This window comes from Desulfosporosinus sp. Sb-LF, from assembly GCF_004766055.1.
In the GTDB taxonomy this organism is placed as follows: Bacteria; Bacillota; Desulfitobacteriia; order Desulfitobacteriales; family Desulfitobacteriaceae; genus Desulfosporosinus.
The window spans coordinates 1-57,671 of sequence record NZ_SPQR01000018.1 but is presented as its reverse complement, the minus strand read 5'-3'; the positions used below and the strand labels follow the sequence as shown (position 1 = coordinate 57,671).

Here is a 57,671-nt window from a genome sequence, read left to right as displayed (position 1 = left end):
TCTCATTGGCTGTCCTTGTTGTTTAGTTTTCAAAGACCATGGTTTAAACTTTGTTTCCAGCACCCGTTTGGGCCAGAATCACATCTTAGCATTTTCAACTCACGTTGTCAATCACTAATTTGTTCGTTTTGATTGATTAGTTCAAAGGTTTTACCCCTTACCTTTTCAATCGTCGTGCGTCTTTGTGGCACTCAGTAATAATAGCATTTCCATTCGACACTGTCAACTATATATTTTCATGTTTCTCTTTATTTTTCTCTGGGTTAATAAAAAGTAGGAAGCCTAAAAAATCGCAGAATTAAATATTATCAGCTGATTTTTCTGATAGGTCTCAGTTTAACTGTACTAGATGCACAAATCGCCCCGCCACACCGTGATTTTTTAGCCGTAACTTAACTGCATAGTACATGTTGAGCAACGGGCTGCCGAGACTTTTGGCCTGCAAATAAGCTTCTAAATATCTAACCACCAATTAGTACATCAATGACAGGGAGAAACCTCTGCCTCTCGAATCGTCCAAGCCTTAACTCCCCGGCTGACAAGCACGTGATATCCCTGTACCTCGGCTTCTAAGGCGAGTCTAACCCCATCATCCATTCGGGCGACCTTAACATCGATCTCCGGTGCACCTTCCTTATGGCTAACCTCTTTAACCATGCTGGCTAGTTCTTGCAATGGTGCGATAAATAAGATCTCCCCCATTTTTCTGCCTCCCGATTGTGATTTGATACATGTTTTCTTCACTCAGCCTCTTTTCTCCTTTATAACGTAATAAGTGTAAAAAACTAGAGGAGTAGGCTTACAATTATCTTAAGGAAAAATTAAAAACGCTCCAAAAAGGAGCGTTGTGTTTGATGTTTAAGTTTTTATTTGTGTGTTATTCTATTCGACTTCTTGAATAATCGGTAAAATCATAGGTCTACGACGCGTTTTTTCATAAAATTGTTTACTCAATGCATCACGGATTTGGCTCTTTAATACAGCCCATTCTGTGATCCGATTCTCTCGACAACGTGCCATCGTCTGTCTTACCTTTTGTTTCGCCTCGTCTAACATCGTTTCCGATTCACGAACATAAACAAACCCCCGCGTCACGACATCTGGTCCAGATACAATCGCCCCGCTCGAACGGCTAATCGTCATGACGACGATTAAAATACCGTCTTGTGAGAGTTGTTTACGATCTCGTAACACGATGTTGCCTACATCTCCGATCCCTAAGCCATCTATCAAGACTTTACCGGCCATAACCTTGCCGCCTAAAGCTGCCCCATGACGAGTGAACTCAACAATTCCGCCGTTCTCTGTGATGAAAATATTTTCCCTAGGGATCCCCAGTTGCTCAGCTATTTGAGCATGTTTGATCAACATGCGATATTCCCCGTGAACAGGCATAAAATACTGTGGGCGGACCATACTTAGCATTAATTTTTGCTCTTCCTGGCTAGCGTGACCCGATACGTGCATTCCCTCTGCCGATTCATAGATCACATTTGCTCCAAGCTTAAATAATTGATCCACCGTCTTGGCTACAGATTTCTCATTACCTGGAATTGGGCTGGCAGAAATGATTACTGTGTCTCCCGGTTGAATCGCAACATGACGATGATCATGGTTTGCCATTCGAGTCAGTGCAGACATCGGTTCACCCTGACTTCCTGTGGTTAAAATACAGGCTTGATTTCCTGGTAAGCCGATTATTTCATCAATATCCATAAGAGTGCCCTCCGGAATATCTAAATATCCCAGTTCCTCGGCGATCCCAACAATATTGACCATGCTTCGTCCCACAACCGCCACTTTACGGTTAGTATTTACAGCAGAGGTTATTGCTTGTTGAAGTCGGTATACGTTGGAAGCAAAGCTAGCAAGGATGACACGATCCTTAGCATTACGAAAAGCTTCCTCAATCATTTCCCCGACATGACTTTCTGACGGCGTGAATCCAGCTCTTTCCACATTCGTGCTGTCTGAAAGTAAACACAAAACTCCTTTGTCTCCCAGTTCAGAAAATTTATGAATGTCTAGTATCTCTCCAGAAACAGGAGTGTGATCTAACTTAAAGTCCCCCGTCACAACAATCGTTCCTAAAGGGGAATGGATAGCTATCGATACTGCATCCGGAATACTGTGGTTGACACGAATGAATTCAATTCTAAAAACCCCAAGTTTAATAACATCACGCGGTTGTACGACAGTAGCTTTGATATTGTTTAAATTGTTCTCTTTCATCTTGGACTGAATAATACCTAACGTCAAACGCGTCCCATAAATTGGAACATCTACATCTCTCAATAAGTAGGGTAATGCACCAATATGATCTTCATGTCCGTGTGTAAGCAATATGCCAAGCAACATTTCTTTGTGTTCGATCAAATATGAGTAGTCTGGGATTACAATATCTATCCCAAGCATATCTTCATCTGGAAACGCTAATCCGGCATCAACTAACACCATCTGATTGTCATAGCGAATCACAGTCATATTCTTCCCGATTTCTCCGAGTCCGCCTAATGGAATAATTTGTAGTTTATGCTCTTTGGGCAATCAAATCTACCTCCTGTATTTATTTTATCTCTTGCATTGTGCCTAAAAAGCTAAGGAGACCCTCGTGGTTCCTTCGATGCCCAATACATAGACACCAAAAAGACGCGAAATACCAAAAACGAACACAACGACGCCCAGTATTCGTCAGTATTTCGAAAAGCATCTATGAAACTAGCCGCACAATAAATATAGTTCATTATAGCGCGCAAAGCGCCAACTGGCAAGTTACTTCCCACTGACAGTTCATACAATACTTATCTGACTTTATGTAAGTATATAATAGTTCGTTTTGTGAAACTATAACTTTGAGTATTGTCGAGGAAGGTGGTTAAAATCATGACCAATGTTGTTTGTTCAGCAGTTCAATGTAATCACAACGAAGATGGACACTGTCAACTTGAGACGCTAAGCGTCACATCTAGCTTAATGGATCGTGAAGCAGAGTGTGCTTTCTACGAACCTCAAAACAAATAGTCTGAGCAATTTGTTCAAAACCATTTCACTAATCCTCAAGTTCGCCACCCACAGTGGGTGGTGACTTTTTTTTATTAGGCAGGAATTTGAGAATAGAAATCGAATACTCTTAATATAGAGAATTTTCAATATATATTAAGAGGGGGAGAAATTAAGATGTTGAACTCTAAGGAAGACCTAACACGAGAACAAGCTTTGGAGCTGTTGGGTGATTTCGCCAAACGTTGGTTGGCTCACGATGGGCTTTGGTTCCAAGCCATTGAACAAGCACGTGGACTTGATGAAGCAGTTGAGCGTGATGTCGAAGCATGGAGGAAGTTTACAGTTATTGAAGCCAAACGCATAATGTCCTTCCTCGATTTGCCTAAAAATGGGGGACTTGATGCACTGGAAAGAGCGCTGAAGTTCCGACTTTATGCCTTTTTAAATGAGCAAGAAAGCTCTAGACCAGATGATCGAACATTAGTTTTCTATATGAAAGATTGTCGCGTTCAATCTGCACGCAAGAGGAAGAACCTTCCAGATCATCCTTGCAAACCAGTTGGAGAAGTGGAGTATTCATTATTCGCTTCTACGATTGACCCACGAATTAAGACGATTTGCGTAGCCTGCCCACCTGACCCTCATCCTGATGAATTCTATTGCGGATGGAAGTTTACAATTGACTAAGTCGTGAACGCTATCCGAAAAGAGGATATACACCACCAAGTAGTTAGTAGTCACATAACATTTGGAGTAAAAAAAATGGGGTTGTAACAAACTGGAAATAAGTTCGTTACAACCCCTCCTTCGCGCCTAACGTAAATCTATGAAGGATAACGCTATATTATTTCATTTACGTCCCTAAGGCATGATTTATTGTAATGAATTGTAGTGATTTTCTAAGCAATTGGGTTACTAACCTTTTCTGACGCGACTTTCAATTCCGAAATTACTCGAGTGCTCTTAGGGCTATCGGTGTGCACACTTTTAAAATTATTCATAAGGTCTTTTAAAAATTTTATTTCTTCTGATGTCGCCTTAACTAGAGGCAGACGAACTCCGCCAGCTTTAATCCCATCCATATTCAAGAGGGCCTTTATTGGAACCGGGTTTGCCGTCACGAAAATACCCTTAAATATTGGGAAAAGTTCAAGATGCAACCTTGTCGCCCGGGCCGTATCCCCAGCAAACCACGCATCCACCATTTCTTTCATTTCATCCCCAATGACATGGGCTGCCACACTAACGATTCCACTACAGCCTAAAGCCAACATAGGCAAAGTCAAAGAGTCATCTCCACTAAAAACCTCAAACTCTGAAGGTAACATCCTTTTAAGCTCACTCACCTGATCAAGGGAACCTGCCGCCTCCTTTAAGGCAACAATGTTTGAAATCTCGGATAATCTTTTCACAGTCTCAGGCGATAAATTAGCTGAGGTCCTACCTGGTACATTATAAAGCATTAAGGGAAGAGACGTTGCCTCCGCAATCGCTTTAAAGTGTTGAAACATCCCCTCTTGTGAGGGTTTATTATAATAAGGCACCACTGCCATCAGTCCATCAACACCTGTTGCCGCAGCCTGACGAGCAAGTTTAATACTGGAATCCGTCGAATTAGACCCAATTCCGGCAATCACCGTACATTTTGAGCCTAAGGCTGCCTTTACTACCCTAAATAATTCTATTTTTTCCTTGTCTGTGACTGTCGGTGATTCTCCTGTCGTTCCACAAACCACGATGCCATCAGATCCATGGATAAATAAGTACTGAGCTAAGCGTGCTGCTTCTTCATAATCAACCTCCAATGCTTCATTCATAGGAGTTACCATGGCTGTCAACACTCTTCCAAAAGACATCTTTCTCACCCTTTCTTTTCACAATAGTTACCTCATTAAACCCCTAGTTGAAACTTTTTGTGTAAAGTTTTTACAGCGTTCACCATGTCTTCTTTATGCACCAGCACCCAAATGGTCGTATGTGAATCAGCAGATTGTAAGATAGTCACTCCAGCGTCTGAAAGCGCTTCAACCATGTCAGCCATAACACCGGGAACACCTGCTATTCCGGCGCCAATAATCGAAACTTTAGAACAGTTTGATACAACCCCTGGTTCATAGCCCATATTTTCTAGAATTTTAACAGCTTTGGACGCAACCTCATCTGAAACGGTGTAAAGCACCGCTTCTGGCTGTACGCTGATAAAATCCACGCTAATATCTGCAAGTGCCATCGCTTTAAAAATCCGTTTGTCTGTCAGATGTAAGTCAGGAGCATCCCCTTTTAAAATTCGAAGTTGGGTGACACTTAATGTATGAGCAATTCCCGTTATGATACGATCAGTGGTAATATCGGTGCCTACTCCTCGATCCGGATGCATGTTGGTCACCAATGTTCCTGGTGTATCTGAAAAAGTTGATTTAATTCTGAGCGGAATATTCCGTTGCATTGCTATTTCTACAGCGCGAGGGTGTATGACTTTAGATCCTTGGTAGGCTAATTGACAAATTTCATTATAAGTAACCGTATCCAAAATACGCGCATCTTCAACGATTCTAGGATCTGCCGTCATGATTCCCTCAACATCTGTATAAATATCGATAGATTCAGCATTAAGGGCCACCCCAAGTGCAGAGGCCGTCGTGTCGCTTCCTCCTCGTCCAAGGGTTGTAATCTGACCATCTTCGGTCATTCCCTGGAATCCTGCGACGACGACCACTTTTCCTTCTGAAAGCTTATTTAGTATAGCACCTGGTTCCACCCGTACAATTCGGGCATCCCCGAAATCATTGTTAGTGATAATTCCTGCTTGCCCTCCAGTAAGAAGAACCGCCTCAAATCCCTGACTATTTAACGTACTTACTAAAACAGCTCCAGAAATCACTTCCCCACAACTCATTAAAAGATCCAATTCGCGTTTTGGTAAATCAGGATAGATTCCTTTTACCATAGTCAGAAACGTATCTGTTGCGTAAGGATCCCCGGAACGACCAATCGCCGAAACGACAATCACTGGAGAATATCCACAATGAACAGCCTCCGAAACTTTGGAGGCCACCTGAGCTCTCCGCTCTTCTGTGGCCACGGAAGTCCCGCCAAACTTCTGTACCAAAATACGCAAGCCCATTCCCTCCTCTTTCTTCCATGAATGTTGGCATGATTTTATAAAAGGAGTTCTGCAATTTGCACGGCGTTTGTCGCCGCGCCCTTACGAATTTGATCTCCGGCCACCCACAAGTTAAACCCTTGAGCAATGGAAAAGTCTTTACGCAAGCGCCCGACATAGACTTCGTCCTTGTCAGAGCTAAACCAGGGCATCGGATAGTGGTCCTTACTAGGCTCGTCATCTACAATAACACCTGCTGCTTTACTCAAAGCCGCTCGGACTTCGGAGACACTAACTAACCGGTCAGTCTCAACATTTATTGACTCCGAATGACTGCGGAAAACCGGTACACGAACCGTAGTTGCTGTGATAGCCATATTTGGAGCGTGGAAAATCTTTTGTGTTTCCTTGACCATCTTCCACTCTTCTTTGGTGTAGTCTCCCTCTTGAAATACATCAATACGGGGAATAAGATTAAAAGCAATTTGATAAGGGAAAACATTCGCTTTGAGGTCTTCACCTTGAGACCAGGCCTTAACCTGTGATTCAAGTTCCTCAATACCTTCTCGTCCCGCTCCGGATACGGCTTGGTAGGTCGAAACAACGACACGACGAATTCCTGCTAAATCATAGATTGGCTTGAGGGCAACCGCCATAATAATTGTTGAACAATTTGGGTTGGCAATAATCCCCTTATGCCATTGGACATCTTCAGGATTAACTTCAGGTACAACAAGAGGGACTTCTGGATCAAGCCGAAAAGCGCTACTATTATCGATCACAACCGCCCCGCTATTGACCGCAGCATGGGCATACTCCGTACTTCCTGATCCTCCAGCAAAAAGAGCAATATCAATACCCTTAAAACTCTCATGGGTTGTCTCTTGAACCTCTAATTCCTGGCCTTGCCATAGAATACGTTTACCAGCAGATCGCTTTGTGGCTAACAATCTCAGTTTATTAATAGGAAAATTGCGTTCGGCGAGGATTTTCAAAAACTCTTGTCCAACTGCGCCCGTGGCGCCAACGATTGCTACATTCGGCATCCCTTATGTTCCTCCTTATTTTTGGCTACAATTCACGTTGTGTAAAGGGTGCCCTGCTCGAAAAAGCAAGGCACCTTGTTTTGTTAGGCCATTAGCACTTTATCGATAATCCCAAAGTACTGGTTGAATTTGTTTTCCTTCACAAGCCATAAGAATAGTGTCCTTAACTTTATCCATATGTGCCACTAAAGAATTCGCTTTATCAGCGGGATTATCTTGACCAAACGGTACCAAATAAATGCTCTTCGTGATGAGCAAAGTTCCGATATTGCGCGCATTTAACCCTAAGCCATCATTAGTAGAAATCGCCAAGATTAACGGTCTTTGATTTCGAAGATGAGATTTTGCTGCCATGAGTACTGGTGTATCCGTAATTCCGTTCGCCAGTTTAGCCAAGGTATTTCCGGTACACGGAGCAATAACCAAACAATCGAACATCTTCTTGGGCCCAACCGGCTCAGCAGCTGGGATCGTCTGAATCAATTCTTTATGCGTAATTTCCTTAAATTTACTTTTCCATTCCGCTGATTTTCCAAAACGAGTATCCATAGTTTCAACCGAATAGGAGATAATGGGTGTCACATCAGCACCCTCATCAACTAGTTGTTTCATGACCTTTGAAACTTCATGTAACATACAATGTGATCCCGTAACAGCAAACCCAATTTTTAACCCGTCAACCTGCATCCCTTCGCACCTCCACTTTCAAGACTGAAACGAACCATTCCCTGTGGTCAAGTGACGAAGAATAAGTTGCGGGTAAATTTGAGCAAGAATTTTGCCAGCCGTTTTGGGAGCTACAATGCCAGGAAGACCCGGAGCCAGAAGTGCTTTTATGCCCAACATCTGCGCATATTCAAAATCTGTGCCCCCTGGTATAGAAGCCAAATCCACAATGACCGCATCCCGCGCCACCTTTTCTAACATCACGCGATCTAATATTGGTTGAGGTACGGTATTGAAGATAATTTCCGCACGACCAATCTCATCCTCAAGATCTGCAAAATGGACTGCATGGAGTCCCATTTCGGTTGCACGCGCTAGGACCTTAGGCTTACGAGCAACCCCCGTCACGTGTGCTCCAATCCCTTGTAACATGCGTGCTAGCGTCCACCCACTTCGCCCCAAGCCAATGACGACGCTCTCACTTCCATGAATTGTAATGGTAGTGGACTCCATCGCCATCTGAATGGCTCCTTCTGCCGAAGGTATAGAATTAAGGATAGCAAGTTCATCAAGGATTGCGGTTTCTACCAATTGGATTCCCAGGTTCTCTGCTATTGACCTCAAAGCTGGCCGCGCGAATCCAATAATTAGTGGTACACGCGCTGGAATAGCTCGAAGTACTTCTTTGTTTAATACAATAGGCGAAGCAGAGTACTTGGCTTTCACAACCCCACGTTCATCAGTGCCGAACATTGGAAAAAGCAATGCATCCACTTGGCCAACTACGTCTTGTAGTGATGGCGCAAGCGTCAATCCCGGTATGGGAGAAGCATTCTCGAATCCGACCCCGACTATGTAGGCTCCCTGTTTTTGAAGTTCGGGGATCAAGTATATTTCTCGCTCATCCCCCCCGATTACGGCTAAACGAATTCCTTTCAAACCCGCACTCATCTTTATGCCCCCCTTTGAGACAGTGTCCCTTTGACTACTATCCATTATATGAGGGAATGCGGGCTACGGTTACGCTGGATAATTACCTAATCGAGGAAATTATCCAATCCAATGACGAGACCAGTCAATTCAATCGCTTTGCGAATACTCAACATAACTCCCGGCATATAGGTCTCTCTTGAAAACGCATCATGCCTAATTGTTAGGGCCTGGCCTAATCCCCCAAATAATACTTCTTGATGGGCAATCAAGCCAGGTAAACGGACAGAGTGAATATGAATACCCTCAACATCTGCGCCCCTTGCTCCAGAAACTTTCTCGTACTCATTCGGGTGTCCTTGAACCATGGGACCACGGTCTTCTAAGATCATCTCTGCTGTTTTTAATGCGGTTCCTGATGGAGCATCTAATTTTTGATCGTGGTGCAATTCAATAATATCCACATTGGGAAAGTATTTTGCCGCTTCCTTAGCAAAGCGCATCATCAAAATTGCCCCGATCGAGAAATTCGGAGCAAGGAACGCTCCTACCTGTTCTTTAACAACGAGCGCTCGAATTTCTTCAATCTCAGCTTCGTCTAACCCAGTTGTTCCCACGACCGGAACTACTCCAGCCATAATTGCCATTTTTGCGTTTTTTAATACAGATTGAGGATTCGTAAAATCCACTAAAACATCAGCACGCGACGTTCGTAAGATTTCAGGATCCAATGGACCCGTAATATCTACACCAACTCGCGGAAGACCCACAATAAATCCTATGTCCATCCCTTGATGTCTTGTATCTGAAGCTCCTACCAAAAGCATATCATCTTGTCCCAAAAGCGAACGAATCACTTCCTGACCCATTTTCCCGCTTGCTCCAGCTATGAAAACTCGAATTTTTTTCAACGAAACCCCTCCTGCGATGATAAGCCAAAAACCCCGTTTGCCAAATGCAATGCGGGGTTACAGCTTTACCATTCATTCTATTGGGTATCCCGTCCTCTGTCAAATTGAATATTATCGGTTATTTTTTGATTTATTCTGCAAATCAATGATAATAACCTCAGAACCTACTTTTTTAATAGTTTGCCAAGGAATCACCAAGATATCGCGTTCCCGTTCTCCCCTTGAACCCCAAAATCCTGCCCCCCCGCGTGGAGTTAGAATGATTGCCTCCACAGATCCGTTTAAAGAAATATCAAGATCAGCGTCTCCCACCAGACCTAATTTTACACCATCATGAAGATTGATAATCTCTTTACCAGCAAGTTCACTCAAAAGCATCTTATCCTCTCCCTTCCCTATTTCCTAAGTCTCATCCAAGCTTTTACGCCAAACGGTTGTACGATTGCAAGAATTAAGGAAATGGCAGCAAGTGGCTCAACAAAGAAAACAGATTGACTCCACCAATCTTCGGGTATTTTCAGGAAGGAGAATAAGAGTTCCAGTGAGAGATAAATTCCTCCTGCTGTGCCAACCAATTGACTTACGACTGAAGCCAGCTGATTTGACGTTGGTTGAGATGATCGCCACATCGTCATATACTTTCGTTCACGTATCGAAATAGCCACTCCCATGACTAGAAGCATAACCCAAAGGGCTTGCATTTTCACTCCCCCTCATGGGGATTGTATGAAAAGACAAACTTCCGTAGAACTTGGAATTAAAAGAAATTGGACTACAATCCCTTCATCTCAAATTCCCGTCGAACCGAACCCCCCTGCTCCACGAGACGATTCCTTAAGTTCTGCAACATCTTCAAAAAGCGCCTGAAAAACTGGCATAAAAAGCATTTGGGCGATTCGATCTCCAGGATTGATTGTAACGGGTTGGTGTCCAAGATTTTGCATTAAGACTTGAATTTCCCCCCGATAATCGGAATCAATTACACCCACTCCATTCGTTAACCCAATCCCAGAACGACTTGCCAGGCCGCTTCGTGCAAAAACAAGTGCGACCACATTTTCACTAGGGAGTTCGATGGCTAAACCGGTCGGAACTTTAACATTTCCTCCAGGGCTCACCGTCAATGATTCGTGGAGATTAGCACACAGATCTACACCCGCTGAGCCAGGTGTTGCATATGAAGGAAGGGCCGAGGAATAGTTCGCCATCTTTTTGATCTTTACTGTGATTGGATTTAGCACCTTCTTTTAACCCCTTTTCCTCAATAACTATTAATAGGTCAAGTTATTATAAAGAGAGTAGGCTTTTGCCTACTCTTCCCAACCAGTCTGCTTTAATAAATCGGATAATTTAACGTCATGTCCTGAAGGGCCCATGGTCATAATACTGATTTTATCTTTCTGCCAAAGTCGTCCGACCACGCGCAATACATCGTCCAAGGTCACCTTTTCCAGTTTTTCCACCACTTCTTCAGGCGAAAGTACACGGTTATACGTAAGTTCTGTTTTCCCCAAGCGACTCATCCGACTGCTTACTGATTCAAGCCCTAGATATAGACCACCTTTAATTTGCGCCTTGGTCCTTTCTAATTCCTCTTTGGTTATACCATTTTGCTCAATATCCTTCAGCTCTTGGAGAATACACTCGATCACTTCTCTAGTATTATTGGGACTCGTTCCGGCATAGACCGCGAATAGCCCCGTATCTACATATGTGGAGTGATAAGAATACACGGAATAAGCCAATCCGCGCTGTTCTCGTATCTCCTGGAACAACCTGGAGCTCAATCCTCCACCTAAAATATTGTTGAAGATGTGCATCGCATAAATATCCTCGTCGTCCTGACCCAGCCCTGGTACCCCCAGGATAATATGCATCTGCTCCGTCTCTTTCTTTTGATAGTGTTGAACAGTCTGACCGGTGGGCGTTCCTTCGAGAACCCGTCGCCCTCCCCTCTTGAAAGTGCCGAACTGATCAGTCAGTTTCTCTACAACCTCATCATGCTTAATCTTACCTGCCACAGCGATGACAACATTGTCTGGGGCATAATGCTCTGAGAGAAAATGCATAATTTTATCCCGACTTAATGACCTTATGCTCTCCTCCGTCCCCAAGATCGGCTTTCCTAAGGGATGATCATTCCATACATACTCAGAAAAAATATCATGAATCAGTTCATCAGGAGAATCCTCATACATTTTAATTTCTTCAATAACTACATTCTTCTCCTTTTCGATTTCCTTTTCATCGAAAAGCGAATGGAAAAACATATCACTTAAAACATCAATTGCCAGATCAAGGTCCTCATCTAGAACTTTAGCATAGTAGCAGGTATATTCTTTCGTCGTGAAGGCATTCAGCTGTCCACCAACGGCTTCGAGGGATTCCGCTAAAGCGCGCGCACTTCGATGTTCCGTCCCTTTAAAAAACATATGTTCCATAAAATGAGATATACCCTCGTACCCTTCACGTTCATCTCTGGAACCTGCTCCCACCCATACTCCAAAAGCAGCGGAACGCACATGTTCGATTTCTTCTGTAATAATTCTAACCCCATTAGGCAATACCGTCTTTCGATACAATACAGTCAACTCCTTCACATTTTTCCCACACGACTCAGGTTTGGAGTTTCTTGCGTTTAACTTCTAGAACTACTGACATTTTAATTAGGATCAGTAATAATCAATTGGATTTGTTTGGGATCCTGCAATTGCGCAGTCGCCTGTCCTGCCTTATCAAGCGGAACTGACTCTTTTTTTTCAAAACCCCACTCCAAAAGTTTCTTCGCATCCCCGAACCGATCGGGTGCATTAAGAACCACAACCAATAGCTGTCGTCCTTCCTTCGTTGCAGATGCAACAAGACATTTCCCTGCCGCAGTGGTCGTCCCAGTTTTTACTCCATCTGCATACGGATAATTCCAGAGTAGTTTATTCGTATTTCGCAAATCCATGAAGGCATCCGGCTCTAGGAAGTGAATTTTCGTTTCTTTTTGACGAGTAATCGATCCAAATTGCGGAATTTGCAAACCATGGCGAGCCATCAGAGCAAGATCGTAAGCGGTGGAATAATGCTCTTTCAGTGGAAGGCCGTTAGTGTTTTCAAAATGAGTATTTTCCGCGCCCAGAGCCAACGCTTTACGATTCATAAGTTTGACAAACTGCTCTTCACTTCCCGAAATTTGCTCAGCAATAGCAACACAAGCGTCATTCCCTGAACGTACTAAAGCTCCGGTAATGAGTTCATATAAAGTGATCTTTTCTCCTGGATCAAGATGCAAGGTTGCTTCGCCGACAGCAGCTGCTTTCTTACTTACGGTTACTACTTCATCAGGCCGCCCTAACTCCATGCCCAAGATAGCGGTCATGATTTTCGTGGTACTGGCAGGTGGGCGACGTTTATTTGCCTGTTTATTGAAGAGAACATCGCCGGTAGCTACATCCATCAACACAGCAGCTTCTGCGCTAATCCTAGAAGGCCCTAATTCGACTGCAGTAGGCTTAGGCGTGATAGGTTTCTTAACTATCTTTCCTGATGCCGGATTTTTTGCTGTCGCACCATAAACAGGGACTGAGGGTAAAATGCCAAAGCCCATGCTTATAATACAAAGAAAGACGCAGCACCTAGCATGCGTCCACTTTTGCCTGATCATCGAACCACCTCAACTTCTACTTCTTTTCGTCATGAGGTAGTATCTCCGATCTGGTCAAATGTTATTAGTCCATCAAGAGTTTGGAAAATATATCCTTCTCGGGACAGTTGGTCGAGAATGACAGGCAGAGCTTTGACTGTATTCGATTTCGGATGCATCAATACAATGGCTCCAGACTTATTCGGTTTAATTCCAAACCGTATCGCTGGATTAATAATACGTTTAGCAATAAGCTCCGGCGTACTATCCGTTCGCCAATCCACAGTATCTAGGGTCCATAGAATGGTCTGATAGCCCAAATCATGGGCAGCGCGTAGTCCAGATGCACCTTTTTCCCCATAAGGAGGCGCATAAAAACGTGTTTTCCGCCCAATAATGCCTTCGATAATGCTTTCGGTTTTTTTGATTTCTTCTTGGTTTGATCCAATGGAAAGCTGGTCAGGATGCGGGTGAGAATATCCATGGTTCTCAATTTGGTGACCACGGCTTGCTATTATTTTTAGCAAGTCTGGATTTTTCTTAGCCCAACGTCCAGTGACAAAAAATGTTGCCGGTGCTTTGCCTTTATCTAAAGTGTCTAATATTGCTGGGATATATTCTTCGCCCCAATCCACATTGATTGTTAATGCCATAACTTTTTGTTCCGTTTTAACCTGATCAATGGGCTTTAAGACTGCAGAATGAGATACCGTAATCCACTTTTCCGCGACAACTCCAGCGAACAATAGAAAGAAAATCCCGCCTAACGAGAGTATTCGTCGCGAGATTTTTAAGTTAATGAACATTCGCGTCCCCCCTCCTTAAAATTTATGCGGATAGAGGGACTCACAGACTGTCATCATTTAGATTATATAACATAATGAACTCAAAATGCTTGAGAACGATTTAGAGGCTGGTTGGATTTTCCTTACGTACGTTTGGCATAGCCTCTTTACGAGAAAGATTCAAACGACCCTGTTTATCAATGGCTGTCGCTTTAACCATGATCTCATCACCGACTTTTACAATGTCTTCTACCTTTTCGACGCGTTCATGGGCAAGTTGGGAAATATGAACGAGCCCTTCCTTGCCAGTAAGACCCAAAACGCCCGGGATAACTTCTACAAAAGCGCCAAAATCCATGACCCGCGTGACTCTACCCTTATAGGTTTTACCTACTTCCACTTCCTGAGTTAAGGACTGAATAATTCTTAACGCCTGTTCTCCTCCATCGCCGTTCATTGAAGAGATAAAGACTCGGCCGTCATCCTCAATGTCAATCTTAACTCCTGTTTCATCAATTATCTTTTTGATCGTCTTTCCACCTGGTCCAATAACATCTCGTATCTTATCCGGATGAATAGATGCAGTAATGATTCTAGGTGCATAGGTAGAAAGTTGAGGACGTGGTTTGTCCATGACAGCCAACATCTTATTGAGAATAAAAAGCCGTCCAGCTTTAGCTTGGCTTAAGGCCCTAGATAGAATCTCGCGGGAAACGCCCATGATCTTAATATCCATTTGCAAAGCAGTTACACCTTTGCTAGTCCCAGCTACTTTGAAATCCATATCTCCAAAGTGATCTTCTAAGCCCTGAATATCGGTGAGAATTGCGATCTGATCCCCTTCCTTAATAAGACCCATTGCAATGCCTGCCACTGGAGATGTGATAGGAACACCTGCGTCCATTAGGGAGAGGGTACTTCCGCAAACAGAGGCCATTGAGCTTGAACCATTTGACTCTAAAACCTCAGAAACTAAACGGATTGTATAGGGAAATTCATTTTCATCTGGCAAAACAGGTAGTAACGCTCTTTCCGCAAGTGCGCCGTGACCAATCTCTCGACGTCCTGGTCCTCGCATCGGTCGGGTTTCCCCAACACTATAGGGGGGGAAATTATAATGATGTATGTATCGCTTTGACCGTTCAAGACCTAAGCCATCTAAAATTTGTTCGTCACCTGCAGCACCCAACGTTGTGACAGTTAACACCTGAGTTTGCCCTCTTGTAAAGAGGCCTGTCCCATGAGTACGCGGCAGGATTCCTACTTCAATACTGATTGGGCGAACTTCGTCCACTGCCCGACCATCCGGACGAATATGCTCATCCGTGATCAATTTGCGGACAATCAGATGCACGATGTCTTCCAGAACTGCCTTGATAGCTTTAGTATCATCTGGGAACTCGGCTTCAAAATAACTCAAGGCTTCTGCTTTAACTTCGTCGATTGCATCTTCCCGAGCATGCTTCTCTTCCACGCGTACTGCGGCATCTAATTTATCATAGGCATATGCTTTAACCGATTCGACAAGACGATCTTCGATTTTAGTAAACTTCACTTCGCGTTTCTCTTTAGCTAAACCCAAAGTCAAAGCTTCTTCACGATACTCCGCGATGAACTTAACAATCTTTCTGATTTCCGAATGTCCAAACATAATCGCATCCAATATTTGATCTTCGGGCACTTCGTGAGCACTAGCTTCCACCATCATGACAGCATCTTCCGTTCCTGCCACCGTAAGAAGCATTAAGCTTTTAGCCGCTTGATCAATCGTAGGATTAATGACAAATTCATTCTCAACAAGTCCTACTGTGACTGCTCCAATCGGACCTTCAAAAGGAATATTCGAGATGGTTAAGGCTGCAGACGCTGCATTAATAGCCGTAATATCTGTCGCACAATCTTGATCTACGGACATAACCGCTGCCACCACTTGGACATCATTACGAAACCCTTGTGGGAACAACGGACGAACTGGACGGTCAATTAAACGAGCGGACAGAGTTGCCTTCTCACTAGCCCTTCCTTCACGTTTAATAAATCCGCCTGGAATTTTACCTGCTGCATACATCCGTTCTTCAAACTCAACGGTCAAAGGAAAGAAATCGATTCCTTCCCGAGGTGCTGCGCTGCATGTAGCAAAAGCAGAAACTACTGTATCCCCATAGCGGAGAAAAACCGAGCCTCCCGCTTGTTTACCAATTTTTCCAGTTTGGAAAGTCATAGTTCTCCCACCGACCGAGAGTGACTTTTCAAGTATTTCCTGTTTCACGATGAAACCCCCTTAAAACTATTCAATCCTTCTATTCAACTTGTTTTCTCTTCGACATATTGTTATTATTTCCTGCAATTTGCATAAATAAAACCTATTTAATAAAACTCTACTTAAAAATCCCCTATAAGGTGAAAGAAGCGGATCATGCTAGATCCGCTTCTTTCTCTTTTTTCCGTATTATTTCCGCAGACCAAGTACCGCAATAATATTACGATAACGATCAAAGTCAACATTTTTCAAATAGGTCAACAATGCGCGTCTTGAACCGACCATTTTTAAGAGTCCACGACGGGAATGGTGGTCTTTCTTATGAGTCTTAAAGTGTTCTGTTAAATAAGTAATCCGTTCAGTGAGAAGTGCAATTTGTACTTCCGGAGAACCCGTGTCCCCTTCGTGTTGGGCATGCTTTAAAATAATTTCTTGTTTTCTTTCGGTTGTCATCATGAGAAATTCCCCCATTTTAATAATTTCCAACTGCCCAGGTCAGCGTCGGAGACCTCGCCAATCCGAGTCAGTGGATTCTAATCGATTCTAAAACAGTATACATGTTAATCATGTTTTTGTAAAGTTGTATGCTGTAAAAGGATCTTTGTCAAGACATAATCAGCCTTTTCTCGATCTTTTTTAAGTTGGATCAAAAGTTCGTCTATTCCATTAAATTTCCGTTCATCGCGCAAACGTTCTTCTATGTGTACCAAAATCTCTCTATCGTACAGATCTTTCTTAAAATCAAAGAAATGGACCTCCACCGAGGTGCCATACAAATCGTGAAAGGTTGGCTTCATGCCAATGTTCATCATCCCTGGCACTTGTCTACCATCCAACTCGGCCCAAACCGCATATACTCCTCGCTTCGGAATGAGTATGTCTTCTGCTGGAAGTATGTTGGCCGTCGGATAACCAAGCTGACGTCCTCGTTCCTCCCCATGTACCACTGTTCCTCGAAGACAAGGTGGGCGCCCAAGTAGAGAGCTAGCTAATCTAATATCCCCTTGAAGTAAGGCCTTACGAATACTACTTGAGGAAATCACCTGACCACCCAGCATTTGGGCCTGGAGAACACTCACTCCAAAACCAAGCTTCTGCCCTAAGATCTGGATCAACTCAGGGTTTCCTTTACCATGGGCACCAAATGAGTAGTTAAAACCAACCACAACATGAATTACTCCAAGGGGTAGAAGTATCGTCTCAACAAACCGTTCTGGTGAAGTATTCGCCATTTCCATAGTAAATGGTAAAAGATAAACTGTATGAACACCCATCTCTTCTAAATATCGCAATCGATCTTGAATAGCGGACAGCAACTTTACTCCCCGTTCAGGAAATAATACTTTTAATGGATGAGGCTCAAAGATCAAAACATCAAGCCCCACACCCAAACGTACCGCTTGTTCTAATCCATGCTCAAGCAAACGACGGTGTCCCTGATGTACTCCATCAAAATTACCTAACGCTAAGACACAGGGTTCTTTGCCTTCCATAGGCAGACTTGTTCGAACTTGCACGGAATTGACCCTCCTAAATCATCCAAAAACCTTATGTGGAAATAAACATTCTTCACGCCAGACCCCAATACCGATTAATTCTCCATCCTCAATCACCTGTACATAGGGTTCATTTCCTTCGGCAGATACCTTGACTAATTCTCGCCTTGTTGACAAACCATTCCTAAATGCCTTTGCGCGAGCTGCAGATAACGATACACGAGGCAGATCTATTCCGGCAGTGAGCGGCAGTAAGAAAGGATAGCTTGACTCACGTACTTGCTTTTCGATCTCCTCAAGTGTCCAACTCTCCTGAATCTTGAACGGGCCAGAACGAACGCGCAATAAATAGGACATATTCGCTCCACAACCCAAGGCCTGCCCTAGGTCATGACATAGAGTCCGAATATATGTACCTTTTGAGCACTCAATATCCAAGATCGCCCGGGGGTACTCCCCTTCGTACCATTTTTTCAGCTTTAATTTATAAATAGACACTTCACGAGGGGCTCTCTCAATCGATAAACCTTGCCGAGCATATTCGTAAAGATGTTTACCTTCTTTACGAACCGCCGAATACATTGGGGGAATTTGAGAAATTTTACCCAAGAACTCTGGTATTACGCGCTCTAAGTCACTTTGTCTCAATTCCGGTAAACTCACTTGGCTTACTTTCCCAAAGGCATCCTGAGTATCTGTCGTAATCCCAAATGTAATCTCGGCAAGATAAGATTTTCCTTGCTCTGTTATGTATTCTGCTAAGCGTGTTCCCTTACCCACACAAAGAGGTAGCACTCCAGCCACCCCAGGATCAAGAGTTCCTGTGTGGCCAATCTTTTTTAGGTTTAATGCCTTTCGCATCCAGACAACGACATCTGAGGAGGTCATCCCTGGCGGCTTAAGGACGTTAATGATTCCTTCCAATCTTTAACGCCTCCTCAATTACCGTAATCATGCTTTGTTTTGCCTCGGCCATGGGAATTCTAAGAGTACATCCCGCAGCACGTTTGTGCCCTCCGCCACCGAACTGGGCAGCAATTTCATTGACATTAAACCAGAGGTTAGACCGAAGCCCGCCCTTAATCTCTTGAGGCCCCACCTCTTTCAGTAACACTGCCACCTCAACACCCGCTATACTTCGTGCGTGATTAACTAGTCCTTCACTCAACTCCTGCTCTGCACCACATTTATCGAACTCGTCCAAACTCAAGGTCATGATTGCCAGCTGGCCCTCTGCATGGATTTCCATTCCGCTCAGTGCACATTGCAGCAACTTAATCTGCGCAAGGGATTTCTGATCATAGATGTTATGATGAATGCTCGCTAAATCAAGCCCTTTGTCCAATAATTCTGCTGACAATCGATGGGTTTGCGAGGTCGTATTACTATATTGAAAGCAGCCAGTATCCGTTACTATTGCAGTATAAAGGTTGATGGCCATATCCATATCTATCTCCACGCCTAGCTGCTTAATGAGAATCAATGCAAGTTCTCCACAAGCACTAGCTTGGGCATCAACCCAGTTGAAGTGACCAAAGAACTGATTTGAGACATGATGATCCAAGTTTAGCACTGTGCTATCTTCAAGAATATCTGACATCGTAAGATTAACTCGTTGAAGATCAGTACAGTCTATGAACATTAGAGTTTCTGGCTGGGGGTTAGGAATAGCCTGCGTTATTCGAGACGCACCTGGTAAAAACGTTAAATAACTTGGCACTGAATTGGGATTATAATACGTCACTTCTTTTTCCATCTTTTCTAACGCAAGACCAATCGCCAGCATGGACCCGATACAATCTCCATCAGGTGATACATGGGAGAAAAGCGCCACTTTTGGCGCTTTTCTTAACACTTCAATTATCTTTTCCCCGGTAGTGTTATCATTCATGCGAATCTTCCCTACCCGTATCTTCGGATATTCCTACATTCCGTAACAACTTAGCAATGTGTGCACCATGTTCTATGGAAGGATCATATTTGAAAACAATCGCTGGGACATGTCGAAGTCGTATACGCTTACCGATTTCACTTCGTACAAACCCCGCTGCACGATTCAAAGCATCTAAGGATGCTTTTCCTTCTTCCTCAGTGCCCAAGACGCTAACATATACTCTCGCATGTGCTAGATCATCGGCAACCTCCACACTTGTCAAAGTTACAAAGCCAATCCGTGGGTCTTTTAACTCGACACGGATAAGTTGAGAAATTTCCTCTTTGAGCGTTTCTGCCAAACGATTGGGTCGATGTTTTGTCATACCTATCCCTCCAGGGCTGATTTACTAGAGTGTGCGTTTGACTTCTTCCATGATAAACGCTTCAATGATATCCCCTTCTTTAACATCATTGAATTTCTCAATGCCAAGTCCGCATTCATAACCTTCGGCAACCTCTTTAACATCATCCTTAAAACGTCGTAGTGATTCCATAACACCATCATGAATCACAATTCCATCCCGAATGACTCGTACTTTAGCAGACCGAGCAATCTTTCCTTCTGTCACCATACATCCAGCAACAGTTCCTGCCTTCGGTACTTTAAAGACCTGACGTACTTCTACTTTACCCAATACTACTTCTTTAAATGTAGGATCAAGTAAACCCGTCATAGCTGCTTTGACATCTTCAATGGCATCATAGATAACTCGATAAAGACGCAAATCTACACCCTCAAGTTCAGCTGTCGCCTTCGTGTGAGTGTCGGGCCGAACATTGAAACCTATAATAATAGCATTTGAAGCTGACGCCAGCATGATATCGTTCTTATTAATCGCCCCGACACCGCCGTGAATTGGATTGACGCGAACCTCGCTCGTTGAAAGTCGAAGAAGTGACTGCCGTAACGCTTCGACTGACCCCTGTACATCAGCTTTAATAATGATGTTTAATTCTTTTATTTCGCCCTCTTTGATCTTATCAAAAAGATCTTCTAGGCTAACCTTCACAACGGTTTGTTTGGATTCTTCCACTTTACGCATAGCAATACGTGCAGAAGTAATATGTCGAGCCAATTTTTCATCCGCAACAACATAGAACGTCTCTCCAGCCTCAGGTACTTCGGACAAGCCCTGAACTTCAACTGGCATGGATGGGCCTGCTTTTTTAACGCGTCGCCCTTTATCATCCACCATGGCCTTGATCCGACCAAATGCACAGCCGGCTACAGCAACATCTCCTATATTTAAAGTACCCTTAGAAACAAGAACGGTAGCGATCGGTCCCTTACCTTTATCCAATTCTGCTTCAATAACGGCTCCAACTGCTGGACGATTTGGATTTGCCTTTAAATCTTTAACTTCTGCTACAAGTAGGATCATTTCAAGAAGCTGCTCGATGTTGACTTTGGTTTTTGCGGATACTGGGACAGCAATGGTCTCTCCACCCCATTCTTCCACAACAAGACCATGTTCTGTTAGTTCTTGTTTTACTTTTTCGGGAGATGCATTTTCTCTATCTATTTTGTTAATAGCCACAATGATTGGAACCTCAGCCGCTTTGGCATGATTAATAGCCTCAATAGTCTGTGGCATAATTCCATCATCAGCGGCCACTACCAAAACAGCGATATCTGTAACTTGCGCACCACGAGCACGCATTGCTGTGAAGGCCTCATGACCCGGTGTATCTAAGAACGTAATCTTCTGTCCGTTAATTTCAACCTGGTACGCCCCAATATGTTGCGTAATCCCACCAGCTTCGGAAGCCGTCACATGCGTCGTACGAATTGCATCTAAGAGGGACGTTTTACCATGGTCTACGTGTCCCATCACCGTTACAACGGGTGGGCGGAAAACGAGGTCTTCCGGCGCATCTACTTCATCTATAATAACAGCCATTGATTTCTCTTCTTTTACCTCAACTGTGACACCCATTTCACCAGCCAGGATTGTAGCAGTTTCAGTGTCCAACTCCTGATTAATGGTCGCCATGACTCCGAGGTTCATAAGATGTTTAATCAACTCTCCAGCCTTACGACTCATTTTGGAAGCTAAATCTTGTACCGAAATTGTCCCCTGAATCACGATATGTTTCGGAGTCGTATCCCGCACTTCTTTTTTAGGATGCTTTTGAAAACGTTTATGCGGTGAACGTATCGCATTTACTCTTTCTTTTTCTACTTCACGTTTCCGTTCATAGGCTTTGTCTTGGGCTTTTTTACTAGCCGGCGCCTGCCTCTTGGCTTGTTCTGTAATGGTTGGACTCGTCGGGGCGCTTGCACCAGCACGAGGAGCCATTCCTGGACGTGGTCCTTGTGATTGTCCTTGATATCCTGGACGTGGACCTTGTGACTGTCCTTGATATCCCGGACGTGGTCCTTGTGATTGTCCTTGATATCCCGGACGCGGTCCTTGTGATTGTCCTTGATATCCCGGGCGTGGACCTTGCGGTTGTCCCTGGAATCCTGGACGTGGTCCTTGTGATTGTCCTTGATATCCTGGACGTGGGCCTTGCGGTTGTCCCTGGAATCCTGGACGTGGGCCTTGCGGCTGTCCTTGATATCCTGGACGTGGACCTTGCGGTTGTCCTTGGAATCCCGGGCGTGGGCCTTGTGGTTGTCCTTGGAATCCCGGGCGTGGGCCTTGTGGTTGTCCTTGATATCCCGGACGTGGACCTTGCGGTTGTCCTTGGAATCCCGGGCGTGGGCCTTGTGGTTGTCCTTGATATCCCGGACGTGGGCCTTGTGGCTGTCCTTGATATCCCGGACGTGGGCCTTGTGGTTGTCCTTGATATCCCGGACGTGGGCCTTGTGGCTGTCCTTGATATCCCGGACGTGGGCCTTGTGGCTGTCCTTGATATCCCGGACGTGGGCCTTGTGGCTGTCCTTGATATCCCGGACGTGGGCCTTGTGGTTGTCCTTGATATCCCGGACGTGGGCCTTGTGGTTGTCCTTGATATCCCGGACGTGGGCCTTGCGGTTGTCCTTGATATCCCGGACGTGGGCCTTGTGGCTGTCCTTGATATCCCGGACGTGGGCCTTGTGGTTGTTCTTGGTTTCCTGGACGTGGTCCTTGCGGCTGTTCTTGGTTTCCTGGACGTGGTCCTTGCGGCTGTTCTTGGTTTCCTGGACGTGGTCCTTGCGGCTGTTCGTTTTCCGGACGTGGTCCTTGCGGTTGCCCCTCCTGCACAGACCCAGAAATATTTGGTTTTAGTTCCTCAGTATTTTTGTGTTCAGAATGATCCAAATTTATCTCCTTTCCTTTCAGTTGATTTCGTATACGATCCGCATCCTTTTGATCAACCATACTTAAATGATTTTTAACATCTGTTCCAATAGCCACGAGTCTAGTCATCACTTCTTTACTACTAAAATTCAATTCTTTTGCTAGTTCATGAACGCGAATACTCATTTAACCACCCCCACATAATCGGCTCCCCCATTACGCTCCAAGCATCAGCTCCTTGCTAGTAAAATAGCCTTAGCAAACCCTTGATCTAAAATTAGCACTGCTGAACGCGGCGAAAGTCCTATTGAGTTACCTATTTCTAGTTTCGTTCCGATGACGACAACTGGTAATTTAAGATCACCAGCCCACTGAATATATTTTTTCTGAGCACCGAGAGCATCCTCCGCAATTATAAGAAGGAACCCTTTTCTCTTTTTCAACATAGCTTCAATCTGTGCATCTCCAGAACCTATTTTACCTGCTCGTCGAGCGATCCCAATTAATGACAAGATACGTGTATTCACGAAGAAATCTTTCCTTCCAGGTTCGCAACTATTTCGGGATCGACATCAATTCCAAAAGCCTTTCGAAATCGACGCTCTTTGACGGCGGTTTGAAAACAGATTGAGTTAGGACAAAGGTATGCGCCACGACCATTCCGTTTTCCAGTAGGATCGGGTTCAACAGTCCCTTCCGGAGTTCTAACGATTCGCAAGAGCTCTTTCTTGGGCTTCATTTGTTGACAACCCAAACACATCCGCATTGGAACTTTCCGTGTCTTCATACCATCACCCCATCCTTTTCTTTTCTTTCTCCTTAGAGTTTACTTTTTCATCCTCTATAATATCCTTTGCAATCTCATTAGGAGCATTATCACTAACAGCTTCGATAAATTTTTCATCGAGTTTGTATTCATAAGAGCCTGCATCATAATCTCCACTGTTATTACACGCATCTGCCTCATGTATCAACCCATCTTCATTAGGTCCGTTTTCTTCGTATTCCTGATAGTTATCTGTCTCAATATATTCATCATATTCCGAATACTCTTCATAGTCACCGTATTCTTCGAGGTTTTCATACCCTTGTTCTTGTCCTTGAGAAAGAATATTTTGCGCTACTGCTTGGGATTCACTTTTTATATCAATTTTCCACCCAGTAAGTTTTGCGGCAAGGCGGGCATTTTGTCCTTCCTTACCAATTGCTAAAGAAAGTTGATAGTCAGGAACTACGACGATTGCAACTTTCTCATTAAGTTTAGGATAAACTCCCATTACCTTCGCAGGAGAAAGCGCGTTCGCTACAAACTCTTGAGGATCCGTTGAATAATTCACGATATCAATCTTTTCCCCTTTTAATTCTGTGACAATAGTTTGTACACGAACTCCTTTTGGTCCAACACAAGCTCCCACAGGATCGACATTGGTGTCACGCGAATAAACGGCGATTTTAGAACGAGCTCCTGCTTCACGTGAAACACCTTTAATTTCCACAATGCCATCATGAATTTCCGGTACTTCAAGCTCAAATAAGCGCTTTATCAATCCAGGGTGTGTACGGGACAGCATGATTTGCGGGCCTTTCGTTGTCTTTTTCACCTCTACGACATACGTCTTGAGACGTTCGAAGGATTGGTACACCTCTCCAGGGATTTGTTCCTGAGCGGGAAGTACAGCTTCTACCTTCCCTAAATCAACAATCACATTCTTCTGCTCATATCGTTGAACGACCCCAGTGACAATATCCCCTTCACGGTTAACATATTCATCATAGATCATACCTCGTTCAGCTTCTCTTATACGCTGAACGACAACCTGTTTCGCCGTTTGCGCCGCAATTCGCCCGAATTCACGAGGGGTTACTTCGTATTCCACCACGTCTTCAAGTTGGTAATTAGGATCAAGTTTACGAGCGTCCTCCAATCCAACCTGAGTCCGAGTATCCTCCACGTCTTCGACAACGGTCTTTCGAGCATAAACTTTAAACTCACCGGTTAAACGGTCAATAAGAACCCGGACATTTTGTAATGACCCGAAATTCTTCTTGTACGCGGAAATCAGTGCTGCCTCAATAGCCTCGAATAAAATCTCTGCAGAAATTCCCCGTCCTTTTTCTAACTCGTGAAGGGCCTCGATGAACTCCATATTCATTTTTCCATTTTCCTCCTTATTCTGTTGTCCATAAAAAAACTAGAACTCCATCGATAAATGAGTTTTTTTAACTACGTTACGTGGAATCGCAATACGCTTGTCCTCATATTCCAAAACGATTTCATCGTCAATTAATCCGACAAGATTTCCTGAAAATTCCTTATACCCCTGAAATGTAGACGTAGTATGTACGGTAACCAAACTTCCCTGAAAGCGTACAAAGTCCGCTTCTTTTTTAAGAGGGCGTTCCAGTCCAGGAGAAGACACTTCCAGCATATAGGCCTGTGGAATAGGATTTTTTTGGTCGAGCATATCACTTACGGCATGGCTCACACCCGAACAATCATCCATGTCCACGCCACCGTCTTTATCAATAAAAAGGCGCAAATACCAATGTGCCCCTTCCTTTATATACTCCACATCCACTAATTCGAGCCCTCGTTCTCTGACAATCGGCTCAACCAGTGACCCAATCTTTTGTTCCATTGTCTCATTCATGTGAATCGCTCCTTTAAACCACGCAGAAAATTTCCTCTACATAGTCTGACGAAAATAACCTTCAGTTAAACCTGCGCCTCAATTTGAACAAACGAAGGAGCGGGCTAAACCCACTCCTTTCCAAACAATCGTTACAAATTTCCTTATATAAATATAGCATATCCCCAGGACAACTGCAACCTTGAAAGGTTTTTAAATATAAGGCAGTAAAATGTTAAAAGTTTACGAGTAAGGCAGATTTTCTTCCGACTGGCGTAGCATTTGTAACAAGATAGTCCATCTTCTCATAACTTGGACTATAAGCAAAACGAATTATCTAAAGGAGCGAATTCATGGAGAAGTTGACTTCTCAAATTTTGGAAAATATTACTCTAAATGAGGCATCACATAAATCTCTATTCGAGTACAACCTTGACGCGACTTTCATTATCGACCTGAACGTAAGATTTATCGAAGTAAATAATGCTGCCGTTAAATTATCTGGATATTCCTCTCAAGAGCTCTATCAAATTCCATTACAAACTATAGTCGTTCAGGAAGAATATAGGCACTTGCTCAAATACTTCGAAGAATCCTTAAGGCAAGCTCAACGTTTTGAAACCGTGATCAATCATAAAAAAGGATTCCTTGTTGAGCTTGATGTGATGTTCGTTCCAATAGTGTTCGATAACAAGACCATCGGCATTTATGGCATAGCCAGGGATATTTCAAAGTCAAAACAGATGGAAAAACAACTCCGGCATGCTAACCTTTATGATCAAATGACGGGACTCTATAATCGGAATTACTTTAAACAGGAAATGCAGCGGATAGAGAACGAGCGTTCAGGCTCTATCGGACTCATTATTTGTGATGTTGACGGACTCAAGATTGTGAATAACACCCTAGGACATGACAAAGGGGATGCTTTACTGCTCGCGGCGGCGCATGTGGTAAAAGATGCTACGGCTCCTTGCGACATTGTTGCCCGAATTGATGGGGATGAATTCGCAGTATTAATAGTTAAAGGTGAACCTCAAAAAGTGCAAACGATATGTCGGAAGATCCATAAGGACATCGACGACTACAATTTTCAAACACCTGAGCTTCCTCTAAGTATCTCCATCGGTTGGGCATACAGAAATGGAGATTCAACTGAATTGTTCAAAGAAGCGTACGACAATATGTACCGTGAAAAACTGCATCACAGAAAAAGCACCTGTAGCACCCTCGTGGACGCTTTGATGAAAACACTGGAAGCTCGCGATTGTATGACAGAAGAACATGCAGATCGACTTCAGGAAGCAGTAACTTTGATGGCCAAAGCATTAGAACTATCAGATCATCGCCTTGCCGATTTAAACCTGTTAGCTAAATTTCACGACATCGGAAAAGTTGGAATTCCAGACCAAATCCTCTTTAAACCTGGTCCTCTTACCCCTCAGGAATTTAAAGAAATGCAACGCCATAGCGAGATAGGACAGCGAATTGCCAATTCAGCCTCACTCTTTGAACCCATCGCTGACAATATTCTGAAACACCATGAGTGGTGGAATGGAAAAGGATATCCACTTGGCCTTAGAGAGGGAGAAATCCCATTGGAGTGCAGAATTTTAAGTATTGCGGACGCTTACGATGCCATGACCCACGACCGGTCATATCGGAAGGCTATGTCCCACGAAGAGGCACTAACTGAGCTCAAACGATGGGCAGGGGCACAGTTTGATCCTACTCTGGTTGACCTATTTATTGAAATCGTGAATGGTTAAAAAAAGCTTAAGATTATTAAAAGGAGTGGTTTTTCAGTTGAATTGGTTAAGAAGTTGGAGAATTAAAACTAAGATTTTAGCACTGATACTCCTAATGGCTACTTTTATAGGCATCGTTGGATTCGTTGGTTATTATTATAATGCCAAAGCTAATGCCCAAATAACAAATATTTATTCTAATCACTTATTAAGCGTAAGCTCTGTAAATGCTGCCCGTGCACAGAGCCGAGCAACCGAGGCCGCAATGTTTCATTTTTTGTTGGCACAAGATAAAACAACGCAAGCAGAACAACTGGATGAGTTGAAAACCCGAGTAGACAATTTTGATAAATTTTTTGGTGCCTACTTGAAGATACCCGCCGATGCTTACGAGAAGGAAAGGGAACAGAAAATACAACAAGAGCTAACCCCTTACAGAGCCGAACGACAGAAAGGCATTGATATGGCAAACCTAGGAGACCAAAGAGCTGCTTATGATTATTTTACTAAAAATGCTCTACCTCATATTGACGTAATCAATAAAGCGTTGGAAGAGATCGCAGAATACAACACCAATAGTGCTTATGAGACTAACTCTCAAAACGATGCTGACTATGCCTTATCTATAAAAGTTATCATTACCACCTCTGTGATGGCCTCCCTATTGTGTATAATGCTTGGTTTAATGGTTGCATCATCGATAGTCAAACCATTAAATTTTTTAAAGAAAGAATTAGACAGCCTAGCGGACAATGGAGGAGATTTAACCCAGGTAATACCCATCGACACCAAAGACGAAGTTGGCGATCTGGCAAGAGCCATTAACAAGTTCTTGGCAAATCTTAGAACGATCATGACCGTGGTCATGGAACAAGCCCAGATACTTGTCGTAGCCATAGAACAAATATCCTCCGGAACTGAGCAAATGGCAAAAGGAGCTACCTCCCAGGCTGGTGAAACCCAATACTTGACAGACCGAATTTCCGAAATGGCCTCAGCCGCAGAAGAAGTAGCAGCTAGTTCCGAAGAAACCGTTAAAGCCGCACAAGCAATGGCTAAGGACGTCCAGGAGGGCAAAATCATTGTAGAAATGACAGGTGTAGCCATGAAAGGAATTGGGGACAACATCCATACCCTGGAACAACGCTCGGCGAAAATTGATGAGATCATCGGAATGATTAACGATATTGCCAGTCAAACCAATCTTCTTGCGCTCAATGCTGCGATTGAAGCCGCTCGCGCTGGAGAACACGGTAGAGGCTTTGCCGTTGTGGCCGATGAAATCCGTAAACTAGCGGAACGCTCTAGCAAGGCAACGAAAGAAATTGGTACAATTATTTCCGAGATGCAGAACGAAACAGCAAGTGCTGTCTCTGCAACCGAAGAAGGCGGGAATGCAACCCATGCGAACGGAGTCTTATTCGAACGAATATTCGAATTTATTCAAACCACCCACCAAATGGTCGATGACGTATACAAAGCTGCGACCTCCGTTGCTGAATTAAGCACAAAGTCTTTGACCAGCATCCAATCAGTAGCAGCAATAACTGAAGAGTTCTCAGCCAGCACTGAAGAAACAGCGAGTTCGGCCGTAGCCCTTTCCGAGATGAGTGAAAAGCTCATTAATTCGGTGAAACACTTTAAACTGTAGCCAGTTGCATATTATCTACCACAATGGCAATAGGGCTGTGACAAAACTTTTTTCCAGTTTGTCACAGCCCTATTTCATTCACTAATTTCACATAGATAAAAAGGATTGTACATTTTACTAAGAGAGCACTTTAGCGGAATTACGTCATGAGCGCAGACGATGAAGCGTTTAGAAACGTAACGGGACTTGTCCATGGATGGACTGATGCCGCGATGCCAAGGTCGCCGCCGGATCATCATGCCCCAGAATATCAAGTTTGACCAACCGACCTGAAATTGAGTGATAATCAAAATGAGTCGTGATGATATCGGATTTTTGATCATCCGCCGGCCTCTGAAGGGGGGTAAAATCAAAAACGTTGGGTCATTATACAAGGCTCGTGCCCGTTCCTAAGACATAGTCTCAATTTTTTCCTCAGCACCTGGAATACTTGGAGTAAAGCTCATCCGGAAACGGCTTCAAAACCTCAATTTCGTCGCTGATGTGTTTAGGTGCCCTGACAACCACCTCATATGCTTCTTCTTGGCACCGAAGTAGAAAGGTGGAGGACCCATTTCCCTTCTTTGGGAAAGAAGACCTCCACCCGCTTAAGCTCTACCGTCGTCAGATCAAGATGCAAAAGTCCCATTCGATTAGGAGAAAGTCGTGACAAGAATGGGACTTCCTGCAACGGAAGAGGCCTAACCACTTGTCTTCGCCCCACCTTAAACTAGCACACCAAAGCTTTCTCTATAATTCTCTTAACCTGTTGCGCAACATCCGCAATGGATACAAGTTGTGTTTCACCCGTTTTACGTTCTCTTAGTTCGACCTGACCATTTCCCAAGGTTTTACTCCCGATCGTAACCCGTATAGGATATCCAACCAGATCCGCGTCCTTAAATTTTACACCAGCGCGTTCATCTCGATCGTCGAGAATCACTTCAACGCCCAGGCCTTGAAGGTCCTGATACAGTTTTTCGGCTGCTTCCACCACTTGAGCATCTTTCGTACTGACAGGTACAATTATACAGTGGTATGGGGCAATAGGTATCGGCCAAATTATTCCAGATTCATCATGATTTTGTTCGATCGAAGAAGCCATAGAGCGGCTTACACCAACACCATAACAACCCATGACACAATGTTTTTCTTCTCCATTTTCATCTAAATAGATTGCCCCTAGTGCTTTACTATACTTCGTTCCCAGCTTGAAAACTTGACCCACTTCAATACCTCTAGCTTCTTTAAGAGGTGCACCACATTTAAGGCATGCTTCACCTGGTTCCACCATACGCAAATCCAGGACACGGTCCATACGAAATTCTTGACTAGGGACGGTATCTACAAAGTGATAATTCGCCTTATTCGCACCACACACGGCCCTTTTCATCAGAGGCACCTCTTCGTCGGCTACGACTAAAAGCCCTGCTGGTACCTCTACAGGACCAACGTAGCCCGGCTCACACCCTAAGATCTCTGCAACAACTTGAGGGGAGGCAAGTTGGAGAGAAACGAATCCTCCTAAGGCATTATTCAACTTAATTTCATTCAGTTCGCGGTCTCCACGAATCAGTACCAAAAATGTTTTGTCATCTCCTTGATACAGCAACGTCTTAACGAGACCAGTTTTCGGAACTGACAAAAATTTACAAACTTCGTTAATGGTCTTCATTTCTGGCGTAGACACCAATTTCCGCTGGCCTACAACCTCGACATCCTCAATAACTTGGGGACGACACTCCGCTTTTTCCACATTGGCCGCGAAATCGCAATCTGGACAATAAACAACCGAGTTCTCGCCTGAATCTGCCAAAACCATGAATTCATGAGTGCCACCTGTTCCTCCAATGGCACCAGCGTCCGCTTCCACCGGCCGATAGGTTAAACCACAGCGTGAAAAAATGCGACAATAGGCATCGTACATTCTTTGATAACTTTCGTCCAACCCTGCTTCATCCCGATCAAACGAGTAAAGGTCTTTCATGATAAATTCCCGTCCACGCATCAGGCCAAAACGAGGACGACGCTCATCCCGATATTTATTCTGAATCTGATAAAGACGAAGCGGCAGCTGCTTGTACGAACGAATTTCTCCCCGAACGAGATCTGTAATTATTTCTTCGTGAGTCGGGCCAAGGCAGAACTCTCGATTATGGCGATCTTTTAGACGAAACAGCTCTGCACCGTATACCTCCCAACGCCCGCTCTCTTTCCATAATTCAGCAGGTTGTATGATTGGCATAAGGACTTCTTGCCCGCCTTTAGCATCCATTTCTTCGCGAACAATGGTTTCAATCTTTCTCAGAACTCTCAAGCCCAAAGGCAAATAAGTGTATACCCCCGCCGCAGATTTACGGATTAAACCTGCTCGAACCATCAGTTGATGGCTAATAACTTCAGCTTCCGCAGGAACCTCACGGAGTGTCGGATTTAATAATTGGCTGACGCGCATTAATGCCCATTCCTTTCCTTCTTCAAAAAGAGGTATATATCATCGTTTTGCTGTAGGAACAATCCTTCATGAATTGCCTCTACGGTGATCACCCACATACTCCTCGATTTCGTGGAGTAGTGCGGGAAGTAATTCATCTTCAGGTAAGCGGGCTACAATCTCCCCCTTGCGAAACAGCAGCCCCATTCCTTTTCCGCCTGCAATCCCGAAATCCGCTTCACTGGCTTCACCTGGTCCATTGACAGCACATCCCATCACTGCAACTTTTAGAGGCTTGTCCAAAGGCGGAAGCTGAGATAACCGTTCTTCTACTTTTTCCGCAAGTAATGTCAAGTCAACCTGTGTACGGCCACAGGTTGGACAACTAATCAAATCGATGCTGCGTTGTCTCAATCCAAGAACACGTAGAATTTCCAGGGCCACTGGAATTTCCCGAACTGGGTCTCCCGTAAGCGACACTCGAATTGTATCTCCAATCCCTTCGGCAAGCAGTGCACCAATCCCTATAGCTGATTTTACTACACCTGAGCGTACCGTCCCTGCTTCAGTTACCCCAAGATGCAATGGATAATCAACGACCTCAGACATCTTACGATAGGCTTCAAGCATCAAGGGTACATCAGAAGCTTTCAGAGAGACCTTTATTTTATCATATCCCTCGTTTTCTAATAAGCGGATATGTCCTAACGCACTCTCAACCATCCCTGTAGCAGTGGGACCACCATACTTTTTAAGAATTTCTTTATCCAGTGACCCAGCGTTAACTCCAATGCGGATTGGGATCTGTCGTTCCTTCACAGCACGTACGACTTCTTGAACTTTCCAGAGAGCCCCAATATTCCCGGGGTTTAGCCGTAAGCCATGAATTCCTTGTGCAACAGCACCTAGGGCCAAACGGTAGTCAAAATGAATATCTGCGATCACGGGAAGTGGACTCAAGGCGGAAATTTCTTTTAAGGCCACTACTGCGTCTTCATCCAAGACTGCAAGACGTACAACTTCACACCCTGCCTCAGCTAAAGAATGAATTTGAGCCAGTGTCTTTGCGACATCACGGGTATCCGTATTTGTCATTGATTGCACCACGATGGAAGCTCCGTCACCAATCGTAATGGGCCCAACCTGGACAGATTTTGTTCTCTTTCTTTGTATCATGTCAGTCTCCTACTCTAGCATCCTTGTGTACTACCCTGCTTTCACGAATAAACGCACGACATCTTTGTAAGTCACAGCAATCATGAGAACCATAAGCATTACAAAACCCACTAAGTGAATCAAATTTTCCTTTTCCGGGTTTAAAGGTTTTCCTCTCAATCCCTCGATTAATAAGAAGATAAGCCGGCTTCCGTCGAGAGCGGGAATAGGAAACAAGTTGATGAGGCCTAGTTGAATACTCAACACTCCTGTCAAACCTAATAAGTTTGCTAATCCCTCATGGGCACCTTCCCCAATCGCTTGAGCGATCATGACTGGGCCGCCCACTTCAGCCGGGATTTTTCCAGTAATCATTTGCGTCAAGGTCACGACAATAAGATTAGTAAAATCCACCGTACGTTCTAGCCCAAAATGGGTCGACTGAAGAATTGAAGCATGCATATAGGTAACTTCCGGTGCAATGCCAATCATACCAAACCCTGTTTGGGCATCTTTTTCTGTTTTGATAGCTACAGTTTGACGTTGTTTTCCGTTAACTCGTTCAACCGTAAGGCTCAAAACTTGGTTTGGATTGGCATGGATAACTTCTGTCAAACGATTCCAGTCTGGTGTTGATTCCTGGTTCACAGCAACGATTCTATCTCCCGGTTGAATTCCAGAAGTAGCTGCTGGTTTTCCTTTTAACAAGGACCCAATCACATTACTATTCCCTTGTGTAGGAACTCCAAGATAGGCAAAAACGCTAACAAATAGGATCATCGCCAAAACAAAGTTCATGATCGGACCAGCCCCAATGACAGCCATGCGCTGCCAAACAGGCTTATTCATAAAACTTCGTACATCTTCTAGTGGAGCAATGACCGCCTGACCATTTTCATCAACTTCTGGATCCATACCATGAAGTTTAACGAACCCCCCTAAGGGAATTACACGCAGCGCATAAAGGGTCTCTTTTCCTTGATACCCAATGATTTTAGGACCGAAACCAAAACTGAACTCAATCACCTTAACCCCAATCCATTTTGCGACCATATAGTGTCCAAGCTCATGGATCATAACCATGCTTCCAAAGACAAAAATAATGGCAAGTGTCGTTAACACATTAACCCCTCCTTAAGCTCGTGGTTCGCGGTTTGTGATTCGTAGTTCGAATATCAAACATCGATTTGCAAGTACATGGTCCATCTCTTTGGTACATTGAATCTGGAACTACGCTAATTAATCAGTTCTTCGGCCCGCTCACGAGCCCACGTATCTGCACCGAGTATTCTTTCCAAATTCGGATTGTCTAAGACATGATGTTCAGAACAAACCTTTTCAACGATGTCATGGATTCCGAGATACGTAACTCTCTTTTGAAGAAATGCGGAAACGACAACTTCGTTGGCAGCATTCATCACCGCTGGAAGGGTTCCACCACGACGTCCAACTTGGTATGCCAAAGCAAGGGCAGGGAAAGCTTCCATATCTGGTTCATGGAAGGTCAGCGTCTTTCCTCGAAGGTCAAGGCGTTCAAAAGGGTTCTTCCACCGAGTTGGATAACTCAAAGCGTACTGAATGGGCAATCGCATGTCCGCCCTTCCTAACTGGGCGAGTACTGAACCATCTTTATATTCGACCATTGAGTGGATCACACTTTGCGGATGGACCAGGACCTCGATTGCATCGTAATCCATATTAAATAAATAGTGTGCCTCGATTACTTCAAGTCCCTTGTTCATCATCGTTGCGGAGTCAATTGTAATTTTAGCACCCATATCCCAGTTGGGATGGCGTAAGGCGTTCTCCAGAGTGACTGTCGTTAACTTTTCCTTTGTCCATCCAAAAAATGGGCCACCTGATGCAGTGAGAATAATTTTCTCTATAGTTTCCGGACTTTCCTCTAGACACTGAAATATGGCCGAATGTTCACTATCTACAGGAAGAATCGGGCAATTCATCTTCTTGGCCATGGACATAACTAATTCTCCACCAGCAACTAACGTTTCTTTGTTAGCAAGGGCGATTGCTTTACCGGCCTCTATGGCAGCAAGAGTTGGTTCTAAACCAATCCTGCCGGACAGTGCCGTGACAACCGTATCCACTTGAGGAGCAATCACACAGTTCATGATACCATCCATGCCCTGCTCTACCTTAATCGGTAAATCCCTGAGCCGCTCGCGAAGTTCACGGGCAGCTGCATCATCCATCATCACGACAACATCAGGGTGAAAAGTTCGGGCCTGTTCTTCCATAAGCTTCACGCTTTTAGCCGCCACTAAGGCATGAATCTTAAGACGCCCTTCAGCGTGACGAACGACATCTAGGGTTTGACACCCAACCGAGCCTGTTGATCCTAATATGGTCAGCGTTTTCAAGAACGAATCATCTCTTCCTGCTCCTTAAGAGTTTTATTTCATCGCAATAGTTAGATTGCCATAATAGCGAATAATACCTATTAGTCCCTAGGATGTCCAAAAACACCAATTTTTCGTAAGGCTTCATAACTAATGACTAGCCCGGGTCCAATAATAATACCTGCTACTCCCAACAACTGAAGCCCTACATACATCGAAATGAGCGTTGGAAGGGGGTGTAACCCAATCCCCTGGGACATGATCTTTGGCTCAAGAAACTGGCGTACAGTAACAGTAACAACCCACATCAGCAACAACTTCATTGCTTCCCCGAAGGACCCCATTATAAAGAGTCCCAATATCCAAGGCCCAAATAGAATGCCTGTGCCTACAATAGGCACAACATCCAGGATTCCTGCAAGTACACCCAGGGTAACAGCGTAACGATTCCCGATGAGCAATAAACCCCCAATGGTTGAAAGCGCTGTCACCGAAACTAAAATGGCCTGAGCTCGCAAATATCCTACGACAGCTGCTCCTAAGTCCTCACTGATTGCCTGAGCACTCACGTAGAAACGTCGTGGGAACAAGTTGGAAATAAACCGTTTGATATCAGGATAACTTGAACTCATAAGCAACGTAGCGACAAGGGAAACAATCATTACTATAAAGATGCCCGGTAACGCAGTAAGCACACCCAGTAAAAACACGCTTCCTGACTTGGCCCATTCTTGCAGGGTTCTAGCCAGGCTCTCCGTCGAAGAAAACAGAGTGCTCTGGATTTGGGGGTTTACCGTAACAAATCGTTCAATAGAATCGACTTGTCTTGTTACGAAATCTATAAGATAACTATAATTAGGTAAGGTAATCGCTAACTCAGATAGTTCGGTATAAAGACGTGCTACAATTAAAAAGATAAAAAGACTTAATATGGCAATCGCCAAAAGAAGAGTCAGTACTGCAGCATAAGGGCGACGAATGCGTATGCCCCTCATCAGCCGAACAACGAGCGGTTCCAGTAAAAAGGCAAGGATAAGAGCTATGGCAAACGGTAATAAGGCACTAAACATTTTGCTAATGACTTCACCAAAAACTGGTAGGAAATCTTGAAAGAAATATGTAAAGACCTTTAGAAGGACAAGAGCACTCGTTACCAATGCAAGCCTGTTTAGGCTTGCCCACAAAGGGTGTCTCTGGTTAATGCTCAACTCTTTCACCTCACGATAGTAAACTGATCCCGTAATATACCACTGGGAGAGCGAAAATCAGACTGTCGAACCGATCTAAGACCCCTCCATGCCCTGGAATGAGCTTTCCGGAATCTTTAACTCCCGCGCTTCGTTTCAAGGCTGACTCAAACAAATCCCCCACTTGTGCGCTGATCCCGATCACAATACCCAATACGATATACGCAACCCACGAAATTCCACCAACTTGCCGCCAGAACAGAAAGGCCACTACAATACTAAATAATAAACCCCCAAGTGAACCTTCCACAGTCTTCTTAGGACTAACTTGGGGTGCTAAAAGATGGCGTCCATATTGTCTCCCTATAAGGTATGCACCTGTATCCGTCGCCCATACCAAAAAAATCGTAAGAAAAGTCCACTCTAGTCCTCTTGGAAGCTGCCGAAGCAAATATAGATGAGATAACATGACAACTGTATAAAGGACGGATAGCAGATTAAAACTTGCTTCTGGAAGTAGCGTCTTCGGGTATGTTAAGGCAAGCCGTCCAAACCCAATAAGAAGCCACAAGACTAGAACTGGGAACATCCACTCTTTCCCGCCCATAAACAGGCTGATCAACCAAACCCCCGCGAAAAGCATTGTCAGTTTATGCCAAGCGCGCATACCCATATGCTCGCCAATTTTCAAAAATTCCCATAACGCTAATAATGTTAACGCAGCAACCAAAAAAGCAATGTATGATCCACCCAAATATGTTAATCCCAAAAGAAGTGGAGCACCAATCAATGCACTCAGTGTTCTTTTAATCATGTGTACTCCTCAATTTGTATGTATTCCACCGTAACGGCGATCACGCTTCTGGTACACTTTAATCGCTTCAAGTAGGGCCGTTTGCCCAAAGTCCGGCCAAAGTTCCTTAACAACTTCAATTTCGGTATAGGCAAGTTGCCAAAGTAGAAAGTTACTCAACCTCATTTCTCCTGAAGTCCGAATTAGTAAATCCGGATCCGGAAGCCCTCGTGTAAAAAGTGCTTCACTAAATCGTTCCTCATCAATCTCTTCGATACGTTGCTTCCCACTTAAAACATCTTTGCCCAAACTCTTTACAGCTTCAATAATCTCAGATCGACCGCCATAATTTAAGGCGAGGTTAAGAATGAGCCCCTTATTGTCTCGCGTTCTCTCCGTAGCGAGTTCTAATTCATGCTGAGCCTCTCGAGGAAGGTCACTGATTTTTCCCATGGTCCGAATGACCACCTGGTTTTGGTGAAGCTCATTGAGTTCATTTCTCAAATACTCCGTGAGCAGTGTCATGAGTACGCCCACTTCATCTTTGGGTCTTCGCCAATTTTCCGTGGAAAATGCATAGACAGTCAATACTTCGATTCCTAATTTAGAACACGTCTTGACAACCTTTCGCAAAGACTCAACACCCGCCCGATGCCCCATTGAACGGGGAAGAGCTCGTTTCTGAGCCCAACGGCCGTTTCCGTCCATGATAATAGCAATATGACGAGGGAGGCGGTCCATTGCAATTCGGTCCATTACATCCACATTATTTTTCTTCCAAGGTTTGAACCACATTATTTCACCTCCACACGACTTGAAAAGCTCAGCATCATCCACGCACATCGCACGAAATCCTTGACTGGGGTGATTCCACTTAAAGAGGTCAAAAGACCCCCTTGGCTAGTTAGGGGGTCAATGTCTGATTTGCGAAAACTTTTCATGCGCTAATACAACGTCCACGTGATCGTCAAATTCTCTGACGCGGACAACTCTGAAGCTACCCCACGAATCCATTTTACCATGAGGGCGAGTAATTTGAAAAGCGTAGGGTTTACCCACGCGTTCAAGTTCGATCTTAACCTCTTCCCAGTCTCGTCCAAGCCAAGTGCAACTCATACTTCAGTGATTTCGCTTTCCTTCGTTTCCATAACCTGTTCAATCTCTTTGATTATCTTGTCTGTCAACTTCTGGACATCATCCTGTGCTCGCTTAATCTCATCTTCAGAGGCACCATGTTCACCGTGCTCTTTTTCAAGTTTCTTAAGTTGATCATTAATATCTCGCCGTACGTTACGTACCGCAACTCGGGCTTCCTCAGCCTTTTTCTTCACCGTCTTCACTAATTCCACGCGCCGTTCTGCCGTAAGTTGTGGAATAATAAGGCGAATCACAGTGCCATCACTGGAGGGATTAAGCCCTAGATCCGATTTCATAATTGCCTTTTCAATAGCAGGAAGAACGGTTCTGTCCCAAGATTGAATCACTAGCATTCTAGCTTCAGGCGCGGATATGTTCGCAAGTTGATTGATAGGAGTAGGAGTTCCATAATATTCGACCATGACTTTGTCCAAAACACTCGGATTTGCCCGGCCAGCGCGGATCGTCGTGTACTCTTTACGTAGTGCGTCAACCCCTTTATGCATCCGTTCCTCCGCGTCCTTGATTACCTCAGAAATCATTCACTATCCCTCCCAACATAAGTTCCGATAGATTCGCCCATGACAACACGGCGAATATTGCCTTCTGCAGTAAGGTCAAAAACTATGACGGGTATATTATTATCCATACAAAGAGAGGTCGCAGTGGAATCCATCACCCCTAGTCCCTTACTCAGAACATCTAGATAACTTAAACGATCAAACTTCTTCGCCTCGGGATTTTTAAAGGGATCGGAATCATAAACCCCATCAACCCGTTTAGCCATCAGGATAGCTTCCGCTTCAATCTCAGCCGCTCTTAAAGCAGCTGTAGTATCCGTTGAAAAGTAGGGATTACCTGTTCCAGCTGCAAAGATAACAATGCGCCCTTTCTCCATATGACGAATGGCTCGCCGCCGAATATAAGGTTCAGCAACTTGACGCATCTCGATAGCCGATAAAACACGGGTATCTGAGCCAGCTTTTTCTAAGGCATCCTGTAAAGCAAGGGCATTCATCACTGTTGCCAACATGCCCATGTAATCGGCTGTTGCACGGTCCATTCCTTGAGCACTTCCTGCAATGCCGCGCCACAAATTCCCACCACCGACAACAAGGCAAACTTCAACCCCCATATCCCGGATTTCTGCCACCTGTTTTGCAACGGAAACCAACATATCATGCTCCAGCCCAAACCCTTGATTTCCAGCAAGTGCTTCCCCGCTTATCTTAAGGACAACTCGACTATACCGTGGTTTATCCATGGATTAACCTCCATTAATGTAATTCTATGCTTCGTATGTGAAACCTCTCATATTCGAAAAAGAGAACACCAGGGTGTTCTCTAATCAATTGCCAAGGTTAGAATTAACGATTTATTTCTTTCATGACATCAGCAGCGAAATCATCTTGCCGCTTTTCAATTCCTGCACCTAACTCGTAACGGGTAAAGCGACGAATAACGATACGTTCACCAATTTTCGAGGTTTTGTCAAGAACCAAATCGCGTACGCTCTTATCAGGATCTTTGACGAAAGCTTGTTCCATTAAACAAACTTCTTTATAAAACTTTTCGATCCGGCCTTCAACCATTTTTTCAATGATTTTCTCTGGCTTTCCTTCATTGAGTGCTTGGGCTTTTAAGATTTCTCTCTCATGTTGGAGCACATCAGCGGGTACATCTTCTTTGTTTAGATATTGGGGGTTAGCCGCAGCAATATGCATCCCAAGATCTCGAACTAACGCTTTAAACTCATCACCACGAGCAACAAAGTCTGTTTCACAATTCACTTCGATTAACACACCAATGCGTCCACCGCCATGGATATAGGACTCGACCGTCCCTTCCGCCGCGACACGCCCTTCTTTTTTAGCGGCTGCTGCTAGGCCTTTCTCACGTAGAAAATCGCAGGCCTTTTCCATATCACAGTTACACTCATTAAGTGCCTTTTTACAATCCATCATGCCCGCACCAGTGCGTTCCCTAAGTTCTTTCACTTGTGCTGCGCTTACGTCTGCCATGATTTAATTCCTCCAAATCATAAGTACGTTGTACCAAATATGACCAAAAAACAAACCAAACTTGAGCTATGAATGCGAAGCGCGATATACAATATCGGACCTCGAACTTCGAAAAAAGGGACAGGTTAAGCACAGGGGGAGCCTGAACTAACCCCTTTCTCCCTGTCCCTCAGACATTACGCTTCGACTGCTTCCCCAGCTTCCTCGACATCGTCCGAACCTTGTTGACCTTCAATGATGGCATCAGCCATCTTCGCGGTAAGCAACTTGACAGCACGGATTGCGTCATCGTTCGCCGGAATAACGACATCAATTTCATCCGGGTCACAGTTCGTATCAACAATTCCTACAATCGGGATATGCAAGCGGCGTGCTTCTGCGACAGCAATACGTTCTTTACGAGGATCTACAATAAACAACGCATCTGGGAGTTTTTTCATATTCTTGATGCCACCTAAAAAGCGTTCAAGTTTCTCCATTTCATGGCGAAGTGCAGAAACTTCTTTCTTTGTCAGTACTTCAAAAACGCCCTCAGCCTCCATCCGCTCTAAAACGCGCAATCGATCAACACGCTTTTGAATCGTTTGGAAGTTTGTCAGCATGCCACCAAGCCAACGTTCATTCACAAAATACATGCCACAACGTTCTGCTTCATCTTTGACAGACTCTTGCGCTTGTTTCTTGGTACCCACGAACAACATGGTACCTCCTTCAGTAGCAAGGTTCCGAACAAAGTTATAAGCTTCATCCACTTTTTTAACGGTTTTTTGCAGATCAATAATGTAGATTCCGTTACGCTCTGTAAAAATATAACGAGCCATTTTCGGATTCCATCGACGGGTTTGGTGACCAAAGTGTACACCAGCTTCTAGTAATTGTTTCATTGAAATGACAGCCATTGTGTTAAACCAACTCTCTTTTGTTTATTTCCTCCGCAAGTTCATCTCAAGTGCCCCTTGCTTCCCAGCAAGGAACTGGCACCTTGATCCCATTGCGTGTGTCATTAAATCACACTGCCAATAGATTAGCACATTCTTAAGCTCATTGCAACAATTTTAACCTCTAATGTGTTCGCATTATTCGTTCAAGCCAGCATAGCTCCCCAAATTCGAACGTAAATTGTACTGCAAAATGAAATTTTCCAGATCACTCATGAGTTCAGGAAATGGGAAATAAAATTCACTGACGTAGAACAACTTACTGCTTGTACGAATTTGAGCGACTTCCTGCCCTTTTCCATCGAAATAAAAAGCTACGCGACGAATATCATCGGGCTCTAAAACATGTTTTCCTAGCAGCGAACTAAATACTATTTGCTGATCGATAATTTGCACATGTTTACTCTTCCCAATAGCCCATAAAACCAGAATTCCTAGTCCTGTAGTAAAATAGATCCCTAGGAGCACCCACAGTTCTAAGCCCTGTAGTCTACTGAAAACATGGACACTGCCCATTACTAAAGGATAAAGAATTAGGAACACGAGACCGGGTACTATAAGCGGTTTCATTTGGTAAACGTAATCATGTTCATTCATAGGATTACCTCCCTGCAAAAAACAGCTTACTTAAGTGTGTGTTTAGTATGCTTATCAAGTTCATCCAGTAAATAATCATTTAGAACTCGTATATAAGTTCCTTTCATGCCCAACGACTTCGACTCGATCACACCAGCCGACTCAAATTTACGGAGTGCATTAACAATAACCGAACGAGTAATCCCCACGCGATCAGCGATTTTACTGGCAACTAATAATCCCTCTCCACCACCGAGTTCAGCAAAGATATGTTCCACTGCTTCGAGTTCAGAATACGAAAGAGTTCCCACGGCAATTTGGACCGCCGCTTTTTTTCGAGCTTCTTCTTCCGCACGTTCAGCCTTAACCCGTAAAATCTCCATGCCCACAACCGTCGCACCGTATTCGGCGAGTACCAGGTCGTCCTCTTTGAACTCCTCATCAAACTTGGCTAGTACGAGCGTCCCGACACGTTCGCCGCCACCCAAAACAGGGACAATCGTTGTAATCTTATTTGTGAAATGACACGGCTCATTGCAATTAAATACACAGCCATTTTCAACCTGTGCCGTATTCGTTTTGGTCTCGGTGATTTTCATCAGACCATCGTTATAACTTTCAGGGAATCGCTCAGAATGAACGACAATGTCTTCCATAGTCCCGCAAACAAAATGACCCATGAAACTATACCCAAGAATCTTTCCGCGCCGTCCAACAATATAACAATTTGCAAGTACTGCCTGTCTAAGAACTTTCGCCATTTCTTCAAAATCAACTGGATTACCTGCAGCACGTTGGATTAATTTGTTAATTGTTCTTGTTTTTTCCAATAATGTTATTTCCATAAGTTTTGTTTATCCTCCTTTAATGGGGCCAGACGTATTTTAAACATGTTTTTACAGAATATATCGCGCTAAATCTTGATCTTGAACCACGTCACCTAAGCGGTGCAAAACATATTCTCTATTAATTGTGACTGTATAATCTTCGGGCAATTCTGAGGCTTCAAACGATAGTTCTTCGAGTACTTTTTCAACAATTGTGTGGAGTCGCCGAGCTCCAATATTTTCAGTCGTCGAATTTACTTTGTACGCAACCTCTGCTAATTCATCGATAGCATTCTCTGTAAAATTCACCTTTATCCCTTCTGTTTCCAATAATGCACTGTATTGTTTAATCAGCGACGATTGGGGTTCAGTAAGAATACGTTTAAAATCAGCGACACTTAAGGATTCCAGTTCTACGCGAATGGGAAATCTCCCCTGAAGTTCAGGAATAAGGTCAGATGGTTTACTGACATGAAAAGCCCCAGCCGCAATGAAAAGGATGTGATCGGTTTTAACTGGACCATACTTCGTTACCACGGTCGATCCTTCAACAATCGGAAGAATGTCGCGTTGGACTCCTCCTCGGGAAACATCCTGTCCGCTCGCACCTTCACGTCCCGCAATCTTATCGATTTCATCCAAGAACACAATCCCCTCATGTTCTGCCCTACGGATCGCTTCTTGAACCGCCTCGTCTTGGTCGATCAGGTTCTGTGCTTCTTCGTGGACCAAGAGCTTTCGTGCTTCACGCACGGTTACTTTTCTCTTCTTGTGTCGCTTTGGAAGCATTCCCGACATCATATCCTGAATATTTATACCCATTTCCATCATATTGCCATTGCCTAGCATATCGGAGAGTGGCGTATTTTCTTCGACAGAAATCTCAATAACCTGCTCTTCAAGTTCTCCTCGATTCAAGCGATCCTCTGCTAACTTTCGTTCATGCATAATTTCAGGAGTCACTTCCGCTTCCCTTTCCTGATCTGACGTCTGCCCGAATAACATCTGAAAGGGGTTGCTTGATGAACTCTCTGATCGTTTTACCGGAACTAGCAACTCAATCAATCGTTTCTCAGCATTGAACGCTGCTTGAGCCTGAACCTGTTCCGCGCGCTCTGCCTTTACCATACGTAAGGAGATTTCAACCAAGTCGCGTACAATGGCCTCTACATCCCGACCTACATACCCAACTTCGGTAAATTTTGTGGCTTCTATTTTAATGAATGGGGCGCGTACAAGTTTTGCCAACCGCCGGGCAATCTCTGTCTTCCCAACGCCAGTGGGACCAATCATTAAAATATTTTTGGGTATAATTTCTTCTTGCAATTGTTCTGGCAAACAAGAACGTCGATAACGATTACGTAAAGCAACCGCTACAGCCCGTTTCGCCGCATTTTGTCCTACAATGTACCGATCTAGTTCATGGACAATTTCGCGCGGAGTCAAGCGGTCCATAGTCACACCCCCTATAACTCTTCTACGGTAATTTGCTCATTGGTATATACACAAATTGAAGCGGCTACAAGCATCGCTTCTCGCACGATCTCACTCGTTGGCATATCGGTGTGCTTTACTAAGGCACGAGCGGCGGCTAGAGCATAGTTTCCGCCGGAACCGATGGCAGCGATTCCATCGTCTGGTTCGATCACCTCTCCCGAACCAGATAAGATCAGAAGGTTTTGGGCATCCGCAACCAAAAGCAGTGCTTCGAGGTTTCTCAACATTTTGTCTGTCCGCCATTCTTTTGCGAGTTCTACAGCCGCCCGCAGAAGATTCCCATGATACTCTTCAAGTTTTTGTTCAAACTTGTCAAAGAGCGTGAACGCATCAGCAACGGATCCGGCAAACCCAGCAATCACTTTTCCTTGAAACAAGCGACGAACTTTACGAGCATTGTGTTTCATAACGGTTGCCTGGCCAAAGGTTACTTGACCGTCACCTGCTATGGCTACATGTTCCCCTTTCTTCACTGCGACAATAGTTGTTGCATGAAACATGGATAACCCTCCTTAGATGAAGTTTACTAGGGCATTTTCTGTGTGTCAAGTTAGTTGTATATAATTTACCACTATTTGTGACAATTCATAGAATCTCAGACATAGGGCGTTCTTTCGCGCGGGGATGAGCGAGGGCATAGACTTCTTTCAAACGTTCACGGGTGAGATGTGTATAAATTTGGGTCGATGAAAGTTTCTGATGTCCCAGTAACTCTTGAACACTTCTTAGATCAGCACCGCCATCTAATAAGTGTGTAGCAAATGAATGGCGAAGCATGTGTGGATTCACGTGTTGTTCCAAACTTATCTTCGCAACCAGTTTGTCCAAAATTCGCCGAACAGACCTGCTCGATAAACGGGTTCCCTGATAATTAAGGAGCAATATTTTATTATTATCTGTACGCATACCAAGATATACCTCAATAGCTTGAATAGCATAATTTGTCATTGGGACCACCCGCTCTTTGCTCCCCTTTCCGAGGACACGGATTAGCCTACTCTCTAAATCGAGATTTTCTCGGTTTAAACTGACAAGTTCACTAACCCTCAGCCCGGAGCCATAAAGTAGCTCAATAATTACCTGATCCCGTGCACCTAAAAGGTTTGTGTCATCCGGGGCCCGCAACAGCCCCTCCAACTGGTCTAGATAAAGAAAGTGCGGAAGTTTCCGTCCTATTTTTGGACTTGCCACTCGCTGAACTGGATTAATTGGAAGTATTTCCTTACGGCACAAGAACTTGAAAAACGATCGTAAGGCTGCGAGCTTACGAGCCATACTTTTTCTCGCCAATCCTTGTTCAGCCAAAACACCAAGAAAACTACGAACAATATGAACATCGATCAATTCCACCGTGAGCCGTTCAGTTTCAAACCCTTGTTCAAACGCCGCAAATCTTAGAAACTGACCGAGATCACTTTGATAAGCAATAACAGTATGCTCTGAACGATTTTGGGAATATTGATGACCCGCAAAGAGACTCAACGCCTCATCAGCCAGCATAAGCTTACCTCCCCAAATCCTCCCAAGCACAAAACTCGCTTAAAGAATCTAAAGCACGTTCTGAAATCTTGGCATTTTTCTCGCGTTTGTCTCTTATCCGTTCTGCTAAAGGTGGAAGCAACCCAAAGTTGATATTCATTGGTTGAAAACTTTGACTAGGAGAACCCTCCAAATGACGTGCCAGCCCCCCTAACGTCGTTTCAGCCGGGAAAACAAGAGTCTCCATCTGCTTCAGCCGCCGCCAAGTATTAATGCCAGCTAGAAGCCCGCTGGCTGCAGACTCAATATATCCCTCGACCCCCGTCATTTGGCCGGCAAAAAAGAGGGATGGTTTCGTCTTTAAACTAAAATCTGCTTTAAGTACTTTCGGTGCATTTAGAAACGTATTGCGATGCATTACTCCATAACGAACAAACTCTGCCTTTTCCAAACCGGGGATTAGTGAAAAGACACGTTTTTGTTCCCCCCATTTTAAATGAGTTTGAAAACCCACTAGATTAAAAAGGGTTCCAGCTTGATTTTCCTTACGAAGCTGTACGACAGCATAAAACCTTTTTTCTATTCGGGGATCCAGCAACCCCACAGGTTTTAACGGGCCAAATGTTAGCGTCTGAGGACCACGCTTGGCCATTACTTCAACTGGCAGGCAGCCCTCAAAAACCTTACCCTGTTCGAATCCTTGGACCTCCGCCACTTCAGCCTCTAGCAAAGCATTATAAAACGCATCATACTCTTCCTTAGTCATAGGGCAGTTTAGATAATCCGCATCTCCCTTATCGTAACGTGAAGCCCAAAAGGCCTTGTCTAAATTAACCGATTCGAGAGTAACAATTGGGGCAGCCGCATCATAAAAGGATAAGGCTTCCTCACCAGTTAACTGCAAGATGTCTTTTGCCAGATCATCAGAAGTCAATGGGCCACTGGCCACCACGGTGATCCCCTCTTGCGGAAGGCAATGTACTTCTTCCCGATGAATACATACATTTTGATGTTGCTCCAGCCGTTCTGTAACCTCGCTGGAAAACCGTACTCGATCAACCGCCAAAGCGCCACCAGCTGGAACCGCGTGATGATCAGCAGCACTCATAATTAAGGAGCCTAAACGACGCATTTCTTCTTTTAATAACCCCACTGCATTCTCTAAGCCAGCCCCTCGAAGTGAGTTACTACAAACAAGTTCTGCAAAGCAGTCAGTATGATGTGCCGGGGTAGTTTTGATCGGGCGCATTTCGTATAGGTCGACCATCACACCGCGCTCAGCAAGCTGCCAGGCGGCCTCAGAACCGGCGAGTCCTGCGCCGATGACGGTAATATGCTGCATTAATCCATTCGCTCCTTATCTCAATGCACGACCAGGCGAATTTAGCCTTCTTCAATCACTTTAGTAAAACGGCATTCCGGATTCGTGCATACATGTTTCTTTTCTCGTTTAGAGGATTTAATCACCATCAATTGCTGACACTCCGGACAAGGGTCTGGAGCGGGCATTTCCCATGAAACAAACTCACACTCAGGATAACCGCTACAGCCGTAAAACTTCCGCCCTTTTTTTGAGCGACGAACCACGAGTGTTTTGGAGCATTTCGGGCAATTAGCACCCACTTCTTCAAAGAGTGGCTTCGTGTTTCGACACTCCGGAAACCCTGGACAGGCCAGGAACTTACCGTAGCGCCCCATCTTAATCACCATATTCCGTCCACAGTTCTCACAAATCTCATCCGAGACCTGATCTTCAATTTTCACCTTACCAATCTTCTCTTCAGCTTGAGCCAAGTTGACAGCGAATGGTGTATAATACTCTTTAACCACGGACTTCCATGGAGCAATTCCTTCTTCAATCCGATCAAGTTTTTCTTCCAAATTAGCCGTAAACTCCAGATTCAAAATGTCCGGAAAATACTCCTTAAGTAAGCTAATAACAATATCTCCAAGTTCCGTGGGAATTAGTTGTTTTTCTTCCTTAACAACATAGCCCCTTGTTTGAATCGTTTCGATGGTCGGAGCATAGGTACTTGGTCTTCCGATTCCTTCTTCCTCCATCTTGCGTACAAGAGATGCCTCTGTGTATCGCGGGGGCGGTTCTGTAAAATGCTGCTTATCTAGGAGCTTAACAACGTCTAGCTTTTCTCCAGGCGAAACGGATAACGTCAACGAACTCTGCTCTTCATCCGTTGCCTCACCTTCATCCTTTCCCTCTTCGTAGACTGCTAAAAATCCTGGAAAACGAATCGTTGATGCATTCGCCCGAAATAAATAGTCTCCTACATTGATATCGACCGTCAACGTATCAGTGACCGCTACACTCATTTGACTCGCAATAAAACGCTCCCATATCAAACGATATAACCGCAATTGATCTCGAGATAAAACACCCTTCAGCGAATCAGGAGTCCGTAATGCTACAGTAGGACGAATCGCTTCATGTGCCTCTTGAGCACGTCCCTTGTTGGTGAACTGACGAGGTTCATCAGGGTAATAATCGTTCCCAAAGTGTGACAGAATCCACTCCTTCGCCTCTGCTTGTGCAGCCTCGGCGATCTTTACGGAATCGGTACGCATGTAAGTAATAAGACCGACGGTACCTTCTTTACCTAAGTCAAGACCCTCATACAGTTGTTGCGCTAACATCATGGTTCGTTTCGGAGAGAAACTTAATTTGCGATGGGCTTCTTGCTGAAGACTACTCGTTATAAAGGGAGGAGAAGGGAGTTTTTTTCGTTCTTTTTTACGAACATCAGTCACTCGAAAATCTTTTCCCACGATCTCGCTCATAATCCTATCCATTTCATCTTTAGAGGGAATGGAAACTTTTTGCCCTGATTTCTTCATAAGCTTTGCAAGAAATTTCCCCCCTGCGGATTGAAGGTTAGCCGTGAGAGTCCAATACTCTTCCGAAACGAAAGCCCTAATTTGCTCTTCCCTGTCATCGACTAAGCGGACCGCCACGGATTGAACTCGTCCAGCACTTAACCCTTTCTTGATTTTGCGCCAGAGCAAAGGGCTTAATTGATAGCCCACTAAACGATCCAATATTCGGCGGGCTTGCTGGGCATCCACCCTATCCCGATCAATCTGACGAGGGTGCTTTATTGCCGCCTGTATGGCTTGTTTGGTAATTTCGTGAAATTCAATGCGATTCTTATCATCCAGGGCAAGTCCCAATAAATGAGAGAGATGCCAAGCTATTGCTTCCCCTTCACGGTCAGGGTCAGAGGCCAAGAACACTTTATCAGCACCTTTAGTCGCAGCTCGTAGTTCCTTGATCAAATCTCCTCGCCCACGAATCGCAATATATTTCGGTTCGAAGTCATGTTCTAAATCTACGGCCAATTGACTTTTCGGCAAATCCCTCAAGTGTCCCATTGAGGCTTTAACTATGTAACGGCTTCCCAGAAATTTGCTGATTGATTTTGCCTTGGCAGGGGACTCTACTATAACAAGGGTTTTAGACATATTTTCACCTCAAATAAATCAAAAAAGTCACTTTTCAATAACCCTTTTGGATAATCCGTCCAGTAGCTCATACTTAATCTTATCCCTATTTATCTCCTATACTATCCAATTAGACGTCACAAATAAATTATTTTTATAGAACTTAGGTCAATGTTGGTAAAACTAAGCCCTATCTTAACGTTTTTTCCATAGTATGTCTAGCACTCTCGGGCTAATACATAATGTTGTCCCGGTAATTGTGTAATTTTTCCGCCTAACTGGAGTTCCAATAGGGCTAATGAAATACTTGATACGGGCATTGTCGAGTGAATTGCGATTTGATCGATATGAAGTGGAACATCACTTAACTGCTGAAGAATTAAGTTATGTTCTATACCAACAGGAAACTCCAATTCTTCCGAGAGAGGTTCTTTGGTCAACGAATTTCGGTCTACATGTATCGACCATTTAGGTAATTCGTTACAGATGTCTTCGATCCCCTCCACGATTTTTGCTCCTTGACGTAGTAAATGATGAGGACCCCGACTCATAGGACTGAAAATTGGCCCTGGAACAGCAAATACTTCTCGTCCTTGTTCCAAAGCGAAATCAACCGTGATCAACGCCCCGCTTCTTTCTGCAGCTTCTACAACCACAACCCCACGAGAACACCCGCTAATCAAACGATTACGAGCTGGGAAATGTGCCGCATTCGGAGGGGAACCCGGTGCAAATTCACTAATTAATGCGCCCTTTTCTAGAATGTCTTCTGCAAGGCGCTGGTTTTCCGCAGGATAAATTCTGTCAAGACCACACCCGAGAAAAGCCCAAGTCACCCCACCGCTATCAAGAGCTCCTTGATGGGCAGCTGTGTCAATCCCTCGAGCAAGACCACTGGCAATAACGATTTCTCTTGCCACGGCATCTCGCGCCAATGCTTTTGCCGCTGATTTACCATAAGCAGTCGCTTGTCGCGAGCCCACAATGGCCAACACTTCTGAATTCCCTTTGAGATGCCCTCGATAATAAAGAAGCGGAGGTGCATCCGCTAACTCTGCTAGTAACGACGGATAACCTGGTTCATCTGGTGTAATCATTCGTATCCCCTGTTTGCCCAGATTATCCCGAATCTTAACCGGCTCAATAGTTTGTCGTTCCTTCAAAACATCCCTAATCCATTTATCTTGGGTAGGGATCTCAAGATAACTCCTAGACGAAGCCTCCCAGGCCTTTACGGCACTTCCAAAGTAAGCTATAAGCTGACGTAAACGTTGGCTTCCAACGCCTGAAATCGTGCGAAATGCCGCGCGAACTATCTTTTCCTCTTCCATCTCCATGATGCACACTCTCCTCTGCCCTCCTTTTCGGGACAAACGAGCGCTTCTCCTGCGTCAAAAAATGTCGAATCTCATTGTTTCAAGTGAAATAGTGTAGAATTGATGAAAAATCGTTCTCATGACTCATCATTGTACTCAGATCTCCAACTTTTTTTAGCCGTGCACGGAAAGAACGCACATGGAAATCATCGGGATTAATCCCTTGAACAACTTCCTCCCAAAGAAGGGGGGTAGAGATGTGTCCTAACCGTGTCGGGCGAACACTGTAAATGCCTGCCATCGTTCTCCCCCTACCGTTTTGAAGATAATCGAGATAAACCTTCCCTTGACGGTTCTTGACACTTCGTTCCAGCGTGCAGGATTCTGGCCTTTGAGCTGTTTTTTGAACCTCTGCATAGGTAAAGCTGTCGTCCAATGGTAGTAATATATGAACCCCAGTCGAGCCTGAGGTTTTGACAAGGAACTTAAGTTTTAACTCATTTAAAATTTCGCCGAGCCATAACGCGTGCCCTAAATACCTTCTGGCTCTTTGTCTGAAATAGTATCTCCTGTTCGGATTTGTAAGCGACCCATCGCATTCCATCCCATTTTACTTGATACAAATACTCACCCACGGGGAGTTTCTCAATACGCTTCGGCTCCATAACTCTAATTGGAAATTGTAGTTCATCCATGCCTATGCTTCCTTAGCACGAGTGGTTGTCCGTTTCCGGGGGGTCAAAGAAGATTTTGGTTTTTCTCCAATACCCTCTTCTTCATCTTTGCCCTTTTCTTTTTTTCTGTCCATCTCTTTGCCTTTAGCCCGTACTGCTGAATCCTTAACCTTTAATTTCCCCTTTTCCTTTTCTGTCATGGCAATACTTGTACGCAAAGCTTCCATCAGGTCGACCACTTTGCTTCCTTTTACTGGAGATTCCACTTTGTGGGTTTCTCCAGTTACTTTACTTTCAATTAATTGCACTAGTTGTTCACGATATTCATCTCGATATTTCTCCGGTTCGAACGGACGAACTAAATTATCAATTAATTGACGAGCCATGGCCAATTCTGTGTCCGTCAAAACAACACGATCCCAAGCTACATCCATATGGCGAATTTCTTTAGGATAATGCATCGTTTCCATAACCAGTCCTTCTTCAAAAACACGTAGACAGGCTAGATGCTGTTTTGAGCGCATAGTGACACGTGCCAAAGCGACCTTACCACTGTCTTCCATTGCCCGACAAAGCAATCGATAGGCCTTCTGGGCAGTTTCTTCTGGTGAAAGGTAATAAGATTTTTGATAATAGATCGGATCTATTTCCTTTAACTCTATAAAATCAAGAATATCAATTGATCGACTCATAGGTTGCTCCAAAGATGCAAGATCTCCATCGTCAAGTACGACATACCGATCCTTTTCATACTCATATCCCTTAACTAAATCTGCCGTATCAACCTCTAAATCACAAGTGGGACATTTCCGGATTGACCGAATCCGATGATGGCAGTCTTTATGGAGATAATTAAATTGAAACTCTTGAGATTCTGTGGCAGCATGCATTTTCACAGGTACATTAATTAAACCAAAACTGATGGATCCTTTCCATAATGTATGCATTTAACATTCCTCCCCCTCTTATTGTGAACATCAAATGAGTTTTCAATCCAAATAAGACTTCGACCATTAATGTATCCCATGAAAAGCAAAAAACTTTGTCCAGTTTTAAGGTCTGGAACAAAGCTTAAATTAGAATTTTTACATATAGGATTAATATAGATTACTGTGGCTCCTATACCCTTTTGGCTAGGCCTTTGATCAGACCCATCTTCGCCATGTTAACCAAAGGCTAACAGTGACGCTCTATTATTCCAATTCCCGCGGGGGCTAATAACCAAACCGTAAAAGATCCTACGCATTTGGCAAAGGGCTTTAACTGTTCTCTTTTACAAGAATATTTATAGTTGTTAGGTTGAGAAACATTAAGTTTGAAATTCTGATTTGGATTGGCATATGGATTTAAAGAATATGGCCCAAACCCTAATCTTAAAGGTTCATCCACAGGATCAACTCCTTTCTCCCAGTATGAACTACCAGTATATTCCACTTATTGAGAGAAAGAGCCTCCTATTTCAGAAAAAGTTTGAGGGGGTAACCTACCCGAGCGCCTGATATGTCTGTTGTAACAGTAGAGCATCTTCTTCTAAGTTCGGGCTTTCGCAAATAGCCAACCCTTCCACCCCAAAGGTATGACACGCTTTCATTAACTCTTCAAAACGCAAGTCGGACTCCCTTAAGACAAGATGCCGTTTTTCGCCCTTTAGTCCATACTCAATGCCTGAAATATGAAAATGAACATTTTTCACCCAACGATCCCCCAGCCCCTCGGCGGTTTCATTGAGGATCGCACAAAATTCGTCATACGAATTGTACCGTCCATTGGTCCGTGCATGAAGATGACTAAAGTCTATGCATGGCAAAACCCCAGGGACCTCTTGGGCAATTCGAATCGTTTCCGCCAAATCCCCGAATTGAGTCCCCTTACCCGTCGTTTCCGGGCGAAGAATAACATCAATACCCTCCGCGTCGAGCGTTTCTCGGACGATAGTGAGTTCTCGAACGACTCGTTCCAAGACCACTTCTGACGAATTATCATGATTAAAGGCAGGATGAAAGATAACGCTCCGCACTCCGAGGATTTGCGATATGCGCGCCGTATGAATGATGCGATCCCGACTTGCCGTAATTTTCTCTGGCTCACGAGAATTGAGATTAATATAGTAAGGGCCATGACAGCTTAAGGAAATCCCTTCCTCTTTTGCAACAGCGCCAATTTTTCTCGCTTTCTCTTCTCCCATGCGCACGCCCTGGACAAATTCTAATTCCATGGCATCTAACTTCAGCTCTTGAATACGACGTACCCCACCTTCACTGGATCGATCCGTTGAGGAAAGCGGGACTCCAGCAGTTCCAAATAATAATGGCAAAAGGGTTCACCCCGTTACTTTTTTCTCACATTATATCTCCTTTCTAAATAAAAGCCAACGCAGGAAGAAGTCCTCATCGATAGCCTGATGAAGGACTTCTTCAGATTAAATCACAACCCCTTTTGTTCAATCCCACTAAAAAGAAAACCAAGATGGACGGTGGAATTCATAAGGACTAAACGCCATTTTGCACTATCATATTCAAAGACATTAATACATGTGTTGTCTTGCTTCATCTGCCAAAAATGGTTCTGCTCAATCTCCAGAATATCACAGAGAACGGCTTTGTTTACTGCATCATGCGCGACTACCAAGACGGTTTGCCCTTGATGCCTTTCTGCGTATTCCTGGAATGCTGTCATGGCCCGCTTGCGGACATCCTCGATGTTTTCCCCTTCCGGCATCTGAACATCAACTACCGTGGTCCGCCAGCGCTTCAAAAGATCTGGATAGAGGGCTTCAATTTCACTGGCATAAAGACCCTCCCATTTTCCATGATTGATTTCCAGTAACCGTTCATCTTGTGTAACGTTAAGTCCATGGAAATTCGCACACATCACGGCAGTATCATAGGATCGTGATAAGGGACTGGCATACACCACATCTATAGGCACATCTTTTAAGGCTTCAGCCACAAGCTTTCCCTGCTTGAGCCCTACTGGGCTAAGCGGTGTATCGATTTGCCCCTGATATCTCCCTTCGTGGTTCCAAATGGTTTCACCGTGCCGTACCAAGATGAATCTCGTCATCGACGATTTCCTCTCGTTTACCTTTATCTCAAGATCCTGCTCTGGCCTTTCATTGACCATCGAAATTCACCAGCTTGGCACCGAATATTCCATTCAACGCCTTGATTTTTAACAATGAATCATTACAGATATCGGATTCAACCTCTAAAAACATAATACTTTTGCCCATTTCCTCCGTTCGCACAACCTGCATGCTCATAATATTAATCTTCTTTTCTCCCAACAAACTTCCCACAGCGCCGATGATTCCTGGATGGTCGTTATGAGGAACAATGAGTAGCAATCCTCTGGGAGTTACATCCACACGATACCCATCGATCATAACAATCCTAGCTTCTTCACCAAAAAGTGTGCCCGCTACCCGATGCTCTCCTTTATCTGTTCGGAGACGTACACTGATTAGATTAGCAAAATGCTCAGTCTCTTGGCTTTTTACTTCTCGAACTTTAATACCCCGGGATTTTGCCACAGTTGGGGCATTAATATAGTTGACAGATTCTTGAAGGATAGGGTTTAAGACCCCCTTCAGAGTAGCAATTGTCAACATCTTACTGTCAACCTCACTGATCTCCCCTTTGTACTCCACTTCAATCGTCTGAATTCGCCCATCCGATAGATAAACTGCCAACGTACCCATCTTCTCGACAAGCTGAAAGTAAGGTTTGATCAACTGCATAACTCCCTGGGGAATAGGCGGCATGTTGACGGCTGTAGTCACTGGCTCATCATTGAGAGCAGCCAATACCCCTGCCGCCACATCAACTGCAACTCCAACCTGTGCTTCTTTCGTTGAAGCCCCTAGGTGCGGTGTCATGATGACATTTTCCAACTTCAAAAGAGCATTATCTGCAACAACTGGTTCCTTTTCAAAAACATCTACAGCAGCTCCAGCCACAACTCCTGCCTCGATAGCCTTAACTAAGGCAATTTCATCAATCAAGCCACCTCTCGCACATTGAACAATACGAACCCCTTTTTTCATTTTCGCGAAAGCCCCTTCATTTAATAGATGCTTAGTTTCTGCTGTAAGGGGCATATGGAGGGTGATAAAGTCCGCCTGAGCAAAAATCAGATCCAGTTCGGCTAGCTCAATTCCTAAATCTTCAGCCTTTTCCTCACTGATAAACGGGTCATACGCCAAAACTTTCATCTCGAAAGAGAGTGCTCGTTTGGCAACGCCGGTGCCAATGCGCCCTAGCCCGATAACCCCTAATGTTTTTCCCCGCATTTCTACACCCATAAATTTACTACGCTCCCATTTTCCCTCTTTCATAGAACGGTGTGCTTGCGGGACGTTCCGGGCTAGAGAGAGCATCATGGCCATAGTGTGTTCTGCGGCGGCAATCGTGTTTCCATCTGGTGCATTAATAACCATAATTCCTTTTTCTGTAGCCGCTTGGATATCGATGTTATCCACCCCGACGCCGGCCCGTCCAATCACCTTGAGATTCACTGCTGCCTCGATCACTGCTCTCGTGGCTTTCGTCTCACTGCGGACAACCAAGGCATCATATTGTGGAATAGTAGCTATAAGTTCTTCTGGGGTCAAGTTGTGCTTAACATCAACCTCGTGTGTTTGTCGTAATATCTCGACCCCTTGATCTGAAACTTTATCGCTAACAAGAATTTTCATTGTTACCCCTCCATCATGTTTTCTTGGGATACTTCATCCCACGTAAATCCATCCATTTCCTAAACATTCAAATGCACACTTTAGCCGTTCTAAAACATCCTCCTCCACCCTTCTCTGCCCTAAAAAATACAAAACCCACCCCAATCTCTTGGGGCGGGAATTTCCGCGGTGCCACCCAGTTTAGACCATAAGAACAACAAGTCACGCCAAATTATAAAAACCCCTCGTCCCTAAAAGGGACGAGAGGTTATCCCGCGTTGCCACCCATGTTGCTTTAAAAGCCAACTTTAACACGCTGTATCGGGCGAAACCCGTCACGATTCATCATCGGATACTCCGGAATGGAATCCCATGTTTGATTCACCGACTCGCACCAACCGTCGGTTCTCTTAGAATCCGTACATTGGACTTTTCCATCATCGCATTATTAATGTAGTATTGATTGAGATTATAGAATGTCCGCTCTATGAAGTCAAGTGTTTTCTCACGTAATACATTATTCATTTAAAAACAGTTATTTATTCCTTATTTTCCATCAAAATTCGCGACTCCATTACATACTGTCCCAATAAAAAGTTATACTAATAACACTTTCATCAACAGTATTGTTGAAAGAAACTACCATTCGAAGGGAGGATTCCACATGTCAAGACGACGAAATAGCATTATGTCTTACCAGTTAAAAGAACAAATTGCTCAAGAGTTAGGTTTTGCAGGGACCCTTCAACAAGAAGGATTTGGAGGAGTTTCTTCAAGGGACTGTGGTAACATGGTGAAAATGGCTATCGAACTGGCGGAGCGTAATCTCCCTGGGAGTAACATGACGTAAATCGTTAGTCAAACTGTAAACAAATTTTACCAAAGGTGTAACAAACTTGTTTTCAAGTTTGTTACACCTTTATTTTAACTAAGCGTTCCATATATCGTTTAATATAATACTCGCACCTGCCAAAGTGTGAGCATTTCCGACTTAAGAGTAATTCTAGTAATTGAAAAATATTGCATAAATATTCAAAAGCGAGGGTCTCCAAAACAAGGTCGACCTTCGCTCTCTCTTTTGTTGCTTGCTTCATTAATTTCTCTTGCTTAACTGAACTGTTAGTGAAAATCTACCTCGATAGAGCGTGCTGCTGGATGATCATCCTTTAAAAAACTTAGCGTCAAAAGCCCATTACGATAACCCGCGTGAGCGCCATCAGTCTTGACCAATGCAGGGAGAGTCAACACCCTTGAAAATTTCCCATAATACCGTTCTGAGTGTCGAGCAAAGCTTTCATCTTCGTGGGCAATTTTTCGAATTTCTCCCTCAATCATCAGTCGATTTTCATCCAAGGCAATAGTTAAATCCTCTGATTTCTCAATTCCCGGAATTTCGACAGTCACCATCACCTTTGACTGGGTTTCCTCGATATCCACTCGAAATGGCCCATTAGTTAGCTCTTCTTTACCTTTTCGAATAAACCGATCCATCTCGTTCCAAAAAGGATCCAACATTCGCAATGGTTCTTTAGGAACTAGCGACATTTCCTTTCACCTCCGCGTTTGTATTGACCAGTTTAGGATGCTCTCTTAGTTCGTAGATTATGCTATACTTGTAACCGTTTATCCAAAGCACGATACTGTATTGCTTCAGCTAGATGCTCTGGAAGAATGTCTGAGCAACCGCCTAAATCAGCAATCGTTCGGGAAACCCTTAAAATCCGATCGTGGGAGCGGGCACTAAGATGTTGGCTATCAAAAATCTTCTGTAAGAGGGACTCTCCACTTGGTGTCAACTTAGTAAATTCTTTGGTTTCCTTAGCCGTCATTTCAGCATTCGTTTTTGCTGGTCCTAGTCGAGCCCATTGTCTCTGACGGGCTGCCATAACTCGATCCCTGACTACAATGGAAGACTCATTCCCATCCCCGTCTTTTAACTCAGAATAATTCAGCCTTGGAACCTCGACATGTAAATCAAACCGATCTAAAAGTGGACCGGAGATCTTGCCACGATAATTTTGGATTTGCATAGGTGTACAATGGCACACTCTTCCCTGATCACCAAAATATCCACACGGGCAACCGTGCAGTTTATAACTTGGGAATGGTTTATATCAAGAATGAAGCACTTCCGGAATGGAGGACGCCGAC

60 protein-coding genes and 1 pseudogene (1 of these 61 running past the window's edge) are annotated in these 57,671 nt (G+C 44.2%); 6 read left to right on the top strand and 55 right to left on the bottom strand.

All coding sequences use genetic code 11. The features are described 5' to 3' along the window. Positions 1–118 carry part of the coding region annotated (locus E4K68_RS20850) for a hypothetical protein (RefSeq protein WP_206751216.1) on the top strand (this coding region is incomplete at its 5' end). 120 nt of the annotated region lie to the left of the window's left edge, so 118 of the 238 annotated nt are shown. Positions 119–480: 362 nt separating this feature from the next. Here the strand turns inward: E4K68_RS20850 and E4K68_RS18615 are convergent. Together E4K68_RS18615 and E4K68_RS18610 are read right to left on the bottom strand one after the other, a co-directional pair. Next, positions 481–702 (bottom strand): PrpR N-terminal domain-containing protein, encoded by a 222-nt coding sequence (locus tag E4K68_RS18615; protein WP_135380411.1) that lies wholly within the window; start codon positions 700–702, stop codon positions 481–483. A gap of 180 nt (positions 703–882) precedes the next feature. Continuing rightward, positions 883–2,547 (bottom strand): ribonuclease J, encoded by a 1,665-nt coding sequence (locus E4K68_RS18610; protein WP_135380410.1) that lies wholly within the window; start codon positions 2,545–2,547, stop codon positions 883–885. 336 nt (positions 2,548–2,883) lie between these two features. Between E4K68_RS18610 and E4K68_RS18605 the strand changes: the two genes are divergently transcribed. Together E4K68_RS18605 and E4K68_RS18600 are read left to right on the top strand one after the other, a co-directional pair. Next, positions 2,884–3,021: a DUF1540 domain-containing protein gene (locus tag E4K68_RS18605; protein ID WP_135380409.1), complete on the top strand. Its 138-nt coding sequence runs from the start codon at positions 2,884–2,886 to the stop codon at positions 3,019–3,021. Between the two features lie 156 nt (positions 3,022–3,177). After that, positions 3,178–3,690 (top strand): DUF6125 family protein, encoded by a 513-nt coding sequence (locus E4K68_RS18600; RefSeq protein ID WP_135380408.1) that lies wholly within the window; start codon positions 3,178–3,180, stop codon positions 3,688–3,690. Positions 3,691–3,902: 212 nt separating this feature from the next. On the opposite strand, the gene dapA is transcribed toward E4K68_RS18600, so the two are convergent. The 23 genes and pseudogenes from dapA to rimP form a co-directional block, all read right to left on the bottom strand. Continuing rightward, entirely contained in the window at positions 3,903–4,859 is a 957-nt protein-coding gene (dapA, locus tag E4K68_RS18595) for a 4-hydroxy-tetrahydrodipicolinate synthase (RefSeq protein WP_135380407.1), read from the bottom strand. A gap of 35 nt (positions 4,860–4,894) precedes the next feature. Further along, positions 4,895–6,121 carry an aspartate kinase gene (gene dapG / locus E4K68_RS18590; protein WP_135380406.1) on the bottom strand — a complete coding sequence of 409 codons (1,227 nt, stop codon included), beginning with the start codon at positions 6,119–6,121 and terminating at the stop codon, positions 4,895–4,897. 41 nt (positions 6,122–6,162) lie between these two features. Further along, positions 6,163–7,152 (bottom strand): aspartate-semialdehyde dehydrogenase, encoded by a 990-nt coding sequence (locus E4K68_RS18585; protein WP_135380405.1) that lies wholly within the window; start codon positions 7,150–7,152, stop codon positions 6,163–6,165. Positions 7,153–7,251: 99 nt separating this feature from the next. Further along, positions 7,252–7,839, bottom strand: a complete 588-nt coding sequence (locus tag E4K68_RS18580) for a dipicolinate synthase subunit B (protein ID WP_135380404.1) — start codon at positions 7,837–7,839, stop codon at positions 7,252–7,254. 18 nt (positions 7,840–7,857) lie between these two features. Next, on the bottom strand, positions 7,858–8,769 hold the full coding sequence (gene dpsA / locus E4K68_RS18575; RefSeq protein WP_135380403.1) for a dipicolinate synthase subunit DpsA: 912 nt from the start codon (positions 8,767–8,769) through the stop codon (positions 7,858–7,860). Between the two features lie 86 nt (positions 8,770–8,855). Beyond that, a complete protein-coding gene (gene dapB / locus E4K68_RS18570) occupies positions 8,856–9,659 on the bottom strand; it encodes a 4-hydroxy-tetrahydrodipicolinate reductase (protein ID WP_135380402.1) in 804 nt (267 codons plus the stop codon). Between the two features lie 111 nt (positions 9,660–9,770). Continuing rightward, the gene (locus E4K68_RS18565; RefSeq protein ID WP_135380401.1) at positions 9,771–10,037 is read right to left on the bottom strand and encodes a YlmC/YmxH family sporulation protein; all 267 of its coding nucleotides are present in this window, start codon (positions 10,035–10,037) and stop codon (positions 9,771–9,773) included. A gap of 17 nt (positions 10,038–10,054) precedes the next feature. Next, positions 10,055–10,360, bottom strand: coding sequence for a hypothetical protein (locus tag E4K68_RS18560; RefSeq protein ID WP_135380400.1), 306 nt, complete (start codon positions 10,358–10,360; stop codon positions 10,055–10,057). Positions 10,361–10,447: 87 nt separating this feature from the next. Then, a complete protein-coding gene (gene dut / locus E4K68_RS18555) occupies positions 10,448–10,900 on the bottom strand; it encodes a dUTP diphosphatase (RefSeq protein ID WP_282433012.1) in 453 nt (150 codons plus the stop codon). Positions 10,901–10,969: 69 nt separating this feature from the next. After that, positions 10,970–12,241 carry a pitrilysin family protein gene (locus E4K68_RS18550; protein WP_135380399.1) on the bottom strand — a complete coding sequence of 424 codons (1,272 nt, stop codon included), beginning with the start codon at positions 12,239–12,241 and terminating at the stop codon, positions 10,970–10,972. A 140-nt stretch (positions 12,242–12,381) separates the two neighbouring features. Next, a pseudogene (locus E4K68_RS18545) lies at positions 12,382–13,311 on the bottom strand (D-alanyl-D-alanine carboxypeptidase family protein); the annotation flags it as partial. Between the two features lie 29 nt (positions 13,312–13,340). Further along, entirely contained in the window at positions 13,341–14,096 is a 756-nt protein-coding gene (locus E4K68_RS18540) for a polysaccharide deacetylase family protein (protein ID WP_135380398.1), read from the bottom strand. Between the two features lie 100 nt (positions 14,097–14,196). Further along, entirely contained in the window at positions 14,197–16,344 is a 2,148-nt protein-coding gene (locus E4K68_RS18535) for a polyribonucleotide nucleotidyltransferase (protein WP_135380397.1), read from the bottom strand. Between the two features lie 180 nt (positions 16,345–16,524). Further along, positions 16,525–16,791 carry a 30S ribosomal protein S15 gene (rpsO, locus tag E4K68_RS18530; protein ID WP_135380396.1) on the bottom strand — a complete coding sequence of 89 codons (267 nt, stop codon included), beginning with the start codon at positions 16,789–16,791 and terminating at the stop codon, positions 16,525–16,527. A 104-nt stretch (positions 16,792–16,895) separates the two neighbouring features. Then, a complete protein-coding gene (locus E4K68_RS18525) occupies positions 16,896–17,852 on the bottom strand; it encodes a bifunctional riboflavin kinase/FAD synthetase (RefSeq protein WP_199241829.1) in 957 nt (318 codons plus the stop codon). Between the two features lie 18 nt (positions 17,853–17,870). Next, on the bottom strand, positions 17,871–18,755 hold the full coding sequence (gene truB, locus E4K68_RS18520; protein WP_135380395.1) for a tRNA pseudouridine(55) synthase TruB: 885 nt from the start codon (positions 18,753–18,755) through the stop codon (positions 17,871–17,873). Continuing rightward, positions 18,739–19,722 (bottom strand): bifunctional oligoribonuclease/PAP phosphatase NrnA, encoded by a 984-nt coding sequence (locus tag E4K68_RS18515; protein WP_135380394.1) that lies wholly within the window; start codon positions 19,720–19,722, stop codon positions 18,739–18,741. Before E4K68_RS18515 ends, truB begins: the two co-directional genes overlap by 17 nt. Continuing rightward, positions 19,715–20,089 carry a 30S ribosome-binding factor RbfA gene (gene rbfA, locus E4K68_RS18510; RefSeq protein WP_135380393.1) on the bottom strand — a complete coding sequence of 125 codons (375 nt, stop codon included), beginning with the start codon at positions 20,087–20,089 and terminating at the stop codon, positions 19,715–19,717. The genes E4K68_RS18515 and rbfA overlap by 8 nt, the downstream gene beginning before the upstream one ends. Positions 20,090–20,113: 24 nt before the next feature. Next, positions 20,114–23,179, bottom strand: coding sequence for a translation initiation factor IF-2 (gene infB / locus E4K68_RS18505; protein WP_135380392.1), 3,066 nt, complete (start codon positions 23,177–23,179; stop codon positions 20,114–20,116). A gap of 44 nt (positions 23,180–23,223) precedes the next feature. Then, the gene (locus tag E4K68_RS18500; protein ID WP_135380391.1) at positions 23,224–23,520 is read right to left on the bottom strand and encodes a ribosomal L7Ae/L30e/S12e/Gadd45 family protein; all 297 of its coding nucleotides are present in this window, start codon (positions 23,518–23,520) and stop codon (positions 23,224–23,226) included. Next, entirely contained in the window at positions 23,517–23,780 is a 264-nt protein-coding gene (locus E4K68_RS18495; RefSeq protein WP_135380390.1) for a YlxR family protein, read from the bottom strand. The genes E4K68_RS18500 and E4K68_RS18495 overlap by 4 nt, the downstream gene beginning before the upstream one ends. Positions 23,781–23,784: 4 nt before the next feature. Beyond that, entirely contained in the window at positions 23,785–25,146 is a 1,362-nt protein-coding gene (nusA, locus tag E4K68_RS18490; RefSeq protein WP_135380389.1) for a transcription termination factor NusA, read from the bottom strand. 39 nt (positions 25,147–25,185) lie between these two features. After that, positions 25,186–25,644: a ribosome maturation factor RimP gene (gene rimP, locus E4K68_RS18485; RefSeq protein WP_135380388.1), complete on the bottom strand. Its 459-nt coding sequence runs from the start codon at positions 25,642–25,644 to the stop codon at positions 25,186–25,188. Between the two features lie 332 nt (positions 25,645–25,976). On the opposite strand from rimP, the gene E4K68_RS18480 reads away from it, so the two are divergent. Then, positions 25,977–27,392, top strand: a complete 1,416-nt coding sequence (locus E4K68_RS18480; RefSeq protein ID WP_135380387.1) for a diguanylate cyclase — start codon at positions 25,977–25,979, stop codon at positions 27,390–27,392. 37 nt (positions 27,393–27,429) lie between these two features. Then, positions 27,430–29,022 carry a methyl-accepting chemotaxis protein gene (locus E4K68_RS18475; RefSeq protein ID WP_158291469.1) on the top strand — a complete coding sequence of 531 codons (1,593 nt, stop codon included), beginning with the start codon at positions 27,430–27,432 and terminating at the stop codon, positions 29,020–29,022. A gap of 709 nt (positions 29,023–29,731) precedes the next feature. Here the strand turns inward: E4K68_RS18475 and E4K68_RS18465 are convergent. The 28 genes from E4K68_RS18465 to E4K68_RS20500 form a co-directional block, all read right to left on the bottom strand. Further along, on the bottom strand, positions 29,732–31,456 hold the full coding sequence (locus tag E4K68_RS18465) for a proline--tRNA ligase (protein ID WP_135380385.1): 1,725 nt from the start codon (positions 31,454–31,456) through the stop codon (positions 29,732–29,734). Positions 31,457–31,522: 66 nt separating this feature from the next. Further along, positions 31,523–32,608, bottom strand: a complete 1,086-nt coding sequence (ispG, locus tag E4K68_RS18460) for a flavodoxin-dependent (E)-4-hydroxy-3-methylbut-2-enyl-diphosphate synthase (protein WP_135380413.1) — start codon at positions 32,606–32,608, stop codon at positions 31,523–31,525. 33 nt (positions 32,609–32,641) lie between these two features. Continuing rightward, on the bottom strand, positions 32,642–33,712 hold the full coding sequence (rseP, locus tag E4K68_RS18455; protein WP_135380384.1) for an RIP metalloprotease RseP: 1,071 nt from the start codon (positions 33,710–33,712) through the stop codon (positions 32,642–32,644). 113 nt (positions 33,713–33,825) lie between these two features. Then, complete coding sequence (locus E4K68_RS18450; protein ID WP_135380383.1) at positions 33,826–34,968, bottom strand: 1-deoxy-D-xylulose-5-phosphate reductoisomerase; 1,143 nt, start codon at positions 34,966–34,968, stop codon at positions 33,826–33,828. Between the two features lie 80 nt (positions 34,969–35,048). Then, positions 35,049–36,155, bottom strand: a complete 1,107-nt coding sequence (gene ytvI, locus E4K68_RS18445; RefSeq protein WP_135380382.1) for a sporulation integral membrane protein YtvI — start codon at positions 36,153–36,155, stop codon at positions 35,049–35,051. A 10-nt stretch (positions 36,156–36,165) separates the two neighbouring features. After that, entirely contained in the window at positions 36,166–36,948 is a 783-nt protein-coding gene (locus E4K68_RS18440) for a phosphatidate cytidylyltransferase (RefSeq protein ID WP_135380381.1), read from the bottom strand. Between the two features lie 9 nt (positions 36,949–36,957). After that, positions 36,958–37,722, bottom strand: a complete 765-nt coding sequence (locus E4K68_RS18435; RefSeq protein ID WP_135380380.1) for an isoprenyl transferase — start codon at positions 37,720–37,722, stop codon at positions 36,958–36,960. Between the two features lie 117 nt (positions 37,723–37,839). Next, complete coding sequence (locus tag E4K68_RS18430) at positions 37,840–38,043, bottom strand: hypothetical protein (protein ID WP_135380379.1); 204 nt, start codon at positions 38,041–38,043, stop codon at positions 37,840–37,842. Beyond that, entirely contained in the window at positions 38,040–38,606 is a 567-nt protein-coding gene (gene frr / locus E4K68_RS18425) for a ribosome recycling factor (RefSeq protein ID WP_135380378.1), read from the bottom strand. The genes E4K68_RS18430 and frr overlap by 4 nt, the downstream gene beginning before the upstream one ends. Then, the gene (pyrH, locus tag E4K68_RS18420) at positions 38,603–39,328 is read right to left on the bottom strand and encodes a UMP kinase (RefSeq protein WP_135380377.1); all 726 of its coding nucleotides are present in this window, start codon (positions 39,326–39,328) and stop codon (positions 38,603–38,605) included. Before pyrH ends, frr begins: the two co-directional genes overlap by 4 nt. A gap of 103 nt (positions 39,329–39,431) precedes the next feature. Further along, on the bottom strand, positions 39,432–40,085 hold the full coding sequence (gene tsf / locus E4K68_RS18415) for a translation elongation factor Ts (protein ID WP_135380376.1): 654 nt from the start codon (positions 40,083–40,085) through the stop codon (positions 39,432–39,434). A gap of 176 nt (positions 40,086–40,261) precedes the next feature. Next, positions 40,262–40,984 carry a 30S ribosomal protein S2 gene (gene rpsB, locus E4K68_RS18410; protein ID WP_135380375.1) on the bottom strand — a complete coding sequence of 241 codons (723 nt, stop codon included), beginning with the start codon at positions 40,982–40,984 and terminating at the stop codon, positions 40,262–40,264. Between the two features lie 177 nt (positions 40,985–41,161). Next, complete coding sequence (locus E4K68_RS18405) at positions 41,162–41,620, bottom strand: hypothetical protein (RefSeq protein WP_135380374.1); 459 nt, start codon at positions 41,618–41,620, stop codon at positions 41,162–41,164. Between the two features lie 26 nt (positions 41,621–41,646). Beyond that, positions 41,647–42,444 (bottom strand): GTP-sensing pleiotropic transcriptional regulator CodY, encoded by a 798-nt coding sequence (gene codY, locus E4K68_RS18400; RefSeq protein WP_135380373.1) that lies wholly within the window; start codon positions 42,442–42,444, stop codon positions 41,647–41,649. Positions 42,445–42,495: 51 nt separating this feature from the next. After that, positions 42,496–43,881 carry an ATP-dependent protease ATPase subunit HslU gene (gene hslU, locus E4K68_RS18395; protein WP_135380372.1) on the bottom strand — a complete coding sequence of 462 codons (1,386 nt, stop codon included), beginning with the start codon at positions 43,879–43,881 and terminating at the stop codon, positions 42,496–42,498. 11 nt (positions 43,882–43,892) lie between these two features. Beyond that, entirely contained in the window at positions 43,893–44,423 is a 531-nt protein-coding gene (gene hslV, locus E4K68_RS18390) for an ATP-dependent protease subunit HslV (RefSeq protein ID WP_135380371.1), read from the bottom strand. An 85-nt stretch (positions 44,424–44,508) separates the two neighbouring features. Then, complete coding sequence (gene xerA, locus E4K68_RS18385) at positions 44,509–45,423, bottom strand: site-specific tyrosine recombinase/integron integrase (RefSeq protein WP_135380370.1); 915 nt, start codon at positions 45,421–45,423, stop codon at positions 44,509–44,511. 4 nt (positions 45,424–45,427) lie between these two features. Beyond that, the gene (trmFO, locus tag E4K68_RS18380) at positions 45,428–46,744 is read right to left on the bottom strand and encodes a methylenetetrahydrofolate--tRNA-(uracil(54)-C(5))-methyltransferase (FADH(2)-oxidizing) TrmFO (RefSeq protein ID WP_135380369.1); all 1,317 of its coding nucleotides are present in this window, start codon (positions 46,742–46,744) and stop codon (positions 45,428–45,430) included. A 41-nt stretch (positions 46,745–46,785) separates the two neighbouring features. Further along, on the bottom strand, positions 46,786–48,876 hold the full coding sequence (gene topA, locus E4K68_RS18375; RefSeq protein ID WP_135380368.1) for a type I DNA topoisomerase: 2,091 nt from the start codon (positions 48,874–48,876) through the stop codon (positions 46,786–46,788). A 197-nt stretch (positions 48,877–49,073) separates the two neighbouring features. Beyond that, positions 49,074–50,192 (bottom strand): DNA-processing protein DprA, encoded by a 1,119-nt coding sequence (gene dprA / locus E4K68_RS18370; protein WP_135380412.1) that lies wholly within the window; start codon positions 50,190–50,192, stop codon positions 49,074–49,076. Between the two features lie 79 nt (positions 50,193–50,271). Then, positions 50,272–50,679, bottom strand: coding sequence for a hypothetical protein (locus E4K68_RS21705; RefSeq protein ID WP_348982877.1), 408 nt, complete (start codon positions 50,677–50,679; stop codon positions 50,272–50,274). Then, positions 50,669–50,866, bottom strand: coding sequence for a hypothetical protein (locus E4K68_RS18360; protein ID WP_135380366.1), 198 nt, complete (start codon positions 50,864–50,866; stop codon positions 50,669–50,671). Before E4K68_RS18360 ends, E4K68_RS21705 begins: the two co-directional genes overlap by 11 nt. Positions 50,867–50,868: 2 nt before the next feature. Then, positions 50,869–51,792 (bottom strand): Ku protein, encoded by a 924-nt coding sequence (locus E4K68_RS18355; protein WP_135380365.1) that lies wholly within the window; start codon positions 51,790–51,792, stop codon positions 50,869–50,871. A 229-nt stretch (positions 51,793–52,021) separates the two neighbouring features. Then, positions 52,022–52,234, bottom strand: a complete 213-nt coding sequence (locus tag E4K68_RS18350) for a hypothetical protein (RefSeq protein WP_135380364.1) — start codon at positions 52,232–52,234, stop codon at positions 52,022–52,024. Positions 52,235–52,328: 94 nt separating this feature from the next. Then, positions 52,329–53,159: a TIM barrel protein gene (locus tag E4K68_RS18345; protein WP_135380363.1), complete on the bottom strand. Its 831-nt coding sequence runs from the start codon at positions 53,157–53,159 to the stop codon at positions 52,329–52,331. A 110-nt stretch (positions 53,160–53,269) separates the two neighbouring features. Next, positions 53,270–53,908: a histidine phosphatase family protein gene (locus tag E4K68_RS18340; RefSeq protein ID WP_135380362.1), complete on the bottom strand. Its 639-nt coding sequence runs from the start codon at positions 53,906–53,908 to the stop codon at positions 53,270–53,272. A 49-nt stretch (positions 53,909–53,957) separates the two neighbouring features. Next, on the bottom strand, positions 53,958–55,541 hold the full coding sequence (gene serA, locus E4K68_RS18335; protein WP_135380361.1) for a phosphoglycerate dehydrogenase: 1,584 nt from the start codon (positions 55,539–55,541) through the stop codon (positions 53,958–53,960). A gap of 360 nt (positions 55,542–55,901) precedes the next feature. Next, entirely contained in the window at positions 55,902–56,045 is a 144-nt protein-coding gene (locus tag E4K68_RS20500) for a hypothetical protein (RefSeq protein WP_158291468.1), read from the bottom strand. Positions 56,046–56,184: 139 nt separating this feature from the next. Here E4K68_RS20500 and E4K68_RS18330 point away from each other — a divergent pair, with 139 nt between their 5' ends. Continuing rightward, positions 56,185–56,370 carry a small, acid-soluble spore protein, alpha/beta type gene (locus E4K68_RS18330; RefSeq protein ID WP_135380360.1) on the top strand — a complete coding sequence of 62 codons (186 nt, stop codon included), beginning with the start codon at positions 56,185–56,187 and terminating at the stop codon, positions 56,368–56,370. 269 nt (positions 56,371–56,639) lie between these two features. Here the strand turns inward: E4K68_RS18330 and E4K68_RS18325 are convergent, their stop codons facing one another. Next, positions 56,640–57,065 carry an Hsp20/alpha crystallin family protein gene (locus E4K68_RS18325; protein ID WP_135380359.1) on the bottom strand — a complete coding sequence of 142 codons (426 nt, stop codon included), beginning with the start codon at positions 57,063–57,065 and terminating at the stop codon, positions 56,640–56,642. 62 nt (positions 57,066–57,127) lie between these two features. Continuing rightward, positions 57,128–57,610 carry an ATP-binding protein gene (locus E4K68_RS18320; protein ID WP_348982876.1) on the bottom strand — a complete coding sequence of 161 codons (483 nt, stop codon included), beginning with the start codon at positions 57,608–57,610 and terminating at the stop codon, positions 57,128–57,130. Positions 57,611–57,671: the final 61 nt, after the last annotated feature.

What these genes read in the sequence shown, in the direction of transcription:
- E4K68_RS18615 (WP_135380411.1), bottom strand. Translation starts at nt 702, where the DNA reads ATGGGGGAGATCTTATTTATCGCACCATTGCAAGAACTAGCCAGCATG.
- E4K68_RS18605 (WP_135380409.1), top strand. Translation starts at nt 2,884, where the DNA reads ATGACCAATGTTGTTTGTTCAGCAGTTCAATGTAATCACAACGAAGAT.
- E4K68_RS18600 (WP_135380408.1), top strand. Translation starts at nt 3,178, where the DNA reads ATGTTGAACTCTAAGGAAGACCTAACACGAGAACAAGCTTTGGAGCTG.
- dapA (WP_135380407.1), bottom strand. Translation starts at nt 4,859, where the DNA reads ATGTCTTTTGGAAGAGTGTTGACAGCCATGGTAACTCCTATGAATGAA.
- E4K68_RS18585 (WP_135380405.1), bottom strand. Translation starts at nt 7,152, where the DNA reads ATGCCGAATGTAGCAATCGTTGGCGCCACGGGCGCAGTTGGACAAGAG.
- E4K68_RS18580 (WP_135380404.1), bottom strand. Translation starts at nt 7,839, where the DNA reads ATGCAGGTTGACGGGTTAAAAATTGGGTTTGCTGTTACGGGATCACAT.
- dpsA (WP_135380403.1), bottom strand. Translation starts at nt 8,769, where the DNA reads ATGAGTGCGGGTTTGAAAGGAATTCGTTTAGCCGTAATCGGGGGGGAT.
- E4K68_RS18565 (WP_135380401.1), bottom strand. Translation starts at nt 10,037, where the DNA reads ATGCTTTTGAGTGAACTTGCTGGTAAAGAGATTATCAATCTTCATGAT.
- E4K68_RS18560 (WP_135380400.1), bottom strand. Translation starts at nt 10,360, where the DNA reads ATGCAAGCCCTTTGGGTTATGCTTCTAGTCATGGGAGTGGCTATTTCG.
- E4K68_RS18540 (WP_135380398.1), bottom strand. Translation starts at nt 14,096, where the DNA reads ATGTTCATTAACTTAAAAATCTCGCGACGAATACTCTCGTTAGGCGGG.
- rpsO (WP_135380396.1), bottom strand. Translation starts at nt 16,791, where the DNA reads ATGATGACAACCGAAAGAAAACAAGAAATTATTTTAAAGCATGCCCAA.
- E4K68_RS18515 (WP_135380394.1), bottom strand. Translation starts at nt 19,722, where the DNA reads ATGAATGATAACACTACCGGGGAAAAGATAATTGAAGTGTTAAGAAAA.
- rbfA (WP_135380393.1), bottom strand. Translation starts at nt 20,089, where the DNA reads ATGACAAAACATCGACCCAATCGTTTGGCAGAAACGCTCAAAGAGGAA.
- infB (WP_135380392.1), bottom strand. Translation starts at nt 23,179, where the DNA reads ATGAGTATTCGCGTTCATGAACTAGCAAAAGAATTGAATTTTAGTAGT.
- E4K68_RS18495 (WP_135380390.1), bottom strand. Translation starts at nt 23,780, where the DNA reads ATGAAGACACGGAAAGTTCCAATGCGGATGTGTTTGGGTTGTCAACAA.
- nusA (WP_135380389.1), bottom strand. Translation starts at nt 25,146, where the DNA reads ATGAATATGGAGTTCATCGAGGCCCTTCACGAGTTAGAAAAAGGACGG.
- rimP (WP_135380388.1), bottom strand. Translation starts at nt 25,644, where the DNA reads ATGAATGAGACAATGGAACAAAAGATTGGGTCACTGGTTGAGCCGATT.
- E4K68_RS18480 (WP_135380387.1), top strand. Translation starts at nt 25,977, where the DNA reads ATGGAGAAGTTGACTTCTCAAATTTTGGAAAATATTACTCTAAATGAG.
- E4K68_RS18465 (WP_135380385.1), bottom strand. Translation starts at nt 31,456, where the DNA reads ATGCGCGTCAGCCAATTATTAAATCCGACACTCCGTGAGGTTCCTGCG.
- E4K68_RS18440 (WP_135380381.1), bottom strand. Translation starts at nt 36,948, where the DNA reads ATGATTAAAAGAACACTGAGTGCATTGATTGGTGCTCCACTTCTTTTG.
- E4K68_RS18435 (WP_135380380.1), bottom strand. Translation starts at nt 37,722, where the DNA reads ATGTGGTTCAAACCTTGGAAGAAAAATAATGTGGATGTAATGGACCGA.
- E4K68_RS18430 (WP_135380379.1), bottom strand. Translation starts at nt 38,043, where the DNA reads ATGAGTTGCACTTGGCTTGGACGAGACTGGGAAGAGGTTAAGATCGAA.
- frr (WP_135380378.1), bottom strand. Translation starts at nt 38,606, where the DNA reads ATGATTTCTGAGGTAATCAAGGACGCGGAGGAACGGATGCATAAAGGG.
- pyrH (WP_135380377.1), bottom strand. Translation starts at nt 39,328, where the DNA reads ATGGATAAACCACGGTATAGTCGAGTTGTCCTTAAGATAAGCGGGGAA.
- tsf (WP_135380376.1), bottom strand. Translation starts at nt 40,085, where the DNA reads ATGGCAGACGTAAGCGCAGCACAAGTGAAAGAACTTAGGGAACGCACT.
- rpsB (WP_135380375.1), bottom strand. Translation starts at nt 40,984, where the DNA reads ATGGCTGTCATTTCAATGAAACAATTACTAGAAGCTGGTGTACACTTT.
- E4K68_RS18405 (WP_135380374.1), bottom strand. Translation starts at nt 41,620, where the DNA reads ATGAATGAACATGATTACGTTTACCAAATGAAACCGCTTATAGTACCC.
- codY (WP_135380373.1), bottom strand. Translation starts at nt 42,444, where the DNA reads ATGGAAATAACATTATTGGAAAAAACAAGAACAATTAACAAATTAATC.
- hslU (WP_135380372.1), bottom strand. Translation starts at nt 43,881, where the DNA reads ATGGACCGCTTGACTCCGCGCGAAATTGTCCATGAACTAGATCGGTAC.
- hslV (WP_135380371.1), bottom strand. Translation starts at nt 44,423, where the DNA reads ATGTTTCATGCAACAACTATTGTCGCAGTGAAGAAAGGGGAACATGTA.
- xerA (WP_135380370.1), bottom strand. Translation starts at nt 45,423, where the DNA reads ATGCTGGCTGATGAGGCGTTGAGTCTCTTTGCGGGTCATCAATATTCC.
- trmFO (WP_135380369.1), bottom strand. Translation starts at nt 46,744, where the DNA reads ATGCAGCATATTACCGTCATCGGCGCAGGACTCGCCGGTTCTGAGGCC.
- topA (WP_135380368.1), bottom strand. Translation starts at nt 48,876, where the DNA reads ATGTCTAAAACCCTTGTTATAGTAGAGTCCCCTGCCAAGGCAAAATCA.
- dprA (WP_135380412.1), bottom strand. Translation starts at nt 50,192, where the DNA reads ATGGAGATGGAAGAGGAAAAGATAGTTCGCGCGGCATTTCGCACGATT.
- E4K68_RS18360 (WP_135380366.1), bottom strand. Translation starts at nt 50,866, where the DNA reads ATGGATGAACTACAATTTCCAATTAGAGTTATGGAGCCGAAGCGTATT.
- E4K68_RS18355 (WP_135380365.1), bottom strand. Translation starts at nt 51,792, where the DNA reads ATGCATACATTATGGAAAGGATCCATCAGTTTTGGTTTAATTAATGTA.
- E4K68_RS18340 (WP_135380362.1), bottom strand. Translation starts at nt 53,908, where the DNA reads ATGACGAGATTCATCTTGGTACGGCACGGTGAAACCATTTGGAACCAC.
- serA (WP_135380361.1), bottom strand. Translation starts at nt 55,541, where the DNA reads ATGAAAATTCTTGTTAGCGATAAAGTTTCAGATCAAGGGGTCGAGATA.
- E4K68_RS20500 (WP_158291468.1), bottom strand. Translation starts at nt 56,045, where the DNA reads ATGAATAATGTATTACGTGAGAAAACACTTGACTTCATAGAGCGGACA.
- E4K68_RS18330 (WP_135380360.1), top strand. Translation starts at nt 56,185, where the DNA reads ATGTCAAGACGACGAAATAGCATTATGTCTTACCAGTTAAAAGAACAA.
- E4K68_RS18325 (WP_135380359.1), bottom strand. Translation starts at nt 57,065, where the DNA reads ATGTCGCTAGTTCCTAAAGAACCATTGCGAATGTTGGATCCTTTTTGG.